General features: G+C 72.0%; 46 protein-coding genes and 1 pseudogene (2 of these 47 cut by a window edge). 13 read left to right on the top strand and 34 right to left on the bottom strand.

The window, feature by feature from the left end; translation table 11 throughout:
* Positions 1-78, bottom strand: the 5' end (the start) of a protein-coding gene (locus tag ACGFZP_RS05825; RefSeq protein ID WP_392928989.1) for a DivIVA domain-containing protein. Its footprint begins 342 nt before the window's first position; only the first 78 of its 420 coding nucleotides appear in the window; the start codon lies at positions 76-78; its stop codon lies off the left edge, out of view.
* 157 nt (positions 79-235) lie between these two features.
* Here ACGFZP_RS05825 and folP point away from each other — a divergent pair, with 157 nt between their 5' ends.
* A complete protein-coding gene (folP, locus tag ACGFZP_RS05820; RefSeq protein WP_392929656.1) occupies positions 236-1,048 on the top strand; it encodes a dihydropteroate synthase in 813 nt (270 codons plus the stop codon).
* Between the two features lie 57 nt (positions 1,049-1,105).
* On the opposite strand, the gene ACGFZP_RS05815 is transcribed toward folP, so the two are convergent.
* Together ACGFZP_RS05815 and dapE are read right to left on the bottom strand one after the other, a co-directional pair.
* Positions 1,106-1,915 (bottom strand): TIGR00730 family Rossman fold protein, encoded by an 810-nt coding sequence (locus tag ACGFZP_RS05815; RefSeq protein ID WP_392928987.1) that lies wholly within the window; start codon positions 1,913-1,915, stop codon positions 1,106-1,108.
* A 98-nt stretch (positions 1,916-2,013) separates the two neighbouring features.
* The gene (gene dapE / locus ACGFZP_RS05810) at positions 2,014-3,087 is read right to left on the bottom strand and encodes a succinyl-diaminopimelate desuccinylase (RefSeq protein WP_392928984.1); all 1,074 of its coding nucleotides are present in this window, start codon (positions 3,085-3,087) and stop codon (positions 2,014-2,016) included.
* Between the two features lie 142 nt (positions 3,088-3,229).
* On the opposite strand from dapE, the gene ACGFZP_RS05805 reads away from it, so the two are divergent.
* Positions 3,230-4,258 carry a hypothetical protein gene (locus ACGFZP_RS05805; protein ID WP_392928982.1) on the top strand — a complete coding sequence of 343 codons (1,029 nt, stop codon included), beginning with the start codon at positions 3,230-3,232 and terminating at the stop codon, positions 4,256-4,258.
* Positions 4,259-4,551: 293 nt separating this feature from the next.
* Positions 4,552-5,313, top strand: a complete 762-nt coding sequence (locus ACGFZP_RS05800) for a hypothetical protein (protein ID WP_392928981.1) — start codon at positions 4,552-4,554, stop codon at positions 5,311-5,313.
* A 169-nt stretch (positions 5,314-5,482) separates the two neighbouring features.
* Here the strand turns inward: ACGFZP_RS05800 and dapC are convergent, their stop codons facing one another.
* Together dapC and fdxA are read right to left on the bottom strand one after the other, a co-directional pair.
* Positions 5,483-6,643, bottom strand: a complete 1,161-nt coding sequence (gene dapC / locus ACGFZP_RS05795) for a succinyldiaminopimelate transaminase (protein ID WP_392928979.1) — start codon at positions 6,641-6,643, stop codon at positions 5,483-5,485.
* Between the two features lie 23 nt (positions 6,644-6,666).
* The gene (gene fdxA, locus ACGFZP_RS05790; protein WP_329489462.1) at positions 6,667-6,996 is read right to left on the bottom strand and encodes a ferredoxin; all 330 of its coding nucleotides are present in this window, start codon (positions 6,994-6,996) and stop codon (positions 6,667-6,669) included.
* 227 nt (positions 6,997-7,223) lie between these two features.
* Here fdxA and ACGFZP_RS05785 point away from each other — a divergent pair, with 227 nt between their 5' ends.
* Positions 7,224-8,141, top strand: coding sequence for a GNAT family N-acetyltransferase (locus tag ACGFZP_RS05785; RefSeq protein ID WP_392928977.1), 918 nt, complete (start codon positions 7,224-7,226; stop codon positions 8,139-8,141).
* Positions 8,142-8,198: 57 nt separating this feature from the next.
* Positions 8,199-9,065: a transglutaminase family protein gene (locus ACGFZP_RS05780; protein WP_392928976.1), complete on the top strand. Its 867-nt coding sequence runs from the start codon at positions 8,199-8,201 to the stop codon at positions 9,063-9,065.
* A 38-nt stretch (positions 9,066-9,103) separates the two neighbouring features.
* Here ACGFZP_RS05780 and ACGFZP_RS05775 read toward each other — a convergent pair whose 3' ends face one another.
* Entirely contained in the window at positions 9,104-9,739 is a 636-nt protein-coding gene (locus ACGFZP_RS05775) for a response regulator transcription factor (protein ID WP_392928974.1), read from the bottom strand.
* A 184-nt stretch (positions 9,740-9,923) separates the two neighbouring features.
* Here ACGFZP_RS05775 and ACGFZP_RS05770 point away from each other — a divergent pair, with 184 nt between their 5' ends.
* On the top strand, positions 9,924-10,415 hold the full coding sequence (locus tag ACGFZP_RS05770) for a cupin domain-containing protein (protein WP_392928972.1): 492 nt from the start codon (positions 9,924-9,926) through the stop codon (positions 10,413-10,415).
* Between the two features lie 397 nt (positions 10,416-10,812).
* Positions 10,813-12,018, top strand: coding sequence for an enoyl-[acyl-carrier-protein] reductase FabV (fabV, locus tag ACGFZP_RS05765; protein WP_392928970.1), 1,206 nt, complete (start codon positions 10,813-10,815; stop codon positions 12,016-12,018).
* Positions 12,019-12,117: 99 nt separating this feature from the next.
* Here the strand turns inward: fabV and ACGFZP_RS05760 are convergent, their stop codons facing one another.
* The 4 genes from ACGFZP_RS05760 to ACGFZP_RS05745 all read right to left on the bottom strand — a co-directional run bounded on the left by ACGFZP_RS05760 (position 12,118) and on the right by ACGFZP_RS05745 (position 17,411).
* Positions 12,118-13,359 carry a sensor histidine kinase gene (locus ACGFZP_RS05760; protein WP_392928968.1) on the bottom strand — a complete coding sequence of 414 codons (1,242 nt, stop codon included), beginning with the start codon at positions 13,357-13,359 and terminating at the stop codon, positions 12,118-12,120.
* Positions 13,360-13,367: 8 nt separating this feature from the next.
* Positions 13,368-14,090, bottom strand: a complete 723-nt coding sequence (locus tag ACGFZP_RS05755) for an ABC transporter permease (RefSeq protein WP_392928967.1) — start codon at positions 14,088-14,090, stop codon at positions 13,368-13,370.
* Positions 14,087-15,043: an ABC transporter ATP-binding protein gene (locus tag ACGFZP_RS05750; protein WP_392928965.1), complete on the bottom strand. Its 957-nt coding sequence runs from the start codon at positions 15,041-15,043 to the stop codon at positions 14,087-14,089. Before ACGFZP_RS05750 ends, ACGFZP_RS05755 begins: the two co-directional genes overlap by 4 nt.
* Positions 15,044-15,230: 187 nt before the next feature.
* Positions 15,231-17,411 (bottom strand): prolyl oligopeptidase family serine peptidase, encoded by a 2,181-nt coding sequence (locus ACGFZP_RS05745; RefSeq protein ID WP_392928963.1) that lies wholly within the window; start codon positions 17,409-17,411, stop codon positions 15,231-15,233.
* Positions 17,412-17,725: 314 nt separating this feature from the next.
* Here ACGFZP_RS05745 and ACGFZP_RS05740 point away from each other — a divergent pair, with 314 nt between their 5' ends.
* The 5 genes from ACGFZP_RS05740 to ACGFZP_RS05720 all read left to right on the top strand — a co-directional run bounded on the left by ACGFZP_RS05740 (position 17,726) and on the right by ACGFZP_RS05720 (position 23,763).
* Positions 17,726-17,920, top strand: coding sequence for a DUF2304 family protein (locus ACGFZP_RS05740; RefSeq protein WP_030307746.1), 195 nt, complete (start codon positions 17,726-17,728; stop codon positions 17,918-17,920).
* 30 nt (positions 17,921-17,950) lie between these two features.
* Positions 17,951-18,904: an N-acetyl-1-D-myo-inositol-2-amino-2-deoxy-alpha-D-glucopyranoside deacetylase gene (gene mshB / locus ACGFZP_RS05735; protein WP_392928960.1), complete on the top strand. Its 954-nt coding sequence runs from the start codon at positions 17,951-17,953 to the stop codon at positions 18,902-18,904.
* Positions 18,901-19,362 (top strand): DUF6113 family protein, encoded by a 462-nt coding sequence (locus ACGFZP_RS05730; RefSeq protein ID WP_392928958.1) that lies wholly within the window; start codon positions 18,901-18,903, stop codon positions 19,360-19,362. The genes mshB and ACGFZP_RS05730 overlap by 4 nt, the downstream gene beginning before the upstream one ends.
* A 252-nt stretch (positions 19,363-19,614) precedes the next feature.
* Entirely contained in the window at positions 19,615-21,885 is a 2,271-nt protein-coding gene (locus ACGFZP_RS05725) for a hypothetical protein (RefSeq protein WP_392928956.1), read from the top strand.
* 129 nt (positions 21,886-22,014) lie between these two features.
* Positions 22,015-23,763, top strand: a complete 1,749-nt coding sequence (locus ACGFZP_RS05720) for an ABC transporter family substrate-binding protein (RefSeq protein WP_392928954.1) — start codon at positions 22,015-22,017, stop codon at positions 23,761-23,763.
* A 53-nt stretch (positions 23,764-23,816) separates the two neighbouring features.
* Here ACGFZP_RS05720 and ACGFZP_RS05715 read toward each other — a convergent pair whose 3' ends face one another.
* The 24 genes from ACGFZP_RS05715 to ACGFZP_RS05600 all read right to left on the bottom strand — a co-directional run bounded on the left by ACGFZP_RS05715 (position 23,817) and on the right by ACGFZP_RS05600 (position 56,660).
* A complete protein-coding gene (locus tag ACGFZP_RS05715) occupies positions 23,817-24,836 on the bottom strand; it encodes an ABC transporter ATP-binding protein (RefSeq protein WP_392928953.1) in 1,020 nt (339 codons plus the stop codon).
* Entirely contained in the window at positions 24,829-25,917 is a 1,089-nt protein-coding gene (locus ACGFZP_RS05710; RefSeq protein ID WP_392928950.1) for an ABC transporter ATP-binding protein, read from the bottom strand. The genes ACGFZP_RS05715 and ACGFZP_RS05710 overlap by 8 nt, the downstream gene beginning before the upstream one ends.
* A 15-nt stretch (positions 25,918-25,932) precedes the next feature.
* Positions 25,933-26,916, bottom strand: a complete 984-nt coding sequence (locus tag ACGFZP_RS05705; RefSeq protein ID WP_392928947.1) for an ABC transporter permease — start codon at positions 26,914-26,916, stop codon at positions 25,933-25,935.
* Positions 26,909-27,853, bottom strand: coding sequence for an ABC transporter permease (locus ACGFZP_RS05700; protein ID WP_392928945.1), 945 nt, complete (start codon positions 27,851-27,853; stop codon positions 26,909-26,911). Before ACGFZP_RS05700 ends, ACGFZP_RS05705 begins: the two co-directional genes overlap by 8 nt.
* Before the next feature lie 93 nt (positions 27,854-27,946).
* Positions 27,947-29,593, bottom strand: coding sequence for an ABC transporter substrate-binding protein (locus ACGFZP_RS05695; protein ID WP_392928943.1), 1,647 nt, complete (start codon positions 29,591-29,593; stop codon positions 27,947-27,949).
* Positions 29,594-30,013: 420 nt separating this feature from the next.
* Positions 30,014-31,141 (bottom strand): ABC transporter ATP-binding protein, encoded by a 1,128-nt coding sequence (locus tag ACGFZP_RS05690; RefSeq protein WP_392928942.1) that lies wholly within the window; start codon positions 31,139-31,141, stop codon positions 30,014-30,016.
* Entirely contained in the window at positions 31,134-32,183 is a 1,050-nt protein-coding gene (locus tag ACGFZP_RS05685; RefSeq protein WP_392928940.1) for an ABC transporter ATP-binding protein, read from the bottom strand. The genes ACGFZP_RS05690 and ACGFZP_RS05685 overlap by 8 nt, the downstream gene beginning before the upstream one ends.
* Positions 32,184-32,198: 15 nt before the next feature.
* Complete coding sequence (locus ACGFZP_RS05680) at positions 32,199-33,113, bottom strand: ABC transporter permease (RefSeq protein WP_392929654.1); 915 nt, start codon at positions 33,111-33,113, stop codon at positions 32,199-32,201.
* Positions 33,114-33,189: 76 nt separating this feature from the next.
* Positions 33,190-34,116, bottom strand: coding sequence for an ABC transporter permease (locus tag ACGFZP_RS05675; RefSeq protein WP_387944476.1), 927 nt, complete (start codon positions 34,114-34,116; stop codon positions 33,190-33,192).
* Between the two features lie 115 nt (positions 34,117-34,231).
* Positions 34,232-35,851, bottom strand: a complete 1,620-nt coding sequence (locus ACGFZP_RS05670; RefSeq protein WP_392928937.1) for an ABC transporter substrate-binding protein — start codon at positions 35,849-35,851, stop codon at positions 34,232-34,234.
* Positions 35,852-36,024: 173 nt separating this feature from the next.
* Positions 36,025-37,044 carry an ABC transporter ATP-binding protein gene (locus tag ACGFZP_RS05665; RefSeq protein ID WP_392928936.1) on the bottom strand — a complete coding sequence of 340 codons (1,020 nt, stop codon included), beginning with the start codon at positions 37,042-37,044 and terminating at the stop codon, positions 36,025-36,027.
* Positions 37,037-38,086, bottom strand: a complete 1,050-nt coding sequence (locus ACGFZP_RS05660) for an ABC transporter ATP-binding protein (RefSeq protein ID WP_392928934.1) — start codon at positions 38,084-38,086, stop codon at positions 37,037-37,039. The genes ACGFZP_RS05665 and ACGFZP_RS05660 overlap by 8 nt, the downstream gene beginning before the upstream one ends.
* Positions 38,087-38,105: 19 nt before the next feature.
* The gene (locus tag ACGFZP_RS05655; protein ID WP_392928932.1) at positions 38,106-39,044 is read right to left on the bottom strand and encodes an ABC transporter permease; all 939 of its coding nucleotides are present in this window, start codon (positions 39,042-39,044) and stop codon (positions 38,106-38,108) included.
* Complete coding sequence (locus tag ACGFZP_RS05650; RefSeq protein ID WP_387944486.1) at positions 39,037-39,981, bottom strand: ABC transporter permease; 945 nt, start codon at positions 39,979-39,981, stop codon at positions 39,037-39,039. Before ACGFZP_RS05650 ends, ACGFZP_RS05655 begins: the two co-directional genes overlap by 8 nt.
* Before the next feature lie 88 nt (positions 39,982-40,069).
* Complete coding sequence (locus ACGFZP_RS05645; protein ID WP_392928930.1) at positions 40,070-41,707, bottom strand: ABC transporter substrate-binding protein; 1,638 nt, start codon at positions 41,705-41,707, stop codon at positions 40,070-40,072.
* 429 nt (positions 41,708-42,136) lie between these two features.
* Entirely contained in the window at positions 42,137-44,005 is a 1,869-nt protein-coding gene (gene typA / locus ACGFZP_RS05640) for a translational GTPase TypA (RefSeq protein WP_392928928.1), read from the bottom strand.
* Positions 44,006-44,233: 228 nt separating this feature from the next.
* Complete coding sequence (locus tag ACGFZP_RS05635) at positions 44,234-45,997, bottom strand: ABC transporter family substrate-binding protein (RefSeq protein WP_392928926.1); 1,764 nt, start codon at positions 45,995-45,997, stop codon at positions 44,234-44,236.
* 96 nt (positions 45,998-46,093) lie between these two features.
* Complete coding sequence (locus tag ACGFZP_RS05630; protein ID WP_392928924.1) at positions 46,094-48,706, bottom strand: SpoIIE family protein phosphatase; 2,613 nt, start codon at positions 48,704-48,706, stop codon at positions 46,094-46,096.
* Between the two features lie 221 nt (positions 48,707-48,927).
* The gene (locus ACGFZP_RS05625) at positions 48,928-51,660 is read right to left on the bottom strand and encodes a SpoIIE family protein phosphatase (RefSeq protein WP_392928922.1); all 2,733 of its coding nucleotides are present in this window, start codon (positions 51,658-51,660) and stop codon (positions 48,928-48,930) included.
* Between the two features lie 203 nt (positions 51,661-51,863).
* Positions 51,864-52,271: an NUDIX domain-containing protein gene (locus ACGFZP_RS05620; RefSeq protein WP_392928919.1), complete on the bottom strand. Its 408-nt coding sequence runs from the start codon at positions 52,269-52,271 to the stop codon at positions 51,864-51,866.
* A 28-nt stretch (positions 52,272-52,299) separates the two neighbouring features.
* Positions 52,300-52,461: an SPOR domain-containing protein gene (locus ACGFZP_RS05615; protein WP_392929696.1), complete on the bottom strand. Its 162-nt coding sequence runs from the start codon at positions 52,459-52,461 to the stop codon at positions 52,300-52,302.
* A gap of 161 nt (positions 52,462-52,622) precedes the next feature.
* Positions 52,623-54,158: a septum formation family protein gene (locus tag ACGFZP_RS05610; RefSeq protein WP_392929652.1), complete on the bottom strand. Its 1,536-nt coding sequence runs from the start codon at positions 54,156-54,158 to the stop codon at positions 52,623-52,625.
* A gap of 153 nt (positions 54,159-54,311) precedes the next feature.
* On the bottom strand, positions 54,312-55,130 hold the full coding sequence (locus tag ACGFZP_RS05605; RefSeq protein ID WP_392928918.1) for a methyltransferase domain-containing protein: 819 nt from the start codon (positions 55,128-55,130) through the stop codon (positions 54,312-54,314).
* 153 nt (positions 55,131-55,283) lie between these two features.
* A complete protein-coding gene (locus tag ACGFZP_RS05600) occupies positions 55,284-56,660 on the bottom strand; it encodes a DUF3616 domain-containing protein (protein ID WP_392928915.1) in 1,377 nt (458 codons plus the stop codon).
* A 168-nt stretch (positions 56,661-56,828) separates the two neighbouring features.
* Here ACGFZP_RS05600 and ACGFZP_RS05595 point away from each other — a divergent pair.
* Positions 56,829-57,671: pseudogene (locus ACGFZP_RS05595) on the top strand (dihydrofolate reductase family protein) (it continues 284 nt past the right edge of the window).

The raw sequence follows: 57,671 nt of genomic DNA, 5'->3' as shown, positions 1-57,671 counted from the left end.
TGAGCCGCCCCCGCCCAGCGCCACCAGCGCGGCGCCGCCGACCACCACGGCCATGGCCACCACGATCACCCAGAACACGAGCTGTCCTCCCGACTTCCCGGCCGGCCTCGGTACAAGTGGGATCATGGTTCCCGGTAGGCCGGGGGCCATCATCGCACCCGCAGCAGCTGTGGAGGAGACATCGGTGGCACTGCGTCTGGGACCTCGGGAATTCGCCGACGACGAGCTGGTGATCATGGCGATCGTCAACCGCACCCCGGACTCCTTCTTCGACAAGGGGGCCACCTTCGCCGACGAGGCGGCGTTCGCCGCCGCGGACCGGGCGATGGCCGAGGGTGCGGCGATCCTGGACATCGGCGGGGTGAAGGCGGGGCCGGGCGACGAGGTCACCGTCGAGGAGGAGCTGCGGCGCACGGTGCCGTTCGTGGCGGAGCTGCGCAAGCGCCACCCGGAGGCCGTGATCAGCGTGGACACCTGGCGGCACGAGGTCGGCGAGGCGGTCTGCGAGGTGGGCGCGGACCTGCTGAACGACGCCTGGGGCGGGGTGGACCCGCGGCTGGCCGAGGTGGCCGCGCGCCACGACGTCGGGCTGGTCTGCACCCACGCGGGCGGCGCCGAGCCGCGCACCCGGCCGCACCGGGTGGGCTACCAGGACGTGATGGCGGACATCCTGCGGGTCACCGTCGGGCTGGCCGAGCGGGCGGTGGGCCTCGGGGTGCGCCGGGACGCGCTGATCATCGATCCGGGGCACGACTTCGGCAAGAACACCCGGCACTCGCTGGAGGCCACCCGGCGGCTGCCGGAGATGACCGCGACCGGGTTCCCGGTGCTGGTCTCGCTCTCCAACAAGGACTTCGTCGGGGAGACCCTGGACAGGCCGGTGAACGAGCGGCTGCTCGGCACCCTGGCGACCACGGCGGTCTCGGCCTGGCTGGGCGCCCAGGTGTACCGGGTGCACCAGGTCGCGGAGACCCGCCAGGTGCTGGACATGGTCGCCTCGATCCGGGGCACCCGCCCCCCGGCGGTCGCCCGCCGGGGGCTGGCCTGATCCTTCGGGGCCCGGCTCGAACGGACCCGGGCCCGGCCGGACCCCGCGGCCTGGACCCTAGATCTCGTGGGCCGGCCGACGGGCGTCGGCGAGGATCTTCATGACCTCGTCGATGTCGTCGGTGATCTGGAACAGCTCCAGGTCGTGCGGGGCCGCCTTGCCCTGCGCGACCAGGGTGTTCTTCAGCCAGTCGAAGAGCCCGCCCCAGTACTCGCTGCCGAACAGGATCACCGGGAAGCGGGTGACCTTCTTCGTCTGCACCAGGGTGAGCGCCTCGAACAGCTCGTCCAGCGTGCCGAGGCCGCCGGGCAGCACCACGAAGCCCTGGGCGTACTTCACGAACATCGTCTTGCGGACGAAGAAGTAACGGAAGTTCAGCCCCAGGTCGACGAACTCGTTGAGCCCCTGCTCGAAGGGCAGCTCGATGCCGAGGCCCACGCTCAGGCCGCCGGCCTCCGAGGCGCCGCGGTTGGCCGCCTCCATCGCACCCGGGCCGCCGCCGGTGACCACCGCGTAGCCGGCCTCGGCCAGCGCGCGGCCGATCGCCACGCCCGCCGCGTACTCGGGCGAGTCGATCGACGTCCGGGCGGAGCCGAAGACGCTGATCGCGGGCGGGAGTTCGGCCAGCGCGCCGAAGCCCTCGACGAACTCGGACGTGATCCGCAGCACCCGCCACGGGTCGGTGTGCAGCCAGTCCGTCGGGCCGGTGGTGTCCAGCAGGCGCTGGTCCGTCGTGCTGGTGCCGACCTGGTCCCGGCGCACCAGCACCGGGCCCTTCTGCTTCTCGGGCCACGACCTCTTCGGGCGCGGCTCCCCCACCTGCTCAGGGCCGTGTCCGTAGTGCTTTTCGTCTCCTGTGCCTGTCATGACGAAACCCTACGCCCGCCGATCCCGGTTTTCAGGCAACGGCGGAAGGTCGGTTGGGCAACCGGAAGATGGCGTTCGGCCGCTGGCCGGTGTCCAAGTCAGGCGGTCAGCCAGGCGCGCAGCCGCTCCTCGGTCTCGGCGATGGCGGCGAGCGAGCAGTGCTCGTCCCGCTTGTGCGCCATGTTCGGGTCGCCGGGGCCGTAGTTGACCGCGGGGACGCCGAGCGCGCTGAACCGGGCGACGTCGGTCCAGCCGAACTTGGCCCGGGCGACGCCGCCGGTGGCCGCCAGGAAGGCCTGCGCGGCAGGCTGGGAGAGGCCGGGCAGGGCGCCCGGGGCGGAGTCGGTGACGGTCACCTCGAAGCCGCTGAAGACCTCCCGTACGTGCTTCTCGGCGTCCGCCTCGCTGCGGTCCGGCGCATAGCGGAAGTTGACCGTCACCACGCACTCGTCGGGGATGACGTTGCCGGCCACGCCGCCGTCGATGCGGACCGCGTTGAGGCCCTCGCGGTACTCCAGGCCGTCGATCTCCACCCGGCGCGGCTCGTACCGGGCGAGTCGGCCGAGCACCTCGGCGGCGTGATGGATGGCGTTGTCGCCGAGCCAGCTGCGGGCGGAGTGGGCGCGCACGCCGGTCAGCCGGACCTGCACCCGCAGGGTCCCCTGGCAGCCGCCCTCGACGGTGGCGCCGCTGGGCTCCATCAGCACGGCGAGGTCGGCGGCCAGCCAGTCCGGGTGCTCGGCGACCAGGTGGCCGAGGCCGTTGCGGTGGGCCTCGACCTCCTCGCAGTCGTAGAACACGAAGGTGAGGTCGCGGTTGGGCTCGGGCAGGGTGGCGGCCAGCCGCAGCTGCACGGCCACGCCGGACTTCATGTCGGAGGTGCCGCAGCCGTACAGCAGGTCGCCCTCGACGTGGGACGGCACGTTGTCGGCGATCGGCACGGTGTCCAGGTGCCCGGCGAGCAGGACCCGCTCGGCGCGGCCGAGGTTCGTCCGGGCGACCACGTTGTTGCCGTACCGGTCGACGGTGAGGTGCGGGTGGGCGCGCAGGGCGGCCTCCACCGCGTCGGCGAGCGCCTGCTCGTCGCCGCTCTCCGACGGGAAGTCGACGAGCCGGGCGGTCAGCGTGCCGCCGTCGAGGGTGAGGTCCAGGGGTGCGTTCGGGCTGCTCATGGTCGTCCAGCCTAGACCCGGGGCCGGTCGCGGAGCCGTGCCCCGGGGCGGCCGCGGGGCCCCGTCGCAGAACCATCGGCGCCGTACACCCGTCCGAGTGGGTACGGTGTCGGATCAAGGAGCACGGTGGAGAGGGGCGGCGGTGGCCAGGAGGAAGAGCGGCGGGCAGGGCGACGAGTCGGCGCCCGCGCGTCGTCGCAGGCCGCTGCGGGCGGTGCTGATCGGCCTGTTGGTGCTGGCGGTGGTCGCGGTCGGCCTGTACTGGCTGCGCGACCAGAAGCTCACCCCCGAGGGCTGCTCGGTGAAGACCCCGGCGGGCGAGGGCACGCTGGAGATCCCGCAGGCGGCCAACGCGGCGACGATCGCCGCCGTGGCGCACGCGCGCGGGCTGCCCGACCGGGCGGTGACGATCTCGCTGGCGACGGCGATGCAGGAGTCCAAGATCCGCAACCTGTCGGGCGGCGACCGGGACTCGGTCGGCCTGTTCCAGCAGCGGCCCTCGCAGGGCTGGGGCACGGTGGAGCAGATCCAGGACCCGGTCTACGCGACCAACAAGTTCCTGGACGGCCTGGTCAAGGTGCCCGGCTACACCCGGCTGCCGCTGACCGACGCGGCCCAGCAGGTGCAGAAGAGCGGCTACCCGCAGGCGTACGCCAAGCACGAGACCAAGGCGACCCTGCTGGCCTCGGCGCTCACCGGCCGCGAGGGCGCCGCGCTGAACTGCGTGGTGCACGACTTCGCCGAGCCGGAGCCGGCCGAGGAGGCCGCCCCGCCGGCCGCTTCGGGCACCGCCTCCCCCGCGGGCACCGCCGCGCCGGCCGGCCGGCCGGACCGGACCCAGGCGCTGACCGACCGGGTGCGCCGCGAGTTCGGCCGGACGGTGACCCCGGCGGCCGGGTACAGCTCCACCGTCAAGGGCGCGGAGAACGCCGTCTCGCTCACCCCCGAGCCGAACACCAGCACCGACGCCGGCCCGGACGCCGAACGGCAGAACGGCTGGGCGGTCGCGCACTGGGCGGTCGCGCAGGCCCAGCAGCTGGGTATCGAGACGGTCGCGTACGACGGCCGGATCTGGCGGAAGGCCAAGTCCGAGGACGGCTGGAAGCCGCAGCCGACCGGCACCTCGACCAAGCTGGTGCAGGTCTCGCTGACGACCTCGGGGAAGAGCTGACCGCCGGTTGACGCACTGGTGAGCGGATCACCGCCGAACGGGTGATTCGGGTCAACCTGGGTGGACGGACGGGTACGCACCGACCACCGGTGCGCAGAACCGTCACTTCCCTTGGCGCGCAGCCCGTTCCCGGCCCCGGCCGGACGGGCTGCGACGGCCGTTCTGCGGTCATACCGTCCGATCGTCGGTAAGACCCTTTCCTTGCACCGACCGAAACCTTCTGGCTTCTGAAGCGGTAGTGACGTTGTCCGCCCTAGCGGACGGGACGGACCCAGACCCTTTCGAGGAGCCCCATGTCTCACCCCCTCACGCGCCGGATCGCCCAGGCCGCGCTGCTCGTGGCGGCCGGCGCGACCCCGCTGGTCGCGGCCGGCTCCGCGTCCGCAGCCGACGCGCTGGTGCCCAGGTCCGACCTGGCCGCGCCGCTGGGCCAGCTGACCAACACCGACGCGGGTTCCACCCTGCAGCACACCACCCACGAGCTGGGCCAGGCCGCCGGGGACACCGGCGCCGCCACCGTCGCCGCGGGCGTTCCCGCCACCGCCGACGCCACCGGCAACATCGTCGCCCACCAGCTCCCCGAGGCGAACGAGAAGGCCGGTTCGCTGACCGCCCCGGTCGACAAGACCGCCGCCACCACCGGCCAGCTCTCCGCCATCACCCCGAAGGTCGCGGCCGCCCTGGCGGGCAAGGTCGGCGACGCGGTCACCGGCCACGGTGCCGCGGGCCGCAGCGCCGGCGCCGGTGCCAACCCGGTGGGCGGGCTCTCACAGGCCACCGAGAGCCTCCCCGGCGGCGGTGCGCTGGCCGGCGCCGTCCCCGGCACCAACGCCGTCACGGACGCCCTGCCGCTCGGCTCGGTGACCCGCGCGCTGCCGGCGGGCCTGCCCGCCGGGCTGCCCGGCGCCGACGTCCTGGGCCTGGCCGAGCACGGTTCGGCCAACCGCCTCGGCGGCGCCGACCTCGGCCCGAACTCCCCGCTGGCCGGCCTCAGCCCGATCACCGGCCTGCTCGGCGGCATCGGCGGCGGCGGTCTCGGCGGCCTCCCGCTCTAGGCCCCGACCGGCCAGGGCTCAAGCCCACCCCGCGGCCGGGGCGACCCGGCGGCGTGCGGACGGCTGACGGGCCGTGCGGTACGGGCCCGCGCGGGGGCCCGCACCGCGGACCCACAACGAAGGGGGCCGGTGTCCAGTACTGGACACCGGCCCCCTTCCCGTGTGCGGCTCAGCCGCGCAGCCGCTCCACGGCCGCCGCGACCCGCTCGTCCGTCGCGGTGAACGCGACCCGGACGAAGCGCTCGCCGGCCGGCCCGTAGAAGTCACCGGGCGCCACCAGGATGCCCAGGGCGGCCAGTTCGGCCACCGTCTCCCAGCACGGCCGGTCCTGGGTCACCCACAGGTACAGGCTCGCCTCCGAGTGCTCCACCCGGAAGCCGTACGCCTCCAGCGCGGCCCGCAGCGCCGAACGCCGGGCCGCGTAGCGCCCGCGCTGCTCGGCCACGTGCGCGTCGTCCGCGAGCGCCGCGATGGTCGCCGCCTGGACGGGGGCCGGCACGATCATGCCGCCGTGCTTGCGCACCTCCAGGAGCTCCCTGACCACCACCGGGTCGCCCGCCACGAAGGAGGCGCGGTAGCCGGCCAGGTTGGAGCGCTTGGAGAGCGAGTGGACCGCCAGCAGGCCCTCGTGCTGCCGGCCCTGCTCGTCGGCGCCGCAGACGTCCGGGTGCAGCACGGAGACCGGGTCGGCCTCCCAGCCCAGCTCCAGGTAGCACTCGTCGCTGACCAGCAGCACCCGGTGCTCGCGGGCCCAGGCGACCGTGCGGCGCAGTTCGTCCCTGCCGAGCACCCGGCCGGTCGGGTTGGACGGCGAGTTCACCCAGAGCAGGCGTACCCGCGAGCCGTCCAGCTCGTCCACCGAGTCGTACTCGACCGGCTCGGCGCCGCACAGCCGCGCGCCCACCTCGTAGGTCGGGTAGGCCAGCCGCGGGTAGGCGACCTGGTCGCCGGGGCCGAGGCCGAGCTGGGTCGGCAGCCAGGCCACCAGCTCCTTGGAGCCGACGGTCGGCAGGACGGCCTGCGGGCCGATCTCGGCGCCGACCCGGCGGTTCAGCCACCCGGCGACCGCCTCGCGCAGCTCCACCGGGCCCCAGACCGTCGGGTAGCCGGGCGTGTCCGTGGCGGCGGCCAGCGCCTTCTGGATCACCTCGGGGACCGGGTCGACCGGCGTGCCCACCGAGAAGTCGCAGAGCCCGCCGGGGTGGGCGAGCGCGGTCTGCTTGTACGGCTCCAGCTTGTCCCAGGGGAAGACCGGCAGGAGGTCGGAAACGCGGCGCGCCGCCCCCGGGTGGCCCGGGAACGGCGCGTGCGTGCTGTCGTTGGTGCTCACAGCTTCAGTTGCCACCGATCGATTCAGTGCTCGTCGGTGTTCTGCGGCGGCAGAGCGGCGATGAACGGGTGGTCCCGCTCGATCAGCCCGAGCTTCGAGGCACCACCGGGCGAACCGAGGTCGTCGAAGAACTCGACGTTCGCCTTGTAGTAGTCCTTCCACTCCTCCGGCGTGTCGTCCTCGTAGAAGATCGCCTCGACCGGGCAGACCGGCTCGCAAGCGCCACAGTCGACACACTCATCCGGGTGGATGTAGAGCGATCGCTCGCCCTCGTAGATGCAGTCAACCGGGCACTCTTCGATGCAGGCCTTGTCCTTGACGTCGACACAAGGCTGCGCGATGACGTAGGTCACGCTGTCGTTCCTCCTCGGAAGGGCTCGGCGGCCCATTCTGTTTTGCTCGCGTGCGCGGGTGAGCGCGGCGTCGTCGATGCCCGCCCCTAGTATCGCGGGTCAGGGAGCGCAAATGCACAGGAGGTGCCCAGATGGCGGCTGACGGTCCGGTTCAGGACCGTCCGGAGGTCCGGATAGATCGCTCTGACGTGGGACGACGCGTCTCCGTTCGACGACTGACGGAGTTCGTGGACGACAGGCCGGTGTTCCGCGATGCGATCGGCGTGCTCACATCGTGGGACGATCATGGGCTGACGGTCGTCCCGCGGAGCGGCGATCCGGTCGCGTTCGAGGAGAAACTGCTGGTCGCGGGCAAGGCGGTGCCGCTCTTCCCGGCCCGGCGGGCGGCGCTGCCCGAGGCCTCGCCGGCGGAGCTCCAGCGGATCGCGGCGCGCAGTTGGTCGGCCGTCGAGCAGGAGCCGCTGGGCGCGTGGACGCTGCGCGCCTCGGCCGGGTTCACCCGGCGGGCCAACTCCGTCCAGACCCTCGGCGAGCCGGGGCTGCCGCTGGACGAGGCGCTCGCGGCGGTCCGGGCCTGGTACGCGGCGCGCGGGCTGCCCGCCTGGGTGGAGGTGTGCACGCCCGGCTCGCCGCAGGAGCTGCGGGCCGAGCCGGGCCGGCTGGGGGCGGCGCACTCGCCCACCCTGGTGCAGGTCGCGCCGCTCGCTCCGCTGGCGCGGTCCGGGGCGGGGCACGACCGGGTACGGCTGTCCCGTACCGCCGGCCCGGAGTGGATGTCGCTGTACCGGCAGGTCTCGGACGACCCGGCGGTGGAGGAGGCCGCCCGCCGGCTGCTCCACGGCGGGCCCTCCGTCTGGTTCGCCACCGTGCCCGGCGCCGCGGGGCAGCCGCCGCTGGCGATCGGGCGCTGTGTCATCGACGGCCCGTGGGCCTGCTTCGGCGCGGTCGAGGTCGCCCCGCACGCCCGCCGCGCGGGCCTGGCCACCACGCTGATGGCGGTGCTCGCCGCCCGGTCCGCCGAGGAGGGCGCCACCGGCGCCTACCTGCAGGTCGAGGCCGACAACGATGGTGCGATCGCGCTCTATGACGGACTTGGCTTCACGACCAGTCACACTTACCACTACGCCCGCCTTCCGCAGGAGTAGCGCACCCCGCGCGAGCAGTCCCGACCCGCCGTTCCCACGAAAGCCGTCGCAGCCACCGTGACCGAGCAGAGCAGAGCACGCTTCCGGACCGAGGCCCGGGCCGAGCACCCCGATCCGGTGCTGCTCTGCCTGCTCGCGGCCGCGGAGCACAGCCCCGTCCTGGACGACGCCGAGGAACCGCCGACCCTGGAGGCGCTGCTCGCCGCCTGTCACGCCGCGCTGGACCGGCACGCCGCCGCCGTCCGGCTGGCGGTCGCCGAGCGGGCCCCGGCCGGGCCGGAGGAGACGGCCGCACTGCTGGCCGCCGTGCTCGGCGGGCGCGAGCGCTTCCACGGGCGGCAGTCCGACTACCGGCGGCTGGAGTCCTCGCTGCTGCCGGACGTGCTGCGGCGGCGGCGCGGGCTGCCGATCATGCTGTCGCTGGTGTGGATGGCGGTCGCCGCCCGCGCCGGCCTCACCGTCCACGGCCTCGCCCTGCCGGGCCACTTCATCGTCGCCGTCGGCGGCCCGGAGGGCGGCGACGACTACGTGCTGGCGGACCCGTTCCACGGCGGCCGGCTGCTCGACCCGGAGGCCGCGGACGAGCTGGTCCGCGCCACCGGACACGAGTTCACGCCCGAACTGCTCACGCCCGCCCAGCCGCTGGACATCGTGCTGCGGGTCCTCGGCAACATCCGCAGCTGGGCCGCGGACCGCCCGGAGCACGCCCGCACCCAGCTCTGGGCCACCGAGCTGGCGCTGCTGCTGCCCCGCCACCCGGCCCAACTGCGGCTGGAGCGGGCCGAGTTGCTGGTCCGCACCGGCGACTTCCTCGGCGGCTCGACCGAGATGGACTCCTACGCGGAGATCCTGGACGCCTTCGACCCGGACGCGGCGGCCCGGGTGCGGCTGGACGCCCGGGCGGCCCGGCACCGGCTGAACTGAGCCCCGGGGGGCGGGCTGCGAGGTGCCCGGCGGAGGGGCTACAACCAGCCCTTCTCACGGGCGATCCGGACCGCCTCGGTGCGGTTGCGGGCCTCGGTCTTCTGGATCGCCATCGAGAGGTAGTTGCGCACCGTCCCCTCGGAGAGGTGCAGCCGCTTGGCGATGTCCGCGTTCACCGCCCCGTCCGACGCGGCCGCCAGCACGTCCCGCTCACGGGCCGTCAGCGGGTTCGCCCCCTCGGCGAGCGCGGCGGCGGCCAGCGCCGGGTCGATCACCCGCTCCCCGCGCAGCACCCGGCGGATCGCCTCGGCCAGCTCGGAGGCCGGCGCGTCCTTCACCAGGAAGGCGTCCGCGCCCGCCTCCATCGCCCGCCGCAGGTAGCCGGGCCGCCCGAAAGTTGTCGCGATCACCACCCTGGTCTGCGGCCGGGCCTTGCGCAGCAGCGCCGCCGCCTCGAGCCCGGTCATCCCTGGCATCTCGATGTCCAGCACCGCGACCTGCACGTCGTGGGCGGTCGCCGCCGCCACCACCTCGTCGCCCCGGCCCACCTGGGCGACGACGTCGATGTCCCCCTCCAGTCCGAGCAGCGCCGCCAGCGCCTCCCGGACCATCCCCTGGTCCTCCGCGAGCAGCACGCGGACGGACGGGGCCCCACCGTTCTGAATCTCACTCATACCGTCGACCCTAGAGCCTGTCCGGCCCCGGACGACCCCTGGCCCCGGCCCCCGAACGGGGCAGGCGGGCCCCGGAATTGACCCGTGTTTCCTGCTCGGAATTGCACTGCCACCGCGGTCTTTGGCTTCGTAGAGTAGTGATCACAAGGACGGCGAACAGCCCCGGAAAGCATCGGAGACCACCATGAACAAGCACACCGACTTCGCCCCGCTCCTCACCCGGGCCGCCGAGGCCGAGACCACGAGCGACCCCAGCAGCGTGATGACCCTCCTCGCCGACTCGGACACCACCGGCGGCCTGCTGACCAGCTACCGCTCCACCTTCGCCGAGGGTGCGGTCGGCGCACCGGCGCACTTCCACACCCGCGCCGCCGAGCTCTTCTTCGTCATCGACGGCTCGCTGCGGGTCCTGGTCAACGAGGAGGTCACGGTGCTGAACAGCGGGGACTTCCTGCTGGTGCCGCCGAACACCCCGCACGCCTTCGCCGCCGCCACCGGCTCGACGGCCGACGTGCTGTTCGTCTTCACCCCGGGCATGGCGCGCTTCGACTACCTGCGGCTGCTGGGCCGGGTCATGCGCGGCGAGGCGAGCCCGCAGGAGATCAAGGACTCCTCCGAGCAGTACGACAACCACTACGTGGACAGCCCGGCCTGGCGCGCCGAGCTGGCCTCCTGACCGACCGTCCGGCCCATGGGAGCCCCACCCCCCTGGTCCACCGAGGCCCTGCGGACGGCGGCGCAGGGGCCTCGGAGCGCCCCGACGACCGGTCAGACCCCTGACCGGACCGGCGGCGTGGCGCGACCGGTTGGAACACCGACAAGAATCCGCGGCCACTTCTAGTGAAGATCACCATCGCCGGTCGGGCCGCGTCCGCTGAGGATGATGGACAGGGCCCGTCCGCGGCGCGACCCGGGGCATGGACCGCCTCGCCCGGTCACCGCCCCGGAGGGCGCCTTCGACACCGTCGTACCCCAGGAGGCCACCGGCCGGCTGGACCCGTCGACGAGGTCCGTCGCCGCGTGGAAGCCGCGCTGCCGCGGCGGCCTCGTCCCCGTACCCGAAGGACCCACGAGTGAGCCTCCGCGAGATCAAGCCCGGCAACCACGGCTACCTCTACGTCAACAGCCACCCGACCGGCTGCCGCGCGGTGGTCGACCGCATGTGGCAGCAGGCCCCGGAGCCGGCCGGCGACCGGCCGGGCCCGGTCGCCCTCGTCATCGGCTCCAGCGCCGGCTACGGGCTGGCCGCGACCCTGGTCGGCCTGCGCGCCCACCGGATGCGCGGACTCGGCATCGCCTTCGAGTCCGCCCCGACCGAGCGCCGCACCGCCGGGGCGGGCTGGTACCGCACCGCGCGGACCGCCGAACTCGCCGCCGAGGCCGGCTCCGACTTCACCTTCATCAACGGCGACGCCTTCTCCGACAGCGTCAAGGAGGAGGCCCTCGACCGGCTCGCCGCCGGCTTCGGCAAGGTCGACGTGCTCGTCTACAGCATCGCGGCCCCGCGTCGCAAGGACCCGCTGACCGGCGAGATCCACCGCTCCGCCATCAGGCCGCTCGGCACCGACTACCGGGCCAAGACCCTCGTCTTCAAGGAGGGCGTCCCGCAGATCGGCGAGTTGCACCTGCCGGTCGCGGACGAGGCCGAGCGGGAGGCGACCGTACAGGTCCTGGGCGGCGCCGACTGGCAGCTGTGGATCGACGCTCTGGAGTCCAGGGGCCTGCTCGCGGACGGGTTCCGGACCGTCGCCCTCTCGTACGTCGGGTCCGACATCACCTCCCCGATCTACCGGGCCGGCACCATCGGCGCCGCCAAGCAGGACCTGGAGGACACCGCCCGCGCCATCAACACCCGGCTCAAGGGCACCGGTGACGCCTACACCGTCGTCGCGGGCGCGGCCGTCACCCAGGCCTCCACCGCCATTCCGAGCATCGCGCTCTACATCAGCATGCTCCACCGCATCGCCGGTGACGCCTGGCAGGGCACCTCCGACCAGGCGGTGGCCCTGTGGGACCAGCTCGTCGGCAACGCCGAACTCGAGCTGGACGACGAGGGCCGGATCCGGCTGGACGGCTGGGAGATGGACGCCGACCTGCAGGCCGCCGTCCGCACCGCCTGGGACCGGATCGACACCGACACCCTGGCCGCCAGTGCGGACACCGAGTGGTTCCGCGAGCAGGTCGGCCAGATCTACGGCTGGGACGTCCCGGGCGTCGACTACGAGGCCGCGGTCGAGACCACCGTCCCGTGGCCCGGCTCGCCGTCGACCGACGCCTGACCCGGGGACGCCTGGCCTGACGTCCCCTGATCGGGGACGCCTGGTCGGGAACGCCTGATCGGGGACGCCTGATCGGGGACGCCGGCGGACCGGGCCCGGTCAGACCACCGGGCTGGAGACCGTCCGCAGCGGCACCAGCGCGCGCAGCCGGAAGCCCCGCCCGCGCGCGCCGGGCCCGGTCTCCAGCCGCCCGCCGACCAGGGCCAGCCGCTCCTCCAGGCCCGAGAGCCCGTTCCCCGGACCGGACTTGCCCGGCCCGGCACCGTTGTCGGTGATCTCCAGGACGGCGTACCGCTCGCCGTCGCCCTCCCAGGCCTCGTCCGCCGTGACGGTGCAGACCGTGGCGCCCTCGCCGTGCCGGACGATGTTGGTGACGGCCTCGCGCAGCGCCCACGCCAGCGCGCCCGCCTCCTCGTTGGCCAGCGCCGGCCAGGCGTCCACCAGCGTCGGCGAGGCCTCCAGAACGACCTGCGCGGCCGCCAGCGCCGTCCGGGCGGCGGCGAGCTCGACCGGCAGGGTGGGGCGCCGGAAGCCGGTCACCGCCTCCCGGACGTCGATCAGCGACTGCCGGGCCACGTTCTCGATGTCGGCCACCTGCGCGCGCGCCGCCTCGTCCTTGCCGGCGTCCATGAACCGCCCGGCCAGCTCGCTCTTCAGCGTGATCAGCGACAGCGAGTGCCCGAGCAGGTCGTGCAGGTCCCGTGCCATCCGCAACCGCTCCTCGGAGGCGGCGAGGTGGGCGACGGCGGCCCGGGCCTCGCGCAGCTCCTGCATGGTGGCGACCAGCCGCTGCAGACCGGTCATCGCGGCGCCGGACAGGAAGGCGGTCAGCGCGATGGTGGGGATGTCGTCCGGGTCGGCGTGGCTGAGCAGCCCGACCACGACGGCGAAGCCTGCCATCCCGACCACACCGGCGAGTGCGTACCGGACCGGTGTGATGATCGCGACGGATACCGAGGCGTAGGTGAAGAGGGTCAGCCAGGCGGAGCCCAGGCCGAAGGAGGTGGCCACCGCGAGGGCGACCATCGTCGCGACGACCGCGCGGCTGGCCCAGGGCTGCCGCCCCGACATCGAGCGGAAGACCACCAGGCAGACGTAGCTGACCACGAAGGCGACCAGGGAGATCCAGCCCGCCGCCGTGGCGGCCGCGCCGTGCTCGCCACTGAGCAGGTCCTTCACCGGGTAGATCAGGTAGAACATCCACAGCAGCATCCAGCTGATCTTGACCAGCAGCTGCCGCCGGTTGTCCACCGGGGCGCCGGGGACGTTCATGAACGAGGTGCGCCCCGGGCCCGCCTCCGGCTGCTCGTCGGATCGGTGGGCCTGGAGCGTCTCGGACATGGGGGCCATCATGCCTGGCGGGTGTCGCGGCGGTACAGCGCGGCGGCCGCGGCGACGAAGACCACCAGGAAGGCCGCCAGACCCGCCACCGCCGCGGTGTCCACCGACTGCCCGGGCTGGGTGAAGGCGGCCAGCCTGTTGTACAGGTACACCGGGTTGAAGTGCGCGAACCGCTCCATCGTGCCGGTCACCGGGAACCACGTCCCGCCGAACAGCGCCATCACCATGTAGGTGATCATCACGATGGTCTGCACCGAGTCCGGCGCCGCCGCGTACCCGAGCGCCACCCCGAGCGCCGCGAACACGAAGCTGCCCAGCCAGAGCGCGGCCGCCAGGCCTACCCACTGCGCGGTGCCCAGCTCCACGCCCTGGCTCGCGCCGACCGCGAAGACCACCAGGATCGAGGGCAGGGTGGTCACCGAGCTGGCGGCGATCTTGGCCACGGTGTACGCCCGGCCGGGCAGGGCGGTCAGCCGCAGCTGGCGCACCCAGCCGCTCTTGCGCTCCAGCGAGATGCGCTGCGCGCTGCCGGTGAGCACCGCGCCGACCGCGCCGAAGGTGGCCATCGAGACCATGAAGTAGGTCTTCACCGGCAGGCCGCCGGCCACCGATCCGGAGCCGTAGGCGTTGATGAAGAAGAAGTACATCAGCGCCGGGTAGAGCACCGAGAAGAGCAGGTACCTGCGGTTGCGCAGGGTGCGCATGATCTCCAGTCGGATCAGGGTGGTCATCGCGCGGCCTCCGTCGCGAACTCGTCGGTGTCGGCGGCGTCCTGCTCGCCGGTGATGGTCAGGAAGGCCTGCTCCAGGCCCAGGCCGGTGACCTCCAGCCCGCGCGGGTACAGGCCCGCCCGGTAGAGCCCGGCGACGCCCGCGTCGGCGTCCGCGGTCCGGATCCGGACCGTCCGCACCCCCGGCACCCGGGCGGTGACGTCCAGCGACAGCACCCCGGGCAGCGCGCGCAGCTTCGACACGTCGAACCCGCCGTCCGCGTCGTGCAGTTCGAAGGTGATCCGGCGGGCCCCGGCCTTCGCCTTGATCTCGGCCGACGTGCCGTCGGCGATCAGCCGGCCGCGGTGCAGGACCAGGACCCGGTCGGCGATCGAGTCCGCCTCCTCCAGGTAGTGGGTGGCGAACAGCACCGTGCGCCCGGAGTCGGCCTGCGCCCGCATGCTCGCCCAGAACGCCTGGCGGACGGAGACGTCCATCCCGGTGGTGGGCTCGTCCAGGACGATCAGGTCGTTGGCGCCGGCGATGGCCAGCGCGAAGCGGACCCGCTGCTCCTGGCCGCCGGAGAGCCGGTCGACCCGGCGCTCGGCCAGCTCGGCGATCCCGGCGTCGGCCAGCACCTCGCCGACGGCCCGGCCGCGGGGGTGCACGTCGCAGGCCAGCCCGACCAGCTCGCGGACTTTGACGTCGGCCATCAGGCCGCCGCTCTGCAGCATCGCGCCGACCCGGCCGGCCGCGATGGCCGCGCGCGGGCTGCCGCCGAACAGCTCGACGCTGCCGGTGTCGGGCTCGCGCAGCCCGAGCAGCAGGTCCAGGCTGCTGGACTTGCCGGCCCCGTTGGGCCCGAGCAGGGCGACGGTCTCGCCCTGCCGCAGGACCAGGTCCAGGCCGTCCACGGCCCGCACCCGCCCGTAGCTCTTGCCGACGCCCCGGAACGCCGCCACCTCTGTCGTCATCGCCCTGGTCCTCTCCCCTGGTGCCGTCGTTCGCACCAACCCAGAGTCCCGCGCGGGCCGCCGGCGGCGGCAGTGCCCGCCGTCGTGCCTTCGGCATGACGGATGTCACGGCCGCGGCCGGTACCCGGATCACCGGGCACCGGCCGCGGATGGCTGGTCAGGGCCCCACCGGGGCCGGACCCGCCGCTCAGATCCCCAGCGAGCGCTTCACGAAGTCGACCTGGAGCAGCAGCAGGTTCTCCGCGACCTCCTCCTGCGGGGTCATGTGCGTGACGCCCGAGAGCGGCAGCACGGTGTGCGGCCGGCCGGCCGCGAGCAGGGCGGAGGAGAGCCGCAGGGTGTGCGCGGCCACCACGTTGTCGTCCGCCAGGCCGTGGATGATCATCAGCGGGCGCTCCAGGCCCGGCGCGTAGCCGGAGAGCGAGTTGGCCGTGTAGACCTCCGGGCGCTCGGCGGGGTGGCCGAGGTAGCGCTCGGTGTAGTGGGTGTCGTACAGCTCCCAGTCGGTCACCGGGGCGCCGGCCACCGCCGCGTGGAAGACGTCCGGGCGGCGCAGCACGGCGAGCGCGGAGAGGTACCCGCCGTAGGACCAGCCGCGGATGGCCACCCGGCCGAGGTCCAGCGGGAACTCCCCGGCGAGCGCCTGGAGCGCGTCCACCTGGTCGTCCAGGGTGGCGCCGGCGAAGTCGAAGGCGATCGACTTCTCCCAGGCCGGTCCGCGCCCGGGGGTGCCGCGCCCGTCGGCGACGATCACCGCGAAGCCCTGGTCGGCGAACCACTGCGAGTTGAGGTGCGGGTTGTGCGCCTGGACGACCCGCTGGCCGTGCGGGCCGCCGTACGGGTCCATCAGGACCGGCAGCAGGCCGTCCCGCTCGCGGTCGTAGCCGGTGGGCAGGAAGACGGCGGAGGGGATGCGCCGCTCCCCCGCGAAGCGGAAGACCGGGCGGGCGGTGATCACCGGGAGCTCGGCGTAGGACTCGATGACGGCGATGTCGTCCACCACCACGCCCTCCGGGAGGTCCCGGGAGACCTTGACCAGGGTGCCCGGCAGGTCCGGCTCGGCGGTGACCCGGACGGTGATCCCGGCCGCGTGCACGGCGGTGCCGACCGAGGTGAACGGCCGGTCGTTGGCGGCCTCCCAGGAGAGCCGCTTGCCGTCGTGGCCGATCCGGCCGACGGCCACCCAGCCGGGCTCGGGGTCCTTCTCCCCGGCGCCGCCGGAGGCGGTGAAGAACACCTCGTCGTCGGTGACCGCGAGGACGGAGCGCAGGTGCAGGTCGGCCCCGGTGACGGCGTGGTCGCCGACCACCAGCGCCCGCACGCCGCCCTCGTCGGAGATCCGCACCAGCCGGCCGTCCGGCGTCCAGGCCGGAACGCCGTGGAAGACCTCCAGCCAGACGTCGTCGTGCTCCTCGAACAGCACCTCGGTGGCGCCGGTCGCCACGTCGACGCCGAGGATCCGCTGGCTGCGCTGGTCGCGGGCCTGGACGAGCAGCAGCGGCACGCCGCCCTTCGACCAGTGCACCCGGGCCAGGTACGGGAAGGCCTCGCGGTCCCAGTCGACCTCGGTCCGGGTGCCGTCCAGGCCGAACACCCAGAGCCCGACCTCGGCGTTGGCGGTGCCGGCCGCGGGGTAGGCGATCTCGGCGGGCTCGCTGCCCGGGTTGGCCGGGTCGGCGATCCACCAGCGGCGCACCGGGGTGTCGTCGGCCCGCTCGACCAGCAGCCGGTCGCTCTCCGGGGACCACCAGTAGCCGCGGTCGCGGCTCATCTCCTCCTGCGCGATGAACTCGGCCTGACCCCACGTCACCCCGGGGCCGTCGGGCTCGGCGAAGGCCCAGTCGGCGGTGCCGTCGGTGCGGGTGAGGCGCAGCTCGCCGGCGGTGTTGGCGTACGCGACGTAGGCGCCGTCCGGGGAGGGACGCGGGTCGAGCAGCGGGCCCTCGGCGGGCAGCTCGACGGCCGTGCCGGCGACCAGGTCGGCGGTGAACAGCCGGCCGGAGAGGGCGAAGGCGGCCAGCCGGCCGGCGCCGTCCAGGGCGTAGCCGACGATGCCGGCCGAGCCCTCGCGGCTGCGCTCGCGGCGGGCCTTCTCGGCCGGGGAGAGGTCCTCCTCGTCGCCGCCGAGCAGGGCGACCGGGTCGGCGGCGATCCGCTCCTCGCCGGTGGCGGTGTCGAGGGTCCAGAGCCGGTTGGCCCGGTCGCCGGCGACGGGGGCCTCCCCGGCCGGCGTCCGGGGGAGGGAGCGCAGGAAGACGACCCGGGATCCGTCGGATGCGACGGAGAAGGACCGGGGCGCGCCGACGGTGTAGCGCAGGGTGCGCGCGTACTGCCTCGGGAAGGTGTCCGCAGGGGTGTGGGAGGTCATGGCACCAGACCCTACGACGTGGGGCTGCCGCCGCCCGGCGGATTGTGATCACTCGTTCGGAGCATCGCCCGGAAGTGTGCACCGAAGGGGTCCACACCCCCTCCGACCGGCCCATGCGCCCCACTGATGCCGCCGTGCCCCGGCGTGTGCAGCCTCACTGAACGTAATGCGCCCCTCACCCATCGGGTATGACTGGTTCAACGAGTGATCGTCAGGCCCCGTCCCGGGCCGCCGACCACCCGGCCGTCTGTCCCGCACGGTCCCGACCGCCGCCCTCCCGAGGGCGGCGCACCCGAGAAGGGGTGTGAGCCGCCATGGCTTTGTCCATCTCCGCAGCCATGCTGATGCTGGTCATCGTGGTGGTGCTGATCCGCCGCTCCGGTCTGAAGCTCGCGCACGCGATCGTCTGCGCGCTGCTGGGCTTCTACCTGGCGTCCAGCTCCATCGCCCCCTCGATCAGCCAGGTCACCAGCAACCTCGCCGGGATGATCAACGGCCTGAAGCTCTGACCCCCGATCCGCGGTCGTTAGGCTGCTCCCATGACCGCGACTACCGGCCGCCGCCTGCTCCTGGTGCACGCGCACCCCGACGACGAGTCGATCGGCAACGGCGCCACGATGGCCCGGTACGCCGCCGAGGGCGCCCGGGTCACCCTGGTGACCTGCACCCTCGGTGAGGGCGGCGAGGTGATCCCGCCCGAGCTGGCGCACCTGACGGCGGATCGGGACGACACCCTCGGCCCGTACCGGATCGGCGAGCTGACCGCGGCCATGCGCGCGGTCGGCGTCGCCGACTTCCGCTTCCTGGGCGGCCCGGGCCGCTACCGCGACTCCGGGATGATGGGCGTCCCCGACAACGACGTGCCGGGCTGCTTCTGGCAGGCCGACGTCGACGAGGCGGCCGGCCACCTGGTCGCCGTGGTCCGCGAGGTGCGGCCGCAGGTCCTGGTCGGCTACGACCCGGACGGCGGCTACGGGCACCCCGACCACATCCAGGCGCACCGGGTCGCGATGCGCGCGTACGAGCTGGCCGCCGACCCCGCCTGGCGGCCCGAGCTGGGACCGGCCTGGCGGATCGCCAAGGTGTACTGGAACCGGATGCCCCGCTCGGTGATCGAGCAGGGCCTGCGCGAGACCGCCGCCAAGGCGCCGTTCCCCGGCGTCGCGGTGCCCGCCGACGTCCCGGGCGTGGTGGACGACAGCGAGATCACCACCGTGCTGGACGGCGCGGCGTACGCCGACCGCAAGGCGGCGGCGATGGCCGCGCACGCCACCCAGATCACCGTGGACGGCGCCTTCTTCGCGCTCTCCAACGACCTCGGCCAGCCGCTGATCGCCACCGAGTACTACCAGCTGGTCCGCGGCCAGGCCGGGCCCCGGCTCCCGGAGGACGACCTCTTCGCGGGCCTGGACGGCACCGACCGCACGGACGGCGGGGACCGCGCGGAAGACCCGGCCGGTACGGACCACACCCCCGAGGAGAGCGCCCGATGACCGAGCCCGCCGACCGCCGACCGCCGCGCCGCTCGATCCCGGCCACCGTCCTCGGCACCCGCGCCGAGCGGCTGGCCGAGTCTCAGCCCCCGCTGGCGGGGCGGATCGTGGCTTATGTCCTGTTCTTCCTGCTGGGTGCGGTGGTGTCGGTCTGCGGAGCCTTTGTGCAGGCCTTGTGGCCGCCCGTGGGAGTCCTGCTGGCGCTCGCCGCCACCGGCGCCACCTTCTACGCGGGCCTGCGGGTGACCGGCACCCGGCTCGGCGCGGGGCTGCCCGCGGCCGGCTGGTTCCTGGCGCTGCTGCTGGTGATGGTCCCGCGGCCGGAGGGCGACAACGTCCTGTGGACCAACGCGACCTCGTACGCCTGGCTGTTCGCGGGCTCGATCCTCGGCGTGATCTGCGCCACCCTGCCCACCCGGACCAGCTGGTTCCCCGGGGTACCCGGCCCGCCGCGCTGACCTGCGGGCCCACAGGCGTACGGTACCGCCCAGCACCCCTGGCACGACGAGCAGTCAGGACCACACGACCGTACTCTCATAACGGAGGAACCGGACGTATCAGGTTCTATTCGAACCAGTTCACCGGTCAGTTCTTCCCAGTATGGTGGTGCCGCAGAACGCCCTAACCCGACCGCCGCCCGCCAGGCCCGGCGCCCATGAACCACGGTCGCGCCCCAACGGCCACGCCCGCGAACCCGGAGCAGAGCAGCATTGAGCAGCCGCGAATCTGACAACGCCCACCCGACGCCTCGGCGGACGGGGCCGGACGCCTACCCGTCGGGCACCCCGCCCTACGGCACACCGGGCTTCCCCGGCGGCGACCGGGCGGGTGCCGGCTCCGCCCAGGGCCCGGCGGCGGGCGGCGAGGACGAGACCCCGAAGACCGAGACCACGCTGACCACCAGGGTCCGGATCAACATCCCCGGCTCGCGCCCGATCCCGCCGGTGGTGGTCCGCAGCACCGTCAAGAACGAGGACGGCCCGGCCGAGGAGGCCCCGCCGGCCGCGCCCGAGCCGGCCGGCCCCCGGCACCGCTCGGCCGCCCCCGCCTCCCCCGTGCTCGGGGTGATGGACGGCGGCGCCCGTACCGCCACGCCGCCGAACCTGCCGCCCGAGTGGCAGATCCCGCCGGCCACCTCGGAGTCCGAGTCCACCGGCGCCTGGTTCCGGCCGCGGCAGAAGAAGGGCTCGTCCGACGGGCCCGCCACCGCCCCCGTCCCGGCCGGTGCCCCCGGCGCGCCCACCGGGTCGGCGGCCCCCGCCGGCGGCGCCGAGGCCCGCCCGAAGGCCGCCCGGCCGAACGGCACCCGGCCCGCCCCGGCGGCCGGCCCCGGCGCGGCCCGCCCGAACGACCGCGCGGTGCCCGCCCCGCGTCCGACCGGCGCGCCCGCCTCGCCGTTCGGCACCGGCCCGGACACCCCGGCGGACGAGGCCGGCGTGTACGAGGACGGCCTCCCGGCGGACCCGTTCGCCGCCGCGGCCCCCGCCGCCGACCCGTTCGGCCCGGGCGCCGGCCGACCGGCCTCCCAGCAGCCCGGCGGCCACCGGTCCGGCCCGCCGCAGGCCTCCGGTCTGCCGACGGGCGCCCGGCCCGGCGCCGCCGACCCCGAGGACACCTCGGTGGACGGCTTCGAGCCGATCCGCGAGAACACGCCGCCGCCCGCCGCCATACCCGGCCTGCCCCAGCACGGCATGCCCCAGCACGGCCTCCCGCAGAACGGCGCCGCGCCGGACGGCCGGTCGCAGCCGGGCCTGTTCGCCGCCGCCCCGGCCGGTGGCGACCCGTTCGCCGCCCAGCGCCCGGCCGGTGGCGACCCGTTCGCCCCCGCGGCTCCCGGCCTGTTCCCCGGCGCCCCCGGTCGACCGGGCGAGCCCTTCGCCCCGGCGGGCGACCCCTTCGACGCCGCGTTCGACGCCGAGCCCGCCCCGGACGCCGGAGGCCCGAACGCCGGAGCACCGGCCCCCGCACCGGCCCCCGCGCCCGCGCCGAAGAAGCCCGCCGCCGCCAAGCCCGCGGCCAAGCGCGGCGGCGCCGGCAAGAAGATCGTCAAGCTCGGCGTCTACGGCATCGGCGGTGTGCTGTTCCTCGGCGCCGCCGCGTACGGCACCGGGCTGATGCTGAACCAGTCCGACATCCCCAAGGGCACCGTGGTGCTCGGCACCGACATCGGCGGCAGCAACCGCGACCAGGCGATCCACCAGCTCGACGAGACGGTCGGCAAGGCCGGCCGGCAGCCGGTCAAGCTGAAGGTCGGCGACCAGGCGCTGGACCTCGACCCGGTCGCCGCCGGGCTGAGCTTCGACACCACCGCCACCGTGGACAACCTCACCCGGCACAGCTACAGCCCGGTCGACGTGATCACCTCGCTGAAGGGCGGCGAGAAGGCCGTCCCGCCGCAGGTCAAGGTGGACCGCGCCAAGCTGAAGGCCGCGCTGGACGCCCTGGCCGGCGGGTCCGGACAGGGCCTCCAGGAGGGCTACGTCAAGTTCAACGAGGCCGGCGAGCCCGTCGTGGTGCCGGGCAAGGCCGGCCAGGCGGTGGACTCCGCCTCCGCCGTCGACCAGGTCGAGCAGGCCTACCGCGACCGCGCCGCGGGCAAGACCGAGCAGCCCGTCGCGCTCACCGTCACGGCCGCCCAGCCCAAGGTCTCCCCGCAGGCCCTGCAGGCCGCCGCGGACAGCCTGGGCAAGGCCGCGGTCAACGGCAACGTGCGCATCATGGCCGGCGTCAAGCGGTGGGACTTCGGCAAGCTCACCGCCCCCAAGGTGCTCACCCTCGTCCCCGACGCCTCCGGCAAGATCGCGCCGAAGTGGGACCTGGAGGCGCTCAACGGCCAGCTCGCCGGCGTCTTCGACAAGGTGAAGGTCAAGAAGAACGGCCAGCCCGCCGCGATCACCCCGCAGGACGTCGCCGACGCCATCACCTCGGTGATGGACAAGTCCGGCGAGAAGGACCGCACCTTCAAGTTCACCGTCGTCTGAGCCGACCCGACGTAGGCGCAGCACCGAGGGGCGGGCCCGGATCCGGGCCCGCCCCTCGACAACTCCTCCCCCCGGTCAGCAAGATGTGACGCCGTACCCTCCGCCACATCCGTACCAGGGAGAACCAGCATGGGCCGCCCCGCGCCGCACCGAACGGCCCTGTCCCACCGATCCGCACCGTCCCGCCGGACGGCCCTGGCGGCCGGCCTCGGCGCCGTCGCGCTGTCCCTGACGCTCTGCGCCTGCGGCACGGCGGGCGGCGGCAGCGGCCAGGCGCTCCCCGGCGTGGCCGAGACGCCCAAGCTCACCGCCGTCGACATCAACCCGCACGACCGCGCCGAGCTGCGCCAGGGCGGCACGCTGAACGTCGCGATCGCCCAGTTCTCCGCCCAGTGGTCGCCGATCCAGGCCGACGGCAGCGAGTCCTCCACCATCAGCGTCACCAAGCCGCTGCTGCCGACCTTCTTCCGCTCCGACGCGGCCGGCACCCAGAGCGTCAACCCGGCCTACCTCCAGGACGCCCGGTCCGAGCTGAAGGACGGCCGCCAGGTGGTCACCTGGACGCTCAACCCGAAGGCCCACTGGTCCGACGGCACCTCGATCACCTGGCGGGACATCGAGGCCAACTGGAAGGCCCTGAACGGCCGGGACGCCGCCTACCGGGCCTCCAGCAACACCGGGTTCGAGCTGGTCTCCTCGGTCGAGCGGGGCAAGGACGACTTCCAGGCCGTGATGACCTTCGAGCGCCCGTTCTCCGAGTGGCAGTCGATGTTCAACGGCGCCGCCAACGCCCCGCTGCTGCCCGCCGCCAAGGTCGCCACCCCGGAGCTGTTCAACACCGCCTACCTGGACGCCATCCCGCTCACCGCGGGCCCGTTCAGGGTCGAGAAGCTGGACCGGGCGAGCCAGACCGTCACGCTGGCCGCCGACCCGGGCTGGTGGGGCGACAAGCCGCTGCTGGACCGGATCGTCTTCCACGCCATGGTCCCCAACACCATGGCCGCGGCCTTCGCCAAGGGCGAGGTCGACTTCTTCAACAACGGCCCGGACGTGGCCGGTTACCAGGTCATCAAGAGCACCAAGGGCGCGGCCGTCCGGCGGGCCGGCGGCCCGGACTTCCGCCAGTTCACGCTGAACGCCAAGAGCCCGGTGCTGACCGACCCGGCCGTCCGCCAGGCCCTGTTCCAGGCGATCAACCGGGACGCCATCACCCGCTCCGACCTCAGCGGTCTGGACTGGCCGACCGTCACCCTCAACAACCACCTGCTGGTGGCCAACCAGAACGCCTACCGGGACAACTCCCTCGGCCTCAGCCGCTTCGACCCGGACGACGCCGTCCACAAGCTGGAGGCGGCCGGCTGGAAGCTCGACGGCGACGTCCGCAAGAAGGACGGCCGGGAGCTGAACCTGCGGATGGTCATCCCCGCCGGTGTCACCCAGGCCCAGAACGAGGCCTCGGTCACCACCCGGATGCTCAAGGACGTCGGCGTCAAGGTCACCACCGTCACCGCCAACGCCAACGAGTTCTTCGACAAGTACGTCAACCGGCGGGACTTCGACATCGCCGCGTACTCGCTCCTCGGTACGCCCTTCCCCGCCTCCGGCAGCCGCGCCAACTTCGTGCTGGGCGGCGGCACCAACCAGGCGCAGGCCGGCAGCACCGCCGTCGACGCCGCCCTCGACCGGGCCTCCGCCGCGACCGACGCGGCCACCGCCTTCGAGGCGATCAACCAGGCCGACGGCGAGCTGTGGAAGGTGGCCGGGGTGCTGCCGCTGTACCAGCGCCCGCAGTTGTACGGCGCCCGCGCGAACCTGGCCAACATCGGCGCCCAGGGCCTGTCCGACATCGTCTGGGAGAACGTCGGCTTCCAGAAGTGAACGGGCCGGGCCCGGAGCGGGTTCGCTCCGGGCCCGGCCGCCGCCGTGCGCGCTCAGCCCGCGCCGATCACGTCCCGCACCTCGGCGAAGTGGCAGGCCGACTCGTGCGCGGCCGGCCCGCTCAGCACGGACGGCACCGCCAGCAGCGGGACCTCGGTGGAGCAGCGCTCCTGCGCCTTCCAGCAGCGGGTGCGGAACCGGCAGCCGGACGGCGGGTTGGCCGGCGAGGGCAGGTCGCCGCTGAGCAGGATGCGCTCGCGCCGCTCCCGCCCGGTCGGGTCCGGTACCGGCACCGCGGACAGCAGCGCCTGGGTGTACGGGTGGGTCGGGTGGACGTAGATCTCGTCCTCCGTGCCGATCTCGACCATCTTGCCGAGGTACATCACCCCGACCCGGTCGGAGATGTGCCGGACGATCGAGAGGTCGTGCGCGATGAACATGTACGACAGCTCGAACTCGCTCTGCAGCTGGTCGAGCAGGTTGATCACCTGCGCCTGGACGGAGACGTCCAGCGCGGAGACCGGCTCGTCGCAGATGATCACCTCCGGCTTGAGCGCCAGCCCCCGGGCGATGCCGATGCGCTGGCGCTGTCCGCCGGAGAACTGGTGCGGGTAGCGGTTGATGTACTCCGGGTTCAGGCCGACGACGTCCAGGAGGTCCTGGACGGCCTTGCGGCGGTCGCCCTTCGGCGCCACCTCGGGGTGGATCTCGAAGGGCTCGCCGATGATGTCGCCGACCGTCATGCGCGGGTTCAGCGAGGTGTACGGGTCCTGGAACACCATCTGGATGTTGCGCCGCACCGCCCGCAGGCCGGCGCCGGAGAGCCGGGTGATCTCCTCGCCCTTGAACAGCACCTGGCCGGCGGTGGCCCGCTCCAGGTTCATCAGCACCTTGGCCAGCGTGGACTTCCCGCAGCCGGACTCGCCCACGATGCCGAGCGTCTCACCCTTGGCCAGCTCGAAGGAGACGCCGTCGACCGCCTTCACCGCGCCGACCTGCTTCTTGAAGACGATGCCCTGGGTCAGCGGGTAGTGCTTGACCAGGTCCTTCACCTCCAGGATGGGCTCAGCCATGGAGGGTCTCCTTCCAGAAGTGGCACGCGCTGCGGCGGCCCGGCAGGTCGGCCCCCTCGGTGTCCAGTACCGGTACCAGCCGCGGGAGTTCGCTCCGGCAGCGGTCCGCCGCCCGGTCGCAGCGCGGGTTGAAGGCGCAGCCCTGCGGGATCCGCAGCAGGCTCGGCGGCAGGCCCTGGATCGCGTAGAGGTTCTGGCCCTTCTGGTCCAGCCGGGGGATCGAGTTGAGCAGGCCCTTGGTGTACGGGTGGGCCGGGCGCGCGTACAGCTCGTGCACCGGGGCCGTCTCGACGATCCGGCCCGCGTACATCACGGCGATCTTGTCCGCGACGTCGGCGACCACGCCGAGGTCGTGGGTGATCAGGATCAGGCCCATGTTGAACTCGGACTGCAGCTCGGCCAGCAGGTCCATCACCTGGGCCTGGACGGTGACGTCCAGGGCCGTGGTGGGCTCGTCGGCGATGATCAGGTCGGGCTCCAGCGCCAGCGCCATCGCGATCATGATGCGCTGGCGCATGCCGCCGGAGAACTGGTGCGGGTAGTCCCCCACCCGCTGCCGGGCGGCGGGGATGCGCACCCGCTCCATCAGCTCGACGGCCTTCTCCTTCGCCTCCTTGCGCGAGGCGCCCTGGTGCACCCGGAACATCTCGCCGAGCTGGTAGCCCACGCTGAGCACCGGGTTGAGCGAGGACAGCGCGTCCTGGAAGATCATCGCGATCTTCCGGCCGCGCACCGCCCGCCGGGCCTTGGGGCTCATGGTCAGCAGGTCCTCGCCGCGGAACCGGATCGATCCGGCGGTGATCTTCCCCGGGGGCATGTCCAGGATGCCCATGATCGCCTGCGCGGTCACCGACTTGCCCGACCCGGACTCCCCCAGCACCGCCAGGGTCTCGCCGGCCGACACCGAGTAGCTCACCCCGTTGACGGCCTTGGCCACGCCGTCCCGGGTGTGGAACTCGATGTGCAGGTCGTCGACCTCCAGCAGCGGCGTGCCGGGCACCAGGCTCTCCCGGCCGCCGACCACCTCCACCGCGGTCCTCCCCGGCACGCCGTCCTTCGACAGCCTTGTCGCGTCACTCATCGTCCGCGGCCTCCCTCAGCGCAGCTTGGGGTCGAGGGCGTCGCGGACCGCGTCGCCGAGCATGATGAACGCCAGCACGGTGATGCTCAGCACGACGGCCGGGAACAGCAGCACATGGGGGGCGTTCAGGAAGCGGGACTGGGCGTCGCTGATCATCAGGCCCCAGGAGATCGCCGGGGACTGGATGCCGATGCCCAGGTAGGAGAGCGCGGCCTCGGCGCCGATGTAGACGCCCAGGTTGATGGTCGACACCACGATCACCGGCGCCACCGCGTTCGGCAGGATGTGCCGGCTGACGATCCGCCGGGTGCCGGCCCCCAGCGCCTTGGCCGCGACCACGTAGTCGTTGTGCTTGTTGGACAGCACCGCCGAGCGCATCAGCCGGTAGATCTGCGGCCAGCCGAGCACGGCCATCACCGCGGAGACCGTCCAGGCGTTGCCGGTCTTCCAGGTGGACATGATCAGCATGCCGCCGAGCAGCAGCGGGATGGCGAAGAAGATCTCGGTGATCCGGGAGAGCACGCTGTCCCAGATCCCGCCGATCCAGCCCGCCCACAGGCCCAGCACCCCGCCGACCGCGACGACCAGCGTGGTGGTCAGGATGCCGACGATGATGGAGTTGCGGGCGCCCCAGACGGTCCGGGTGTAGATGTCGCAGCCCTGGACGTCGAAGCCGAACCAGTGGTCGGCGCTGGGCCGCTTCAGCGAGTCGGACAGGTTGCAGAAGCCGCCCGAGTTCGGGTCCTGGTCGGTGAACAGCTGCGGGGCGACGGCGAGCGCCACCATGAACAGCACCAGCACCCCGCCGATCAGGAACAGCGGGTTGCGCCGCAGGTCGTACCAGGCGTCGGTCCAGAGGCTGGCGACCCGTTCGCTGCCGTCCGCCTTCGCGGCGGCCTGCGCCTCGGCGGCCGGTCCGCTCCCGGCGGAGCCGGAGCCGGGCTGCCCGGGGATCGCGACGGTCAGGTTCTCGCGCTCGCTCTTCGTCGGCTCACTCATAGCGGATCCTCGGGTCCAGGACGGCGTACAGCAGGTCGACCACCAGGTTGGCCAGCAGGTAGACCAGCACCAGGGCGCTCACGATGCCGACCACGATGGTGCGTTCGCGCAGGTAGACGGACTGGAAGAGCTGGTGTCCGACCCCGGGGATGTTGAAGATGCCCTCGGTGATGACCGCACCGCCCATCAGCCCGCCGAGGTCCATGCCCAGGAAGGTGACGATCGGGATCAGCGCGTTGCGCAGGCCGTGCCGGACCACCACCCGGAACGGGCTCAGCCCCTTGGCGACCGCCGTCCGGACGTAGTCCGCCCGCATGACCTCGATCAGGCTGGTCCGGGTGAGCCGGGCGACGTACGCCAGCGAGGTGGAGGCCAGGACGTACGCGGGCAGCAGATAGGACCGGAAGCCCGCCTCCTCGTTGAAGGAGACCGGGAAGAAGTCGATGCCGTAGTCGGTGTTGAGTTTCACCCCGAGGATCAGCTGGAGCACGAAGCCGATCACGAAGACCGGGATCGAGATGACCATCAGGGTGGAGATCAGCACCACGTTGTCGATGAACCGGCCGCGCCGCAGGGCGGCGACCATGCCGGCCGTGACACCCACCGCCATCTCGATGACCAGGGCGGTCAGCGCCAGGTTGATGGTGTACGGGAACGCCGTCTTCATCACGTCCACCACCGCGTTGCCGCGGTAGTCCTCGCCGAAGTCGCCCTTGAACAGGCCGACCAGGTAGTCCCAGTACTGGATGAAGAAGGGGTCGTCCAGGTGGTACCGGTCCCGCAGGACGGCCACCACGGCCGGGTCCTGCCGCTTCTCACCGGCCAGTGCCGTGATGGGATCGCCAGGCAGCAGGAAGACCAGTGCGTAGATAAGGAACGTCGCGCCGAGGATCACAGGTATGGCCTGGATGATCCGGCGGACCACATAGCGGCCCATGCGGCCTCCTCGTGGTTCGGGGCACGCCGGTGACGGGCGGCGCGGGGGTTTCCCGCACCGCCCATCAGCGCGTACCGGTCAGATGGACTCCGGTCAGGCCAGCTCGACGTCGGCCAGGTCCATCTGCCCCTGGGCGTTGACGTTCACGTTCTTCACGGTCTTGCTGTACGCCGCGGAGGACATGTAGGTGTAGACCGGGATGTACGGGAGGTCCTTGATCAGGATGTCGTCGGCCTGCTGGTAGAGCTTGATGCCCTCGGCGTCGGTCTTGGCGGCGTCCGCCCTCGCCAGCAGGGACTCGAACTCCTCGTTGACGTAGCCGCCGTAGTTGGAGCCGTTCTCGATGGCGACCTTGGAGAAGATCGGCCGCAGGTAGTTCTCGATCGACGGGTAGTCCATCGACCAGGCCATGCGGAAGGCCCCGGAGTACTTCTTGTCGCCCAGCGCGGTGAGGATGGCGCCGAACTTCTCGAAGGGCTTGAAGGTGACCTCGACGCCGAGGTTGGCCTTCAGCTGGTTGCCGACGGCCTCGATCCACTCCTTGTGGCCGCCGTCGGCGTTGTAGCCGATCTCCATCGTGTTGCCGGGCAGGCCGCCGGCCGTGGTGAAGAGCGCCTTCGCCTTCGCCGGGTTGTACTTGGAGATGTCGCCGAGCGCGCCCTGGCGGTACCCGGGAATGATCGGGTTGATGAAGTCGTCGGCCGGCTTCCGGGTGCCCGAGAAGATCGTCTTGGTGATCGACTCGCGGTCGATCGCCATGGAGATCGCCTTCCGGATGTCCGGATTCGCGAACGCCGGGTTCGTCGCGATCGGGAATCCGATGTAGCCGACCCCGGAATCCGGCTTGTAGATGTAGCGGTCGCCGAACTCCTGCGCGACCGTCCCCATCGCCGAGATCGGCAGCTTGTCGGTGATCTGGATGTTGTCGGCGCGGAGATCGTTGTACGCGGTTTCCAGCTTGTCGTAAATCTTGAAGGTGACGGAATCCAGCTTGGCCTTTCCGTCCGACGCCGGGAAGTTCTCGTACCGCTTCACCTTGATCTGCTTGTTGTGCTCCCACTTCCCGTCGAGCTGGAAGGCGCCGTTGCCGATCGGCGCGTCCTCGAAGGCCTTCGGGTCGGTGAAGAACGCCTTCGGCAGCGGGAAGAAGGCGTTGTAGCCCAGCATGGTCTTGAACTGGGAGAACGGTGCCTTGAGGGTGACGGTGAAGGTCTTGTCGTCGACGACCTTGAGGCCCTTGAGCTCCTTGGCGGTGGGCTTCTTGTCCTTGCCGGGCGCCAGCTCGTCGGAGCCGAGGATCTTGTCGAAGAACGGCAGCGCCTCCTGCGCGTTGTCCTGGTTCGCCCCGTAGTTCCAGGCGTCGACGAAGGACTGGGCGTTGACCTTCTCCCCGTTGTGGAAGGTGTAGCCGTCCTTGAGCTTGATCGTCCAGGTGGTGGCGTCCGGGGACTCGATCGACTCGGCGACCCGGAGCTTCGGCGAGTTGTCCTTGATGTCGTAGTCGACCAGGCCGGCGAAGATCGCGTTGAGCACCTCGGCGCCCTCGGACTCCGCGGTGTTCTGCGGCACCAGGCCGTGCTGCGGCTCACCCAGCTCGACACTGATCGAGCCGCCCTTCTTGCCCGACCCGCCACTCGCCTGCTCGGAGGACTTCTTCCCGCTGCCGGTGCTGCAGGCGGAGATCGCGAGGGCGGTGCACGCCGCGAGTGCGGTCCAACGCATCGTCTTGGTGAGCCTCATTCAACTGCCTCTCGATTTAGGGGCTTACGAACGAACGGCGCCCCGCCACTCGGTGTGCCGGGCATGGCGAGGATCGACATCTCAGGGCCGTCCACACAGTTGGCGAGGTGACCACTGATACGCGCAGAGCAACTATCGATCACCCGACCCCTTCCACGGAATCGCCCTCACATCTCTTTTCAATTACATGCTCAGACCAAGTCGTGACAATGCTCGCCAATTCCTGCATATCGCGCCCGGAGTATGGGATTCCGCTTTCCGGATAACGAACAATAATCTCCGGTATCCGATGCTTTACGCAGCGTAATGGGCGGAAATGAACATGCCGGTCGACCGGCATTCGGGAGTTTCCGCAGGACAACGCAGGAGCGCGCCCTCCGAGGGGAGGGCGCGCTCTTGTTGCGGATCGCTACGGGTGTGTCAACTGGTTTCCGGCGGGGGCGACGGCGAGGGCGGCTCCACCGCTCCCGCCCCGGGCCCGCGCTCCGCGGCGAAGTGGCAGGCCGACTCGTGCGCGGCCAGGCCGCTCAGCCAGGCCGGCGCGGCCAGCAGCGGGACTTCGGTGGCACAGCGCTCCTGCGCCTTCCAGCAGCGGGTGCGGAACCGGCAGCCGGACGGCGGGTTGGCCGGCGAGGGGACGTCCCCGGTGAGCACGATCCGGTCGCGGGACTCGCGCGCCGTCGGGTCCGGCACCGGCACCGCGGACAGCAGCGCCTGGGTGTACGGGTGGGTCGCGTGGTCGTAGATCTCCAGGTCGGAGCCGATCTCGACCAGCTTCCCGAGGTACATCACCCCGACCCGGTCGGAGATGTGCCGGACGATCGAGAGGTCATGGGCGATGAACATGTAGGAGAGGTTGAACTCGCCCTGGAGCTGCTCCAGCAGGTTGATCACCTGCGCCTGGACGGAGACGTCCAGCGCGGAGACCGGCTCGTCGCAGATGATCACCTCCGGCTTGAGCGCCAGCCCCCGGGCGATGCCGATGCGCTGGCGCTGGCCCCCGGAGAACTGGTGCGGATACCGGTTGATGTACTCCGGGTTCAGGCCGACGACGTCCAGCAGGTCCTGGACGGCCTTGCGGCGGTCGCCCTTCGGCGCCACCTCGGGGTGGATCTCGAAGGGCTCGCCGATGATGTCGCCGACCGTCATGCGCGGGTTCAGCGAGGTGTACGGGTCCTGGAACACCATCTGGATGTTCCGCCGCACCGCCTTGAGCCCAGCGCCGGAGAGCCGGGAGATCTCCTCGCCCTTGTAGCGCACCGAGCCGCCGGTGGCCGGCTCCAGGTTCATCAGCACCTTGGCCAGCGTCGACTTGCCGCAGCCCGACTCGCCCACGATGCCCAGGGTCTCGCCCTGGACCAGGTCGAAGCTGACCCCGTCGACCGCCTTCACCGCGCCGACCTGCTTCTTGAAGACGATGCCCCTGGTCAGCGGGAAGTGCTTGACCAGGTCCCGGACTTCGAGGATCGGCTCACCGCGCGGCACCTCCTGTGCGAACGCGATCTCCTCCGGCACCGCGGGTCCGAGCGGGCTGGCCCCGTTAGCCATGGAGGGTCTCCTTCCAGAAGAAGCAGGCGCTGCCCCGCCCGGCCGACTCGGTGCCGTCGTCCTCGGTGACCTGGAAGAGTCGGGGCACCTCGGCCCGGCAGATCTCCTGGGCCCGCGGGCAGCGCGGGTTGAACGCGCAACCCGGCGGGATCCGCAGCAGGTTGGGCGGCAACCCCTTGATCGCGTACAGCTCCTGGCCCTTCTGGTCCAGCCGCGGGATCGAGTCCAGCAGGCCCCGGGTGTACGGGTGGGCCGGGCGCGCGTACAGCTCGTGCACCGGGGCCGTCTCGACGATCCGCCCCGCGTACATCACCGCGATCTTGTCCGCGACGTCGGCGACCACGCCGAGGTCGTGGGTGATCAGGATCAGCCCCATGTGGAACTCGGCCTGCAACTCGGCCAGCAGGTCCATCACCTGGGCCTGGACGGTGACGTCCAGGGCCGTGGTCGGCTCGTCCGCGATGATCAGGTCCGGCTCCAGCGCCAGCGCCATCGCGATCATGATGCGCTGGCGCATACCGCCGGAGAACTGGTGCGGGTAGTCGTTGACCCGGTCCTTCGCCGCCGGGATGCGCACCCGATCCATCAGCTCGACGGCCTTCGCCTTGGCGTCCTTGCGCGAGGTCCCGTGGTGGGCCCGGAACATCTCGCCGAGCTGGAAGCCCACCGAGAGCACCGGGTTGAGCGAGGAAAGCGCGTCCTGGAAGATCATCGCGATCTTCTGCCCGCGGATCTTGCGCCGCTCCTCCTTGCCCATCTTCAGCATGTCCTCGCCGCGGAAGCGGATCTCCCCCTGGGGGATTCGGGCCGGGGGCATGTCCAGGATGCCCATGATCGCCTGCGCGGTCACCGACTTGCCCGAACCGGACTCCCCCAGCACCGCCAGGGTCTCCCCCGCGCGGACGCTGTAGTTGACCCCGTTGACCGCCTTCGCCACGCCGTCCCGGGTGACGAACTCCACGTGCAGGTCCCGGACGTCCAGCAGCGGCCCCTCGTAGGGCGCCTCCCGCTTCGGCTTGCCGGTGTCGACAGCTGTGGTCACGATGACTCCCCTCGCTCAGCGAAGCTTCGGGTCGAGGGCGTCGCGCACCGCGTCGCCCAGCATGATGAAGGCCAGCACGGTGACGGAGAGCGCCGCGGCCGGGAAGAAGAGCACGTACGGGGCCGTCCGGATCACCTTCTGGGCGGAGGCGATGTCGATGCCCCAGGAGATGGTCGGGTCCTGCAGCCCGATGCCGAGGAAGCTCAGGGTGGCCTCGGTCGCGATGTAGCCGCCCAGCGCGATGGTGGCCACGACGATCACCGGGGCGAGCGCGTTCGGCAGGATGTGCCGGAACATCAGCCGCCCGGTGCCCGCGCCGAGTGCCCGGCCGGCCACCACGTAGTCGGACTGTTTGACGGTCAGGACGGCGCCGCGCATGACGCGCGCGATCTGCGTCCAGCCGAGGACCGCGAGGGCGACGACCACGCTCCACACCGTGCGGGCCGAGAAGGCCCCCAGCAGGACCAGCGCGCCGAGCAGCAGCGGGATGCCGAAGAAGATGTCGACGATCCGGGAGATCACGGCGTCCACCGCGCCGCCGAAGTAGCCGGCGACCATGCCGGTCAGTCCGCCGAGCAGGGTGACCCCCAGGGTCACGAAGATGCCGACGGTGATCGAGGCCCTGGCCCCGTAGACCACCCGGGCGTAGATGGACCGGCCCTGGCCGTCGTAGCCGAACCAGCCGGCGCCGAAGAAGTCCGTCCAGTCCGGGCGCTTGAGGTAGTCGTTGATCAGGTCGGCCTGGCGCGGGTTGGCGTCCGTGAACGCCCACGGGAAGATCGACATCACGACCAGCAGCAGGATCAGCAGCGCCGAGATCAGGAAGATCGGCCGCCGTCGCAGATCCCGCCAGGCGTCGCCCCAGAGGCTGCGGGCCTCTTCGCGCTTGGCCGGGTCGCCCTCGACCAGCGTCTCCTGCTCGACCGCCATGCCCTGCTCGCCGGCGTAGTCGAGGTGGTCGACTCCGGGCGCCGGGTGTGGCTTGAACTCGCTGTCGTCATGCAGGTCAGGCATAGCGGATCCTCGGGTCCAGGACCGCGTAGAGCAGGTCGACGATCAGGGAGGCGACCAGGTAGACGATCACCAGGACGGTCACGATGCCGACCACGGTGGGGCCCTCCTTCTGGTTGATCGCCCGGTACAGCACGTTGCCGATGCCCTGGACGTTGAAGATCCCCTCGGTGACGATCGCACCGCCCATCAGCGCTCCGAGGTCGGTGCCGAGGAAGGTGACCACCGGGATCAGCGAGTTGCGCAGCAGGTGGCGGGTGATGACGGTGCGCCGGGGCAGGCCCTTGGCGACCGCGGTACGCATGTAGTCGGCCCGCAGGTTCTCCCCGATCGACGTCCGGGTGAGCCGGGCGACGTACGCGAGGGAGAGCGAACCCAGCACGATCGCGGGCAGGATCAGCTGGGAGAGGTCCGTGGAGTCCTGCACGGTCGGGGTGACCCAGCCCAGATTCGTCGCGAAGATCGTCTGGGCGATGTAGGCGAGCACGAACACCGGGATCGAGATCACCACCAGGGTGAGGATCAGCACCAGGGTGTCCTGGACGCTGCCGCGCTTGAGACCGGAGACCAGGCCGAGCGTCAGCCCGACGATCAGCTCGAAGGCGAAGGCCATCAGCGCCAGCCGGATGGTCACCGGGAAGGCGTCCGCCATGATGTCGGTGACCGAGCGGCCGGTGAAGCTCGTCCCGAAGTCGCCCTGGAAGAGGTTCCCCATGTAGTGCAGGTACTGCTTCCAGAGCGGCTGGTCGAGGTAGTACTTGTGCTTCAGGTTGGCCACCACCGCGGGGTCCGCGGCCTTGTCCCCGAACAGCGCCGCGACCGGGTCCCCCGGCAGCGTGTAGACCATCAGGAAGATCAGGAATGTGGAGCCGAAGAACACCGGGATCATCTGCAGCACCCGCCGCAGCACGTAACTTCCCATCCGAGCCTCCTTCCTAGGTGACTGGTCGGCCCGTGACCGGGTGCGGAGGGCCGTTGGACCGAGTGCCCGGGCCCCGCCCTCCGTGCGGGGAGGACGGGGCCGGCACGGGGTGGGATCAGCCCTTGACCTCGACCTGGGTCCAGGCCGGGTTGCCGAAGGAGTCGAACGCGACGTTCTGGACGTTCGCCGAGTAGCCCGAGTTGGTGCGGTAGTACCAGAGCGGGATGGCGGGCATGTCCTGTGCCAGCACCGCCTCGGCCTGCTGGTAGCCGGACACCGTGTCGTCGATGCTGGCGGCCCGGTCGGCCTGGGTGGAGAGCTGGTCGAACTGCGGGCTGCTGTACCCGAAGTCGTTGGACGCGGCGCCGGTGCGGTAGACGTCGGCGAGGAAGTTGGCGTTCAGCGGGTAGTCCTGCACCCAGCCGGTGCGGAAGGCGCCGTTGATGGTGTGTCCGGTGATCGCCGCGCGGGCGGTCTTGAAGTCCGGCTTCGGATCGCCGACGCAGTCCACCCCGGTGTTCTGCCGGATCGAGTTGCAGACGGCGTCGACCCACTCCTTGTGGCCGCCGTCCGCGTTGTAGGTGATCGTCAGCTTGTTGCCGGGGACGCCGCCGCCCTCGGTGATCAGCTGCTTGGCCCTGGCCGGGTCGAAGTTGCAGTTGTCGCCGCACTGGCCGGCCTTGTAACCCTGGACGCCCTCGGCGACCCAGGCGCTGGCCGGGGCGCGCGAGCCCTGCAGCACCGTCTTGGTGATGGTGTTCCGGTCGATGGCCATCGACAGGCCCTGGCGGACCTTGGCCTTCTCCGGCGGGGCCCACTCCGGCTGGTACAGCGTGAAGCCGATGTTCTGGATGGCACCCTGCGGGGAGTCGATCGCCCGGTCGCCGAGGTCGCTCTTGTACGTCGCCAGCGCGGACGGCGGCACCTGGTCCATCACGTCCAGGTTGTTGGACTGCAGGTCGGCGTAGGCCGCCTCGGCGGTGCTGTACATCTTGAAGACGACGCCGCCGTTCTTCGGCTTGTCGACGCCCTGGTAGTTCGGGTAGGTCTTGGTGACCACCTGCTGGTTGTGGTCCCAGCTGACGAACTGGTAGGGCCCGTTGCCCACCGGCTTCTGGCCGAACCCGGCCGGGTCGTTGAAGAAGGCGTCCGGCAGCGGCGAGAAGGCGATGTAGCCGAGCTTGTACTCGAAGTACGAGACCTTGTTGCTCAGCTTCACGGTGAAGTGCGTGTCGTCCACGACGGTCAGCCCGGACATCTTGTTCGTCGTCGGCTGGCCGGAGGCCGGGTGGACGTCCTGGTAGCCCTCGATGTCGGAGAACCAGGAGCTGTTGATCTGGTTGTTGCTGGTGGTCGCGGCCCAGTTCCAGGCGTCCACGAAGTTGTTCGACTTGACCGGCGTGCCGTCGTGGAACGTCCAGCCGCTCTTCAGCGTGACGTTGAACGTCTGCGAGTCACTGGTGTCGATCGACTGTGCGACCTGCATCCGCAGCTCGGCGTTGCTGGGGTTGTAGTCCACCAGCCCCTTGAACAGGTTCTGCAGGATGCGACCGCCACCCGTCTCGTTCGCGTTCGCGGGCTGCAGCGGGTTCTGCGGCTCGCTGCTCTGGTAGCTGAAGGTCTTGCCGGCGTCCGACGAACTGCTTCCGCCTCCGCTGCTGCTGCACCCGCCGGCCACCAGGGCCACGGATGTCGCACCGGCAAGAACCCAACGAGCGCGGGGAGCTGCGGGCATGGAGGTCCCTCCTCAAGGTGTGTGTCGCATCACACCCCATGAGAAGCGCGGCCGCCCGGCGGCGCGAGTCGGGTACCCCCGGATGGGTGCACAGGGCCCGGTGGAGAGTTGACGGAACGCCGGAAGGGCCCGCGACACGATGGTCGCGGGCCCTTCCGGGAAACGCCTCGGGATCAGACGGCGGCGGCCGTCTCGCGGACCTCGGCGAAGTGGCAGGCCGACTCGTGCGCGGCCGGGCCGCTCAGCACGGACGGCACCGCCAGCAGCGGGACCTCGGTGGAGCAGCGCTCCTCCGCCTTCCAGCAGCGGGTGCGGAACCGGCAGCCGGACGGCGGGTTGGCCGGCGAGGGGATGTCGCCGGTCAGGATGATCCGGTCGCGGGACTCGCGCGCCGTCGGGTCCGGCACCGGCACCGCGGAGAGCAGCGCCTGGGTGTACGGGTGCGTGGCGTTCTCGTAGATCTCCTCATCGGTGCCGATCTCGACCATCTTGCCGAGGTACATCACGCCGACGCGGTCGGAGATGTGCCGGACGATGGAGAGGTCGTGCGCGATGAACATGTACGACAGCTCGAACTCGGTCTGCAGCTGGTCGAGCAGGTTGATCACCTGCGCCTGGACGGAGACGTCCAGGGCGGAGACCGGCTCGTCGCAGATGATGATCTCGGGCTTGAGCGCGAGGCCGCGGGCGATGCCGATGCGCTGGCGCTGTCCGCCGGAGAACTGGTGCGGGTACCGGTTGATGTACTCCGGGTTCAGGCCGACGACGTCCAGGAGGTCCTGGACGGCCTTGCGGCGGTCGCCCTTGGGAGCCACCTCGGGGTGGATCTCGAAGGGCTCGCCGATGATGTCGCCGACCGTCATGCGCGGGTTCAGCGAGGTGTACGGGTCCTGGAACACCATCTGGATGTTCCGGCGGACGGCCTTGAGGCCGGCACCGGACAGCTTCGAGATGTCCTCGCCCTTGAACAGCACCTGGCCGGAGGTGGCCCGCTCCAGGTTCATCAGCACCTTGGCCAGCGTGGACTTGCCACAGCCGGACTCGCCGACGATGCCGAGGGTCTCACCCTTGGCCAGCTCGAAGGAGACGCCGTCGACCGCCTTGACGGCGCCGACCTGCTTCTTGAAGAGGATGCCCTGGGTCAGCGGGTAGTGCTTGACCAGGTCCTTGACCTCCAGGATGGGCTCAGCCATGGAGGGTCTCCTTCCAAAGGTGGCACGCGCTGCGGCGGCCGGTGAGCTCCTTGCCGTCCTTGTCCGACACCTGGTGCAGCTTCGGGGTCTCCGTGCGGCACTGGTCGGTGGCGAAGTCACAGCGAGGGTTGAACGCGCAGCCCGCCGGCACCTTCAGCAGGTTCGGGGGCAGACCCTTGATCGCGTAGAGCTCCTGGCCCTTCTGGTCCAGGCGCGGGATGGAGCGGAGCAGACCCTTGGTGTACGGGTGCGCCGGGTTGGCGTACAGCTCGTGCACCGGGGCCGTCTCGACGATCCGGCCCGCGTACATCACGGCGATCTTGTCCGCGACGTCGGCGACCACGCCGAGGTCGTGGGTGATCAGGATCAGGCCCATGTTGTACTCGGCCTGCAGCTCGGCCAGCAGGTCCATCACCTGGGCCTGGACGGTGACGTCCAGGGCGGTGGTGGGCTCGTCGGCGATGATCAGGTCCGGCTCCATGGAGAGCGCCATCGCGATCATGATGCGCTGGCGCATACCGCCGGAGAACTGGTGCGGGTAGTCGCCCACGCGCTGGCGGGCGGCGGGGATGCGCACCCGCTCCATCAGCTCGATGGCCTTCTCCCGGGCCTCCTTCTTGGAGGCGCCGCGGTGCACCCGGAACATCTCGCCGAGCTGGTCGCCGACGGTCATCACGGGGTTCAGCGAGGACAGCGCGTCCTGGAAGATCATCGCGATCTTCTGGCCGCGGATCAGCCGGCGCTCCTCCTCCTTCATGGCGAGCATGTCCTCGCCGCGGAAGAGGATCTGGCCCTGGCTGATCTTGCCGGGCGGCATGTCGAGGATGCCCATGATGGTCTGGGCGGTCACCGACTTGCCGGAGCCGGACTCGCCGAGCACCGCCAGGGTCTCACCGGCGGCCACGGAGTAGTTGACTCCGTTCACGGCCTTGGCGACGCCGTCCCGGGTGTGGAACTCCACGTGGAGGTCGCGGACCTCCAGCAGCGGGGTGCCAACCTCAAGGCGTCCGCTCTTCTGGTTCTTCTCGATCACGGTGGTCATCGGGTCGTCACCTCTTCTCTCAGCGGAGCTTCGGGTCGAGGGCGTCGCGGACCGCGTCGCCGAGCATGATGAACGCCAGCACCGTGATGCTCAGCACCGCGGACGGGAAGAGCAGGACGTGCGGGGCGTTCAGGAAGCGGGGCTGGGCGTCGCTGATCATCAGACCCCAGGAGATCTCCGGGGACTGCACACCGATGCCCAGGTAGGACAGGGCGGCCTCGGCGCCGATGTAGACACCCAGGCTGATCGCGGAGACGACGATGACCGGCGCGATGGCGTTCGGCAGGATGTGCCGGAAGGTGATCCGGTAGGCGCCGGCGCCGAGCGCACGGGCCGCCATCACGTAGTCGTTGTGCTTGTTGGAGATCACCGAGGCGCGCATGATGCGGAAGATCTGCGGCCAGCCGAGGACCGCCATCACGACGGAGACGGTGTAGGCGTTGCCCTTGCCGAGCATCGACATGATCAGCATGCCGCCGAGCAGCAGCGGGATCGAGAAGAAGATCTCGGTGAAGCGCGACAGGATGCTGTCGGTGATGCCGCCGACCCAGCCGGCCAGCAGGCCGAGCAGGGTGCCGATCAGGGTCACCACGGTGGTGGTGAGCACGCCGACGATGATCGAGTTGCGGGCGCCCCACACCGTGCGGGTGTAGACGTCGCAGCCCTGGACGTCGAAGCCGAACCAGTGCTCGGCGCTCGGGCGCTTCAGGGAGTTGGCGAGGTCGCAGGCACCGCCCGCGAGGGGGCTGCCGTCGGTGAACAGCTGGGGCACGACGGCGACCACCAGCAGTGCGGAGACCAGCACGGCTCCGATGATGAAGATCGGGTTGCGACGCAGGTCGCGCAGCGCGTCGGTCCAGAGACTGGCCACCCGCTCCGGCTTCTGCTTCTTCTCCGGCGCGGCCTTGGGGGTCTTGTCCTCCGGGGCCTCGCTGCCCACGGTGATGGTGTCACTCATAGCGGATCCTCGGGTCGAGCACGGCGTACAGCAGGTCCACGAGCAGGGTGGTGATCAGGTAGATCAGCACCAGCAGGGTGACCACACCCACGATCACCGTGCCCTGCTTCTGGTACACGGACTGGGCGAGCAGACCGCCGATGCCGTGCATGTTGAAGATCTTCTCGGTGATGACCGCGCCACCCATGAGACCGCCGAGGTCGGCACCGAGGAAGGTGACGATCGGGATCAGCGCGTTGCGCAGGGCGTGGCGGCCGATCACCCGACGACGCTTCAGGCCCTTGGCGACCGCGGTGCGGACGTAGTCCGCGCGCATGGTCTCCATCAGGCTGGTGCGGGTCAGTCGGGCGACGTAGGCCAGCGAGGTGGACGCCAGCACGAGGGCCGGCAGCAGGTAGGCCCGCAGTCCGTCCTCCTCGTTGAAGGAGACCGGGAAGAAGTCGATGCCGTAGTCGTTCTTCAGCTTCACACCCAGGATCAGCTGGAGGATGAAGCCGGTGACGAAGACCGGGATCGAGATCACGAACAGCGTGCTGATGAGGACCAGCTGGTCGATGAACTTGCCCTTGCGCAGGGCTGCCATGACACCCGCCAGCACACCCATGACCGCCTCGATGATGAAGGCGACGAAGGCGAGGTTGACGGTGTACGGGAACGCCTCACTGATCATGTCGCTCACCTGGCGACCGGTCAGGCTCTCCCCGAGGTCCCCCTGGAAGACGCCCGTGATGTAGTTCCAGTACTGGAGCAGGAACGGGTCGTTCAGGTGGTACTTCTGGCGGATCATCTCCGCCACGATCGGGTCGGCGCGCTTCTCGCCGGCGAGCGCCTGTACCGGGTCACCGGGGAGTGCGAACACCACGGCGTAGATCAGGAACGTCGCACCGATCAGAACAGGGATCGCCTGTATCAGTCGGCGGATGACATAGCGGCCCATCAGACCTCCATACTTTCGGACAAGGAAGGGAGGCGGGAGGACTCGGACTGTAGTCCGGTCCGCCCGCCCCCGATCGTCTGACTACCGGTCAGCCGGCGAGCTCGACCTCGGCCAGGTTCATGCGGCCCTGGGCGTCGGTGTCGAAGTTCTTGATCTTCTTGCTGTACGCGGCGGAGGACATGTAGGTGTACACCGGGATGTACGGCAGGTCCTGGACCAGGATGTCGTCGGCCTGCTGGTACAGCTTGATGGCCTCGTCGTCCGTCTTCGCCTGGTCGGCCTGGTCGAGCAGGGTCTCGAACTGCGGGTTGACGTAGCCGCCGTAGTTCGAGCCGTTCTCGATCGCGATCTTCGAGAAGATCGGACGCAGGTAGTCCTCGATCGACGGGTAGTCCATCGACCACGCCATGCGGAAGGCGCCCGAGTACTGCTTCTCGCCCAGCGCGTCCAGGATCTTGCCGAACTTCTCGAACGGCTTGAAGGTGACCTCGACGCCGAGGTTCTTCTTCAGCTGGTTGCCGACGGCCTCGATCCACTCCTTGTGGCCGCCGTCGGCGTTGTAGCCGAGCTCGATGGTGTTGTTCGGGACACCGTTGGCCGCGGTGAAGATCTCCTTGGCCTTGACCGGGTCGTACTTCGCCGCGTCGCCCATGGCGCCCTTGCGGTAACCCGGGATGAGCGGGTTGACGAAGTCGTCGGCCGGGACGCGGGTGCCCGAGAAGATCGTCTTGGTGATCGCCTCGCGGTCGATCGCCATCGAGATCGCCTTGCGGATCTCCGGCTTGCCGTAGGTGGCCGGGTTCGTCGCGATCGGGAAGCCGATGTAGCCGACGCCGGACTCCGGCTTGTAGATGTAGCGGTCGCCGAACTCGCTCTTCACGGTCGACAGCGCCGAGATCGGCAGCTTGTCGGTGGCCTGGATGTTGTCGGCGCGCAGGTCGTTGTACGCGGTGTCCAGGTTGTCGTAGATCTTGAAGGTGACGCCCTGGAGCTTCGCCTTGCCGTCAGAGGCCGGGAAGTTCTCGTAGCGCTTGACCTTGATCTGCTTGTTGTGCTCCCAGGCGCCGTCCATCTCGAACGGGCCGTTGCCGATCGGCTTGTCGCCGAACGCCTTCGGGTCGTTGAAGAACGCCTTCGGCAGCGGGTAGAACGGGTTGTACCCGAGCATCGTCTTGAACTGCGAGAACGGCGCCGACAGGGTGACGGTGAAGGTCTTGTCGTCGACGACCTTCAGGCCCTTGAGCTCCTTGGCGGAGGGCTTCTTGTCCTTGCCCGGAGCCAGCTCCTCGGAGCCCTCGATCTTCGCGTAGAAGGGCAGGCCCTCGGCGGCGTTGTCCTGGTTGGCGCCCCAGTTCCAGGCGTCCACGAAGGACTGGGCGGTGACCTTCTCACCGTTGTGGAAGGTGTAGCCGTCCTTCAGCTTGATCGTCCAGACCTTGCTGTCGGTGGTCTCGATCGACTCGGCCACGCGCAGCGTCGGGGCGTTGGTCTTGCGGTCGTAGTCGACCAGGCCGGCGAAGATCGCGTTCTCGACCTCGGTGCCCTCGGACTCGGCGGTGTTCTGCGGCACCAGACCGTGCTGCGGCTCGCCCAGCTCGACGGCGATGGTGCCGCCACCCGACGAGGCCTTGCTGTCACTGCTCTTCGAGCTGGTGCTGCAAGCGGTCGCCGCGAGAGCGATCGCGGTCGCCGCGACGATCCACTTGGTCTGGGTTGCACCGCGCATGGGGGATGCCTCCTGAAATCGACTTTCCAACGAGGAGAGCACCACGGGCGACTGACGCCGCTTCCGTTGTGCCGTCCGCGCTCGTGGTTTCGGCGCGCACCCCTGCGCGTTAACCCTTGACCCGAGCCTGACTGCACCCACTATGTGTCACGGACGGACACGAAAGTGACCAATGCCGATCTCAATTAGGTCACATGAACGGTCGGTAAGTTCCGAAAATCGGACATATAAGGCATACCCAGACAGGCATTAAACGGACAGTCGTCATGAATGACGGACTGTCACGTTCGCTCAGCGGACACCTGACCGTGGTAAGCGCTATTCGGTTTATACGCGCGTCGACAACTTGGAGTAGTTGAAAACGATCGCCCCCCTCTCCATTGGAGAGGGGGGCGATCGATTCGGCCAAAGGCCCTTTAAAACCGGACGTCAGGCCTTCTTGGCGCGCGAAGCCGAACGGCCGCGCTCCTTCTGGTCCAGGACGACCTTGCGGATGCGCACGGTCTCCGGAGTGACCTCGATGCACTCGTCCTCGCGGCAGAACTCCAGCGACTGCTCCAGCGAGAGCTTGCGCGGCGGCACAAGGTTCTCGGTGGTGTCGGAGGAGGCGGCACGCATGTTGGTGAGCTTCTTCTCCTTGGTGATGTTGATGTCCATGTCGTCCTGGCGCGAGTTCTCGCCGACGATCATGCCCTCGTACACCTCGGTGGTGGGCTCGACGAAGAGCGTGCCGCGCTCCTGGATGCCCATCATCGCGAACGGCGTCACGACGCCCGCGCGGTCCGCGACCAGCGAACCGTTGTTGCGCATCCGCAGCTCGCCGAACCACGGCTCGTGGCCCTCGAAGATGCTGTGCGCGATGCCGGTGCCGCGGGTGTCGGTCAGGAACTGGGTCCGGAAGCCGATCAGGCCGCGCGACGGGACGATGAACTCCATGCGGACCCAGCCGGAGCCGTGGTTCGTCATGGTCTCCATACGGCCCTTGCGGGTCGCCATGAGCTGGGTGATCGCGCCGAGGTACTCCTCGGGGCTGTCGATGGTCATCCGCTCGACCGGCTCGTGGGTCTTGCCGTTGACGAGCTTGGTGACGACCTGCGGCTTGCCGACGGTCAGCTCGAACAGCTCCCGGCGCATGGTCTCGACCAGGATGGCCAGCGCCAGCTCGCCACGGCCCTGGACCTCCCAGGCGTCCGGACGCTCGGTCGGCAGCACGCGGAGCGAGACGTTACCGATCAGCTCGCGGTCCAGGCGGTCCTTCACCATGCGGGCGGTGACCTTGTGGCCCTTGCCGCCCTTGCCGACCAGCGGCGAGGTGTTGGTGCCGATGACCATCGAGATGGCCGGCTCGTCCACCGTGATGAGCGGCAGCGCGACCGGGTTCTCCAGGTCGGCCAGGGTCTCGCCGATCATGATCTCCGGGATGCCCGCGACGGCGCAGATGTCGCCGGGGCCGGCCACCTCGGCCGGCTTGCGGGTGAGCGCCTCAGTCATCAGCAGCTCGGTGATCTTGACCTGCTGGACCGAGCCGTCGCGCTTCATCCACGCGACCTGCTGGCCCTTGCGCAGCTCGCCCTGCTCGACGCGGCAGAGCGCGATACGGCCGAGGAAGTTGTCGGCGTCCAGGTTGGTGACGTGGGCCTGGAGCGGCGCGTCCTCGTCGTAGGTCGGGGCCGGGACGTGCTGCAGGATGGTGGAGAAGAACGGCTCCAGGTTCTCGCTGTCCGCGGGAACGGTGCCGTTCTCCGGCTTGGTCATCGAGGCGACGCCGTCACGCGCACAGGCGTAGACGATCGGGAACTCGATCTGCTCCTCGGTGGCGTCGAGGTCCAGGAACAGGTCGTAGGTCTCGTTGATGACCTCGTCGATCCGGGAGTCCGGGCGGTCGGTCTTGTTGATGCAGAGGATGACCGGCAGCTTGGCCGTCAGCGCCTTGCGGAGCACGAAGCGGGTCTGCGGCAGCGGACCCTCGGACGCGTCGACCAGCAGCACGACCGCGTCGACCATCGACAGACCGCGCTCGACCTCGCCACCGAAGTCGGCGTGGCCGGGGGTGTCGATGATGTTGATCGTGATCGGCGCGCCACCCTCCTTGGGGTGGTACTTGACGGCGGTGTTCTTCGCGAGAATGGTGATGCCCTTCTCGCGCTCCAGGTCGTTGGAGTCCATCATGCGGTCGTCGAGGTGCTGGTGGGCGGCGAAGGCGCCGGCCTGCTTCAGCATGGCGTCGACCAGCGTGGTCTTGCCGTGGTCGACGTGGGCGACGATGGCAACGTTGCGGATGTCATTGCGCGTGGGCATGCGGAGCGGATTCTCCCGGAATCGTGGGTTACGGCGCCCGGCTGCGTGACGCCGACCGGCGATCCCTGTCGATCGCCGCCGCCCGTACCGCCTGCTACTACCGGTCCACCCGCCGGGCAGGACATGCCACGGCTTCCTCCTATCGTACGGGGAACCGTCCAGGTCGGCCGAAACGGGCAGGTCGGGCGGGATCAAGATCACAGGTGGACCACCCCCGACGGCCCGGTGCTACCCCCCGGCGAACCCCATGTCCTGGAAGCGCGGAGGGCCGAAGCCCCAGGCTCCGGCGCCTGCCACGCCCTCCCGGACCGCGACCAGGTCGGGGCGCTGGAAGAGCGGTACCGAGTGGCCGAGCTGCCAGATCCGGACATCGGCCTCCTGGAGCAGGGCCAGCCGGGTGGCGGGGTCCAGCTCGGCGGCCGCGCGGTCGAAGAGCCGGTCGATCTCCTCGGTGCCGGAGCGGCCGTAGTTGGCGCCGGCCGCCAGGGCGCCGTCCGGGCCGGGCCGGGGCTTGGCGTAGACCGGGCGCTGCCCGGTGGCCGGGTCCGGGCCGGTCGGCCAGGAGAACAAGGCGAGGTCGAAGTCGCCGGCGGCCAGGTGGTCGCGCAGGAAGGCCTCGGCGGGCACCGCGACCGGCCGCAGGGCGACGCCGTGGCCGGCCAGGTCGGCGGTCAGCGCCTCGGCGGTCCGCCGGGCCAGTGCGGAGCCCGCGGGGACCAGCAGGGTGAGCGCGAGCTCCTTGCCGTCCCTGGTCCTGGTGCCGCCGCTCTTCGGCCGCCGCCAGCCCGCCGCGTCCAGCAGCCGGTCGGCGTCCGCGCTGCCGAGGGCGTCGCCGTTGTCCCGGTAGCCGTCCTGGTCGCCGGCCAGCAGGTGGCTGCCGAGCGGCGCGGCGACCAGGCCGAGCGGGCCGAGCGCGGCCTCGGCGGTGCGGCGGCGGTCCACGGCCCGGGCGAGCGCCCGCCGGAGCGCCGGGTCGGTGAGCGGGGCCCGGGCGGCGTTCAGGGTGAGCTGGGTGAGCGAGGCGGCGGACGCCCGGTGCACGGTGATGCCGGGCAGCGCCTCGGCCCGGCTGAGCGCCTGGGCGGAGGCCTGGGCGAGGTCGGCCGAGCTGCCGGGGGCGGCCGCGGCCCGGTCGACCGCCGCGGTGAGCGGGGCGATGTCGAGGCGGTCCTGGTCGAGCGCGTCCAGCCGCTGGTCGGGCGGGACGGCCAGGAAGTCGATCCGGTCGGCCTTCGGCCTGTCCCCCCACCAGAGCGGGTTGCGCGCCAGGGTGACCCGCCCGCCGGCCGCGTCGTGCCCGGAGAGCGCGAACGGGCCGGCCGTCACCAGTGCGCCGTCCGTCGACGGCCGGTTGAAGACGGCGGAGGAGGATGTCCCGGCGGCGGGGTAGAGCGGCCCGAACAGGGCCCGCCACCCGGCGTACGGCTGCCGGAAGGTGACCGTGACCTCGTGGGCGTCCGCGCCCGTCCCGATCGCGTCGATGGCGTCGTACCCGGCCGGGCGGGTGCTGGCGTAGGCGGGGTCGAGGCCGGAGAGCGCGGCCCGCTGGGCGGCGAAGTCGGCCGCCGACAGCGGGGTGCCGTCGCTCCAGACGGCGTTCGGGTTGAGCCGGTAGGTGACCACCTGCGGCAGCCGGCCCGGCGGGGTGGACTCGGCCGCCACCAGGTAGTCCGGGTCGGCGAGCAGCCGGCCGTGCTCGTCCGGGCGGAACAGCGAGGGGTAGAGGGCGCGGGCGAGCAGCGCGGAGTCGGCGGTCGCGGCCGGCTGGTAGACGTTCAGCGTGGCCGGCACCTCGTCCACCGCCCAGCGCAGGGTGCCGCCGTCCAGGACGGCGCCGCGGTCGGACGGGCGCACGTCCCCGGTGGTGGCGGCGGGCGGGGCCGGCGCCGGGACGGGCGCGGGGCCGGGGGCCGGGCGGCCGGAGCAGGCGGCCAGGGCGGCGGTGGCGAGCAGCAGCGCGGCGGCTGCGGCGACGGGCTGGCGGACGCGCATGGCGGCCATCGAACGCCGCCCGGGCGGGGCCCGGCCCGGCGACACGGCGACCGCCGGGCTACTGCACCCGGACAGCCGAAACGCCCGGCCGGACGGTCAGACGGACAGCTCGAACCAGACGATCTTGCCCTTGGGCGTCCGGCGGCTGCCCCAGCGCTCGGCCAGCAGGCTGACCAGCTGGAGCCCTCGCCCGCCCTCGTCGGTCTCCTGGGCGCGGCGCTGGCGCGGCTGGGCGTAGCCGTCGTCCCAGACCTCGCAGACCAGGTTGCGGTCGCGCAGCAGCCGCAGCCGGATCTCGCCCCGGCCGTGCCGCAGCGCGTTGGTGACCAGCTCGCTGACCAGCAGCTCGGTGGTGTCGACCAGCTCGTCCAGGCCGCGGGCCAGCAGCCAGCTGCAGGCCAGCTCGCGGGCCTTGGCCACCGAGGTGGGCTCGGGCGGCAGGAACCAGTTGCCGACGGCGTCCTCGGCGAAGGCGTGCACCCTGGCCATCAGCAGCGCGATGTCGTCCTCGCCGTGGTGCGGGTTGAGCTCGCCGAGGACGTGGTCGCAGAGGTCCTCCAGGCCCTTGCCCTCGGCCGACAGCGCCGTGCGGAAGGCCCGCAGGCCCTCGTCCAGCTGGTGCTTGCGGCTCTCGACCAGGCCGTCGGTGTAGAGGCCGAGCACGGCGCCGTCCGGGAGGGTCAGCTCGACCTCCTCGAAGGGCTCGCCGCCGACGCCGAGCGGCAGGCCGGGCGGCACGTCCAGGATCCGGGCGCTCTCGCCGGGGCTGAGCAGGACCGGTGGCAGGTGGCCGGCGTTGGCGAAGCTGCAGCGCCGGGTGACGGCGTCGAACACCGCGTAGACGCAGGTGGCCAGGTAGACCTCGCGGGCCTCCTCGTCGGCGGTCGAGGTGAGCCGTCCGTACGGGGTGGGCGGGCTGGTCGGCGCGGAGTCGTCGCCGAGCCCGCGGGCGATCTCGTCCAGCGCGGTGAGCACCTCGGCGGGTTCGAGGTCGAGCATCGCGAGGGTGCGGACGGCGGTGCGCAGCTGGCCCATCGCGACGGCGGCGCGCAGGCCGCGGCCCATCACGTCGCCGATCACCAGGGCGGTGCGGTTGCCGGGCAGCGGGATGACGTCGAACCAGTCGCCGCCGACCTCGGTGTTGTTGTTGCTGGGCAGGTAGCGGCAGGCGATCTCCAGGCCGCTGGCGGCCGGGTTGCCCGGGGGCAGCAGGCTGCGCTGGAGGATCAGGGCCCGCTCGTGCTCGCGGCGGTAGAGCCGGGCGTTGTCGATGCAGACGGCGGCGCGGGCGACGAGCTCCTCGGCGATCGCGACGTCGCGGGCGTCGAAGGGCTCGCTGCCGATCGCGCGGGAGAGCTGGACGAGACCGAGCACCTGGTCGCGGGCGACCAGCGGGACGATCAGGGTGGAGCGCAGCAGCGGGTCGGGCCCGGGCTCGGGGACGACGCTGCGGCCGGTGCGCAGCGCCCGGGCGTGCGGGGAGCGGCGGGGGTAGCAGAGGGTGCCGCCGGCCTCGGCGATCGGCAGGCCGGTGACCGAGCCGAGGACGGAGGAGGCGCCGCCGACCACGCTGGAGACGGCGACCCGGCGCAGTTCGCCGCTGCCGTCGGTGAGCACGGTGTCGCCGAGCCGCCCGGCGCTGGGGACGGACTCGCCGGAGAGCAGGGCGGTGTAGAGGTCGACGGTGGCGAGGTCGCAGAACGGCGGGACGACGACGTCCAGCAGCTCCTTGGCGGTGGTCTCCAGGTCGAGGGTGGAGCCGATGTGGGCGCTCGCCTCGTTCAGCAGGGCGAGGTTGCGGCGGACGCCGTCGGCCTCGCGCTCGGCGACGTGCCGGCTGGTGACGTCGGAGACCTGGCCGGCGACGCCCATCGGCTGCCCGGCCGAGCCGTTGAGGCGGTAGAGCGAGACGGCCCAGAGCCGGTTGCCCTCGCGGGTGGGGACGGCGGAGTGGAAGCGCAGGTCGAAGACCGGCTCCCCGGTGGCGAGGACCTTGCGCAGGGCCGCGGTGAGCCGGTCGGCCTCGGACTGCGGGAAGAGGTCGTGCGGGGTGAGGCCTTCGAGGTCGGTGGGGACGAGGCCCATCCCGGAGGCGAAGGCGTCGTTGACCCGCTGCAGCCGCAGCCGGTCGTCGAAGAGGATGAAGCCGGTCGGGGTCTGCCCGAAGACGGCTTCGGAGGCGGCGAGGTCGGTCTCGATCCGGCGCAGCCGGCCGAGGTCGACGGCGAGGCAGGTGGCCCCGGCGGTGGGCAGCGCGCTGTCGGGCATCAGGTAGAGCTCGGCGAGGCCCTCACCGCCGGAGGCGTCCCGGTACGGGGTGGTGCCGACCCACTCCTCGCCGGCCAGCGTGCGTTCCAGCCGGGCGCGGCCGCGCTGCCAGAGCTCGCGCGGGACGAAGGTGGTGATCGGGTCGGCGCCGACGGCCTCGGCGGCGGGCAGGCCGAAGAACTCGGCGGCCCGCTCGCTCCACTGGCTGATCCGCCCGTCGGGGCCGATCGCGAAGGTGGCGACCCGGATGTAGTCGTAGATCGACCCTGGGTCCCCGGCTCCCCACCGGTGGGCGCCGGCCTCCGGGCGGGCGGCTCGGACCTGGCCGGGGGCCGCGGCCGACGGGGCCGCGGGCGCGGGCAGGTGCGCGGAGCCGGCCTGCCCGGGCACGGCGGCATGACCGCTGCTGCTCGGCGCGTTACGCGCCGGGGTGCTGTTCAACGGACCGACCCCTCCAAACCCGTGACCGTCCGGATGCCGAGAAGACCGAGTATTCATCATCGAGGGGTACGTTCACACGCCCTCAACATCACAACATCAGATCGGGCGAAGGTTTTTGTCCTACCGCCCGCGCAACCACAATGCCACGCTCGCGCCCCCCGCCGGAGCGCGCGCTCCCCCCGGCCTCCCGCTGGCATATGCAGCCCCGTTCTACTCGCGTCCTACTCCGCTCCCGACTCGTCGGGCTCATTACCCGGCAGGGCCTGCTCGAACCAGACGACCTTGCCCATGCCCTCGGCGCGGGCCCCCCAGCGCAGTGCGAGCCTGCGGACGAGCTCCAGGCCCCGCCCGCCCTCGTCGGCCTCGGCCGCGTGGCGCTCGCGGGGCGGGTCGGGCAGCGGGTCGGAGATCTCCACCAGCAGCGTCTCGCCCAGCGTCAACCGGACGCCGATGGGTGCGCTGGCGTACCGGACGGAGTTCGTGACCAGCTCGCTGACCAGCAGTTCCGCGACGTCGGTGAGCTCCTCGACGCCCCACTCGGCGAGTGTGCCGCGGACCAGCCGGCGGGCCCGGGAGACTGCGGTGGGCTCGGCCGGCAAGGTCCAGCCGGCCGTCGGGGTGCCGGCCTGGCCATGGCCGAGCCGGGCCAGCAGGAGGGCCACGTCGTCGGGCTCGCGGCCCTGCTCCATGGTGTCCAGCACCGCCTCGCAGGCGGCCTGGATGGAGGCGTGCGGCTGTTCGAGCACCAGGCGCAGCCGGCCGAGTCCGACGTCCAGGTCCTTGTCCCTGGACTCCACCAGGCCGTCCGTGCACAGGGCCAGCAGGCTGCCCTCGGGGATCTTCAGCTCGACGGACTCGAAGGGGACGCCGCCGACGCCTAGCGGGGCGCCGGAGGGCAGGTCGAGGATCCGGCCGCCGCCGCCGGGCAGCGGTCCGCCGTTGCGGGTCGGCTCCTCCCCCTCCCCCGGGACGATCAGCACCGGCGGGATGTGGCCCGCCTTGGCGACCGTGAGCCGGGCGGTGGCCGGGTCGAACACGGCGTAGATGCAGGTGGCCAGCAGCGCCTCGTCCGGGCCCTGGGCGAGGTCGTCGGCGAGCTCGTGGACGTGCCGCAGCAGGACGTCCGGCGGGAGGTCCAGGGCGGCCAGCACACGGACGGCGGTGCGCAGCCGGCCCATCGTGGCGGCGGCCCGCAGGCCGTGGCCCATCACGTCGCCGACCACCAGGGCGGTGCGGTCCCCGGGCAGCGGGATGACGTCGAACCAGTCGCCGCCGACCTCGGTACCGCTGCTGCCGGGCACGTACCGGTAGGCGACCTCGACCCCGGTCGGCTGCGGGACCTGCTGCGGGAGCAGGGTGCGCTGCAGGGTGAGCGCGGCGGTGCGCTCCCGGGCGTAGAGCCGGGCGTTGTCGAGGGAGCTGCCGGCCCGGTCGGCGAGCTCCACGGTGAAGGCCAGGTCGTCGCGGTCGAAGCCCTCCCGGTAGCCGGCCCGGCTGACCAGCAGCAGCCCGATCACGATGCCGCGGGCGCGCAGCGGCACCACCAGCATCGAGTGCACGCCGATGTCGTGCGCGGCCTGCATCTTCGGGTCGCCCGGGTAGGTGACGTCGCCCAGTTGGTCGGCGCCGGAGAGCAGCTCGGGGACGCCGGTGCGCAGCACCCGGCCGCAGGCCGAGTCCTCGGCGAAGGTGATCCGGGCGCCGCGGCGCAGCATCACCTCCACCTCGGGGCCGTCCTGGACGGAGGCGGTGCCCAGCTGGAGCAGGGAGGTCCGGCGGTCGTGGCCGTGCCGGGGCAGGTCGTCACCGTGGGCGACGGCCTGCAGCAGGATCACCGCGGAGTGGTCGGTCAGCCGGGGGACGACGGCGCTGGCCAGCTCCTGGGCGATCCGGGAGGCGTCCAGCAGGTCGCCGACCCGGGAGCCGAACTCGTTGAGCAGCGAGAGCCGGCGGCGGGCGTGCTCGACCTTGGCGACCGCCCGGTAGCGCTCGGTCACGTCCATCACGGTGCCGGAGATGCCGAGCACCCGGCCGGCCCGGTCGGTCATCCGGCTGTAGGAGATCGAGCGGTAGCCGGAGCGGGCGGTGACCGGCGAGGCGAGGGTGACGTCGATGACCGGCTCGCCGGTGGCCAGCACCTGGCGCTGGATGGCGGTGATCTCGTCGGCGGCGCGCTCGGGCAGGGTCTCACCGGTGGTGCGGCCGACGTGGTCCTCGGTGGCGACGCCGTTCATCTCGGCGAGGGTGTGGTTGACGGCGGTGTACCGCAGGTCGGTGTCGAGGATGGCGATGCCCAGCGGGGACTGCTCGAACAGCGCGTCGCGGACGGCGAGGTCCCGCTCGACGGCCTGGACGGCGTCCGCCTCGGCCAGGTTGACCTGGAGGAACGGGGTGCCGTCGCCGTCCACCAGCAGGGAGATCCGGGCCTCGACCCGCACGTCGGCGCCGTTGCGGTCGCGCAGCTCGGCGAGGCCCGCCCAGCGGCCGTTTCGCAGGGTGGCCTGGATCGCCGTCTGGACCCGGGCGACCTGGTCCTCGTCCGGGATCAGCTCGTCGATCCGGCGGCCGACCAGCAGCTCGTTGGGCCAGCCCAGCAGCTCCTCGGCGGCCGGGCTCCACAGGACCACCCGGCCGGAGGTGTCCAGGATCGCGATGGCGACCCTGACCACGTCGAACAGGCTGCCCCCGGTGTGCTCGGCCGGGGCCGCCTGGGTGCCGCCGGAGCCGACGGGGAACGGCCGGCCCGGCAGGCTGCGCAGGCCCGTCCGAGGCGTCGTGTCGGGCACCACGAGGGAGGGGGCCGGCTGGGGGGCGCCCTCGCCCCGGCGGCGGACGGGCTCCGTCGGCGGCGGCGCCTGGCGCACGCCGCGGCGCAGCCGCGCGCGGGCGGCTGCACCGCCCCCGGCGGAGCCCGTCCGCCGCGCTCCCCCGCCGCCGTTACCGGTACTCGACACCGACGGGGCCTCCGGCTCTGGTCGGGATCGGCGTCGCCGGCTGGGGACGGCTCACCGATGGTGACGAATAGTGCCGAAAAGTGACATACCCAGCAGAACCAAGGCTATCCCGGCTGGTGCTTCGTCTTTTCCGATTGACCTACCCGGCGTATCGCGCGTCGCGGGGGCCGACCGGTCGCCCGGGTGTTCGCCCGGGTGTGGGTTCAGTCCGCGGCGAGGAGGCGGGCGACGTGCGGGAGGACCTCGCGGTCGTGGTCGAGCCAGTCCACCTCGCCGAATTCGGCGGGGGTGAGCCAGCGGAGCTCGGAGTGGTCCTCCAGCGGGCGGGGGTCGCCGGAGAGCAGCTCGGCGGCCCAGAAGCGGAGCTCCAGCCCCGGCCTGACGGTCCAGGAGCCGGGCAGCTGCGCCAGGGCGCGCGCCCGGACGCCCAGTTCCTCCAGTAGTTCGCGCTCCAGCGCGGCGGCCTCGGTCTCGCCGGGCTCGGCCTTGCCGCCCGGGAACTCCCAGCGCCCCGCCACCTCGGGCGGCGCGCTGCGGCGGGCGGCCAGCACCCTCCCGTGGTGGACGAGTGCGCCGCCGACGACGATCCGGTGTTCCGTGGCCTTCTCCATGGCCCTGAGCCTAGGGCTGGGGCCGGGGTCAGGGCGCCTCGGCGGCCTCGGCCTCCACCCGGTAGAGCTGCTTGTGGCCGCGCGCCTCGAACTCCGCCGCCAGCCGCTCCGCCTCGGCCCGCTCCAGGCCGTCGGCGACCGGGAAGCGGTTGCCGTTGTCGTCCTGCCTCATCACGCGGTGGGTCCCCACGGCGACGAGCGTAGTGCGGGTGCCGGAGGCGCCCGGGGCGGTGCGCGGCCCGGCCCGCGTGGGGGTCGGGCCGGGGCCGCGCACCGAGGGACGCTACGCCCCGCCTGCTACCGGCGGGTACGGGCCGGGTTAACGCCCGGTAAGACGTGCCGCGGTCCGGATCAGGCCCGTGCCTCGCCGGCCTGCTCGCCGGTCGACAGGCCGAGCTCGCGGCGGATCTCCACGACCTGCTTGCCGGCCTTCGCCTCCAGGGCCTTCGCCCGCCGCACCTCGCGTTCGAGCGCGGTCGCGTCGACGGTCTTCACCACGGTGTCCCAGGCGGCGGCGGCCTCCCGCTTGCCGGCCACCATCTCGGCCAGCTTCGGCTTGGCGCCCTCCGGCCAGATCGTCGACCCCTTGGACAGGTCCTCGGCCTCCTTGCGGGAGGCCGCGGCCATCTGGCCGGCCCAGGACCAGTACTCGGGGCGCGCGTCGGCGATCTCGGCGTCCGGCTCGTTCGCGGAGGCCGTGTTGAAGGCGCGGGCGGCCTCCAGGTAGGTGAGCTGGGCCGCGGTCAGACTGCCCCGGTCGGTGCGGACACTGCCCCGGTGCTGGCCGTCGCGGTCCTCGTAGGCGCAGGTGACGTACCGCTCCCCGGCCTTCCAGTTGCCGCGGCCGGGGTAGAGGTAGACCTCGTCCATGCCGTCCGGGACGGCCCAGCTGTCGAGGGCGTACTCGTCGAGCACCGGTCCGCAGAGGCGGGCGGCGTCCTCGCGGACCTTGGTCTCGCCCGGGTAGGCCGGGCTGTCGCTCGCGGGGATCCGGGTGGTACCGGCCACCTCGCCCTGGTGCGGGATCAGGCACGGCACCTTGAGCACCCAGTAGACGGTCTGGTCCCCGCCCTCCGCGTCGTCCTCGGCGGAGCCCCCGGGCTGGTTGTAGCAGTCGCCGGACTTGAGCGAGCCCCAGTGGACGGCCCCGGGCGGCGCCTTGGGCACCCGGCCGGGCCGGTCGCCGTCGGCGGTGTCGACGGTGTTGCCGAGGACGAGCACGGCTGTCGCGGCAACCACCACCACGCCGGCGGAGAGCAGCAGGGCGGCGACCGCCATGCCCCGGCCGCGCTCGTTGCGCTTCGGGATCTGGACCAGCGCGGTGATCGCGAAGGCCACCGACAGCGGCCACATGCAGAGCAGACCGGTGATCAGCGCGGCGACGGCGAAGCCGTTGGTGACGGCGGGCGCCTGCGGGTAGGCGTAGCCGGGCTGGAAGCCGGAGACCGCGCCGGGAGTGACCGCCGCCCAGCCGGTGGCCTGCGGTCCGGGCGGGACGGGGGCGCCGGGCGGGAGCGGCGCACCGGGCGGGGGCAGGGCGGGGCCGAAGGCCGCCGGGGCGGCCCACGGGTCGACGGGCGGCGCGGGCACCCCGGCGACGGGCGCCCCGGCCGGCGCCGTCGCGGTCGGCGGCGCCTCGACCGGCGGCGCCTCGGGGGCCGGCTCCCCGGCCGCGGACGCGGCCGCTCCGGTGCCCGGCTCGGCGTCGGACCCGGCGTCGGACCCGAGGTCGGACCCGGCGTCGGACCGGACCGGCTTGGCGAGCTCCACGCGCTCGGCGGGCTGCTCGGCGGGGCCTCCCTCGGCAGGCCCCACGGGAGGCTCGGCAGGGCGCTCGGCGGGTGCCGGGGTGTCCGACGCGGGGCGGGGCGCGTCGGGCTCGGGCATGGACACGTGGGACTCCCCCGGCCCGCCGGATACGGGCATCAGCTCGGCAGTTCGACTCGACCGTTCCGCAGACGGAGCATTGGAACGGACGCGCGACTTTACCCGATCTTGGAGATCACCCCGCCACCCCTTTTCCGGCCGCCGCCGACACCGCTACCCGCGCGCCAGCACCTCGCCGTGCAGCATCGCGAACCACCCGTCCTCGGCCGCCGCCCACTCCCGCCAGCCGGCCGCGATCCGCTCCAGCTCCGCCCGGTCCGCGAACCCCTCGGCGACCGCCGCCTCGGCGATCGCCGAGTCCAGGATCCGGTCCGCCCACAGCCCGCCCCACCACGTGCGCTGCTCGGGCGTCGCGTACGTCCAGGTGGACGAGGTGGCGGCGACCTCGGTGAAGCCCGCCGCCCGGGCCCAGGACAGCAGCCGCCGCCCGGCGTCCGGCTCGCCGCCGTTGGACCGGGCGATCCGCTGGTACAGCGCCAGCCAGCGGTCCAGCTCCGGCGCCTGCGGGTACCAGGTCATCGACGCGTAGTCGACGTCCCGGGCGGCCACCACACCGCCCTCGGCGGTGACCCGGCGCATCTCGCGCAGCGCCTGCACCGGGTCGCCCACGTGCTGCAGCACCTGGTGGGCGTGCACCACGTCGAACTCCCCGTCCGCGTAACGCAGTCCGTGGACGTCGGCGACCTCGAAGACCACGTTGTCCAGCCTGCGCCCCGCGACGTACGCGGCGGCCTGCTCCAACACCTCGGCCGAGGCGTCCACGGCCACCACCCGCCCGGTGGGGCCGACCAGTTCGGCCAGGTCGGCGGTGATCGTGCCCGGTCCGCAGCCGACGTCCAGCAGGGCCTGGCCGGGCCGCAGTTCGGGCACCAGGTAGCCGGCCGAGTTGGCGGCGGTGCGGGAGCGGTGCGAGCGCAGCACGGGCTCCTGGTGGCCGTGGGTGTAGACGGTGTCGGGCTGCTGTCCGGTCATGGCGTCCCCCTGGGATGCGGTCGGCTTCGCGATGCCTTCGACGCTACTCCTCGTCCCGCATGACGAGAAGATTCGTCTCACATTATGACCCGATGGCAACGGAAGACGCCCCCGCCCGGATCGGGCGGGGGTGCTTCTTCCGCGCTGCTCGCACTAGTTGACGGTGAACCAGGTGGTGCGGGACTTCTGCCACTCCGGGTGGGTGAGGTCCTTGGCCTCGGTGCCGTCGCCGTACAGGTCGGCGGAGCCGTCGTCAGTGATCATCTGCACCCGCGCGCCGGGCGCGGTGAGGTCCGGGACGTCCACCACGGCCTCCCAGCCGCCGGCGTCGCTGGTCGGCAGGTCCAGCACCTTGACCGGCGCCGAGCCCGGCTGCCCGTTCCAGCGGTAGAGCGCGTACGGGTCGGAGTTGTCGTCGGCGGCCCAGGAGCCGGCCACGATCAGGTACTGGTCGGCCGCGTTGCGCCGCAGGTCGCGGATGGCGAGCCCGCCGAGGTCCAGCTCGATCGGGGCGCCGAACGTGGCGCGCGCCGAACCGCCCGGCAGGGAGGAGAAGTTGGTGACCGGCACGATCAGCGCCCGGCCGCCGGTGACGGCCGGGGTGAGCGGCGCGCGGAAGCCCACGTAGGCCGCGGTGGTGCTGCCCGGCGCGAACTCCAGGCCCTCGACGTTGAATCCGTCGATCTGCTTGGGCGCCTGCCCGTCGGCCGCACCCGCCGCGAAGCCGTAGCGGTTGCCGTTGGCCTGGTCCCAGGCGATCAGGTCGTCGCGCAGCCCGTGGTACGAACCCGCGAGCGCCAGCTGGGCGGTGTCCCCCGAACCGGTGATCGTGGTGGCGAAGACGGTGTGCCGGTCGGGCTTGATCTCGCCGTCCTTGTTGTTGCCGAGCGAGCCCGTCCAGTAGATCGTGTCACCGACCCGGGCGGCGCCCTCGATGTCGATCTCCTTGGAGACGCCGAGCGCCGAGCCGAAGTCCCAGCTGCGCACGGGCGCACCGGAGGCGTTGCGGTCGTACAGCCGCAGCACGTTGGACTCGTCGTCCGCCACCACCAGGTAGCCGCCGCCCGCGTCCACGACCGCCGAGGCGTCGCTGGATCCGGTCAGGTACCGGCTGTCGGCGGAGTCCTGGACGGCGGGCGAGGCCGCGTAGTGCAGCGTCCTGGTGGCCGTCCTGCCGCCGAGCCCGGTGACCTTGATGGTGAGGTCGGTGTAGCCGACGCCCTGCGCGGCCACCGCGAGGGTCCGGGTACCGGTGGTGCCGGCCACCGTCACGTCCGTGGTCCGGGCGACGCTGCTGCGCGTGCTGGCCGAGGCGGCCACGGTCAGCGCGGAGACGCTCGCGCCGCTCTGCGCCACGGTGACGGTGACCGTCGGGTCGCCGGTGGCGCCGACCGCACCGGAGAGGTAGCCGGTCGAGAGGGTGATGGTGGGCGTGCCGTAGGAGGCCGCGGTGGCCGGGCCGACCGGCAGCCCGACGGCCGGCAGCACGGCGGCGGCGAGCGGGAGGATGCCGCGGGAGAATCGGGACACGGGGCTGGCCCTTCGACGAGGGGGCGGTGCGAGGTCCGGACCAGGGCGGGGCGGCGGGCGAACGCCGCCGCCACGGGAACCGGCCGCCGGACGAACGGCAGCCCTCCGGGCCCTGCGCCGTCACGGCGGGCCGTACTGTGGACGGACCCCTACAGAAGACGGTCCTCCATGCCCCGGCCCTTTGTCCTGCTGAGCGCCGCGATGTCGCTCGACGGGCACCTCGACGACGCCTCGCCCGAACGGCTGCTGCTCTCCAACCCGGCCGACTTCGACCGGGTCGACGAGGAGCGCGCCGTCGCCGACGCGATCCTGGTGGGCGGCAACACCCTGCGGGCGGACAACCCCCGGCTGCTGGTCAACGACCCGGACCGGCGGGCCGCCAGGGTGGCGGCGGGCCGGCCCGCGTACCCGCTGAAGGTGACGCTCAGCGCGAGCGGCCGGCTCGACCGGGCGCTCAGGTTCTGGCACACCGGCGGCGAGAAGGTCGCCTACACCACCGACCAGGGGGCCGCGGCGCTGCGCCCGGCACTGGAGGGGCTGGCGGAGGTGGTGGCCCTGGGTGCGGCGGTCGGGCTGGGCGCGGTGCTGGACGACCTGGGGGCGCGCGGGGTGCGCCGGCTGATGGTCGAGGGCGGCGGCAGCGTGCACACCCAGTTCCTGGCCCAGGGGCTCGCGGACGAGCTGCAGTTGGCCGTCGCCCCGCTGCTGGTCGGGCAGGCGCAGGCACCGCGCTTCGTCCACCCGGCGGCCTTCCCGGGCGGCCCGGCCCGCCGGATGCGCCTGCTGGAGGCACGTACGGTGGGCGATGTCGTCCTGCTCAGGTACGCCCCCAAGGAGCCCGCGCCGTGACCGCCACCGACCTCGACCACCTCCGCCGGGCCGTCGAACTCTCCCGGCTCTGCCCGCCGTCCGCGACCGCCTTCTCGGTCGGCGCGGTGATCGTCGGCGCGAACGGCGAGGTGCTGGCCGAGGGCTTCAGCCGCGAGGCGGACGCCCACGACCACGCCGAGG

This window comes from Kitasatospora sp. NPDC048239, assembly GCF_043202015.1.
Classification (GTDB): Bacteria; Actinomycetota; Actinomycetes; order Streptomycetales; family Streptomycetaceae; genus Kitasatospora.
The sequence above is the reverse complement of the archived record's forward strand: the minus strand, read 5'-3'. Positions and strand labels throughout refer to the sequence as shown.

What these genes read in the sequence shown, in the direction of transcription:
- ACGFZP_RS05740 (WP_030307746.1), top strand. Translation starts at nt 17,726, where the DNA reads ATGGCTTTGTCCATCTCCGCAGCCATGCTGATGCTGGTCATCGTGGTG.
- ACGFZP_RS05770 (WP_392928972.1), top strand. Translation starts at nt 9,924, where the DNA reads ATGAACAAGCACACCGACTTCGCCCCGCTCCTCACCCGGGCCGCCGAG.
- ACGFZP_RS05665 (WP_392928936.1), bottom strand. Translation starts at nt 37,044, where the DNA reads ATGGCTGAGCCCATCCTGGAGGTCAAGGACCTGGTCAAGCACTACCCG.
- ACGFZP_RS05645 (WP_392928930.1), bottom strand. Translation starts at nt 41,707, where the DNA reads ATGCGCGGTGCAACCCAGACCAAGTGGATCGTCGCGGCGACCGCGATC.
- ACGFZP_RS05800 (WP_392928981.1), top strand. Translation starts at nt 4,552, where the DNA reads ATGTCTCACCCCCTCACGCGCCGGATCGCCCAGGCCGCGCTGCTCGTG.
- ACGFZP_RS05620 (WP_392928919.1), bottom strand. Translation starts at nt 52,271, where the DNA reads ATGGAGAAGGCCACGGAACACCGGATCGTCGTCGGCGGCGCACTCGTC.
- ACGFZP_RS05700 (WP_392928945.1), bottom strand. Translation starts at nt 27,853, where the DNA reads ATGGGCCGCTATGTGGTCCGCCGGATCATCCAGGCCATACCTGTGATC.
- ACGFZP_RS05705 (WP_392928947.1), bottom strand. Translation starts at nt 26,916, where the DNA reads ATGAGTGAGCCGACGAAGAGCGAGCGCGAGAACCTGACCGTCGCGATC.
- ACGFZP_RS05660 (WP_392928934.1), bottom strand. Translation starts at nt 38,086, where the DNA reads ATGACCACCGTGATCGAGAAGAACCAGAAGAGCGGACGCCTTGAGGTT.
- ACGFZP_RS05715 (WP_392928953.1), bottom strand. Translation starts at nt 24,836, where the DNA reads ATGGCTGAGCCCATCCTGGAGGTGAAGGACCTGGTCAAGCACTACCCG.
- ACGFZP_RS05610 (WP_392929652.1), bottom strand. Translation starts at nt 54,158, where the DNA reads ATGCCCGAGCCCGACGCGCCCCGCCCCGCGTCGGACACCCCGGCACCC.
- ACGFZP_RS05720 (WP_392928954.1), top strand. Translation starts at nt 22,015, where the DNA reads ATGGGCCGCCCCGCGCCGCACCGAACGGCCCTGTCCCACCGATCCGCA.
- ACGFZP_RS05670 (WP_392928937.1), bottom strand. Translation starts at nt 35,851, where the DNA reads ATGCCCGCAGCTCCCCGCGCTCGTTGGGTTCTTGCCGGTGCGACATCC.
- ACGFZP_RS05760 (WP_392928968.1), bottom strand. Translation starts at nt 13,359, where the DNA reads ATGTCCGAGACGCTCCAGGCCCACCGATCCGACGAGCAGCCGGAGGCG.
- ACGFZP_RS05655 (WP_392928932.1), bottom strand. Translation starts at nt 39,044, where the DNA reads ATGAGTGACACCATCACCGTGGGCAGCGAGGCCCCGGAGGACAAGACC.
- ACGFZP_RS05690 (WP_392928942.1), bottom strand. Translation starts at nt 31,141, where the DNA reads ATGGCTAACGGGGCCAGCCCGCTCGGACCCGCGGTGCCGGAGGAGATC.
- mshB (WP_392928960.1), top strand. Translation starts at nt 17,951, where the DNA reads ATGACCGCGACTACCGGCCGCCGCCTGCTCCTGGTGCACGCGCACCCC.
- ACGFZP_RS05750 (WP_392928965.1), bottom strand. Translation starts at nt 15,043, where the DNA reads ATGACGACAGAGGTGGCGGCGTTCCGGGGCGTCGGCAAGAGCTACGGG.
- folP (WP_392929656.1), top strand. Translation starts at nt 236, where the DNA reads ATGGCGATCGTCAACCGCACCCCGGACTCCTTCTTCGACAAGGGGGCC.
- ACGFZP_RS05635 (WP_392928926.1), bottom strand. Translation starts at nt 45,997, where the DNA reads ATGCGCGTCCGCCAGCCCGTCGCCGCAGCCGCCGCGCTGCTGCTCGCC.
- ACGFZP_RS05710 (WP_392928950.1), bottom strand. Translation starts at nt 25,917, where the DNA reads ATGAGTGACGCGACAAGGCTGTCGAAGGACGGCGTGCCGGGGAGGACC.
- ACGFZP_RS05695 (WP_392928943.1), bottom strand. Translation starts at nt 29,593, where the DNA reads ATGAGGCTCACCAAGACGATGCGTTGGACCGCACTCGCGGCGTGCACC.
- typA (WP_392928928.1), bottom strand. Translation starts at nt 44,005, where the DNA reads ATGCCCACGCGCAATGACATCCGCAACGTTGCCATCGTCGCCCACGTC.
- ACGFZP_RS05775 (WP_392928974.1), bottom strand. Translation starts at nt 9,739, where the DNA reads ATGAGTGAGATTCAGAACGGTGGGGCCCCGTCCGTCCGCGTGCTGCTC.
- ACGFZP_RS05680 (WP_392929654.1), bottom strand. Translation starts at nt 33,113, where the DNA reads ATGGCGGTCGAGCAGGAGACGCTGGTCGAGGGCGACCCGGCCAAGCGC.
- ACGFZP_RS05755 (WP_392928967.1), bottom strand. Translation starts at nt 14,090, where the DNA reads ATGACCACCCTGATCCGACTGGAGATCATGCGCACCCTGCGCAACCGC.
- ACGFZP_RS05605 (WP_392928918.1), bottom strand. Translation starts at nt 55,130, where the DNA reads ATGACCGGACAGCAGCCCGACACCGTCTACACCCACGGCCACCAGGAG.
- ACGFZP_RS05650 (WP_387944486.1), bottom strand. Translation starts at nt 39,981, where the DNA reads ATGGGCCGCTATGTCATCCGCCGACTGATACAGGCGATCCCTGTTCTG.
- dapE (WP_392928984.1), bottom strand. Translation starts at nt 3,087, where the DNA reads ATGAGCAGCCCGAACGCACCCCTGGACCTCACCCTCGACGGCGGCACG.
- ACGFZP_RS05675 (WP_387944476.1), bottom strand. Translation starts at nt 34,116, where the DNA reads ATGGGAAGTTACGTGCTGCGGCGGGTGCTGCAGATGATCCCGGTGTTC.
- ACGFZP_RS05745 (WP_392928963.1), bottom strand. Translation starts at nt 17,411, where the DNA reads ATGACCTCCCACACCCCTGCGGACACCTTCCCGAGGCAGTACGCGCGC.
- ACGFZP_RS05815 (WP_392928987.1), bottom strand. Translation starts at nt 1,915, where the DNA reads ATGACAGGCACAGGAGACGAAAAGCACTACGGACACGGCCCTGAGCAG.
- ACGFZP_RS05730 (WP_392928958.1), top strand. Translation starts at nt 18,901, where the DNA reads ATGACCGAGCCCGCCGACCGCCGACCGCCGCGCCGCTCGATCCCGGCC.